This is a genomic window from Streptomyces sp. NPDC048171, from assembly GCF_043202655.1.
GTDB lineage: Bacteria > Actinomycetota > Actinomycetes > Streptomycetales > Streptomycetaceae > Streptomyces.
In genome coordinates, this window is record NZ_JBIDAU010000012.1 from 1 (window position 1) to 55,918 (window position 55,918).

The 55,918-nt window shown below is 72.0% G+C and carries 50 protein-coding genes and 1 pseudogene (1 of these 51 cut by a window edge); 25 read left to right on the forward strand and 26 right to left on the reverse strand.

Annotated elements, in window-relative coordinates; all coding sequences use genetic code 11:
- The 3 genes and pseudogenes from ACGF3J_RS30370 to ACGF3J_RS30380 form a co-directional block, all read right to left on the reverse strand.
- Positions 1-224 (reverse strand): annotated as a pseudogene (locus ACGF3J_RS30370) (hypothetical protein); the annotation flags it as partial.
- A gap of 58 nt (positions 225-282) precedes the next feature.
- Positions 283-2,505: an alpha-N-acetylglucosaminidase gene (locus ACGF3J_RS30375; RefSeq protein ID WP_161326091.1), complete on the reverse strand. Its 2,223-nt coding sequence runs from the start codon at positions 2,503-2,505 to the stop codon at positions 283-285.
- Between the two features lie 79 nt (positions 2,506-2,584).
- Complete coding sequence (locus ACGF3J_RS30380) at positions 2,585-2,929, reverse strand: STAS domain-containing protein (RefSeq protein ID WP_161326092.1); 345 nt, start codon at positions 2,927-2,929, stop codon at positions 2,585-2,587.
- 265 nt (positions 2,930-3,194) lie between these two features.
- On the opposite strand from ACGF3J_RS30380, the gene ACGF3J_RS30385 reads away from it, so the two are divergent.
- Positions 3,195-3,341 carry a hypothetical protein gene (locus tag ACGF3J_RS30385; RefSeq protein WP_202557408.1) on the forward strand — a complete coding sequence of 49 codons (147 nt, stop codon included), beginning with the start codon at positions 3,195-3,197 and terminating at the stop codon, positions 3,339-3,341.
- Here ACGF3J_RS30385 and ACGF3J_RS30390 read toward each other — a convergent pair.
- The 4 genes from ACGF3J_RS30390 to ACGF3J_RS30405 all read right to left on the reverse strand — a co-directional run bounded on the left by ACGF3J_RS30390 (position 3,306) and on the right by ACGF3J_RS30405 (position 6,566).
- Positions 3,306-3,722 (reverse strand): DoxX family protein, encoded by a 417-nt coding sequence (locus tag ACGF3J_RS30390; RefSeq protein WP_161326093.1) that lies wholly within the window; start codon positions 3,720-3,722, stop codon positions 3,306-3,308. The genes ACGF3J_RS30385 and ACGF3J_RS30390 overlap by 36 nt on opposite strands.
- Positions 3,723-3,862: 140 nt before the next feature.
- Positions 3,863-4,720 (reverse strand): family 16 glycosylhydrolase, encoded by an 858-nt coding sequence (locus ACGF3J_RS30395; protein WP_161325931.1) that lies wholly within the window; start codon positions 4,718-4,720, stop codon positions 3,863-3,865.
- Positions 4,721-4,824: 104 nt separating this feature from the next.
- On the reverse strand, positions 4,825-6,018 hold the full coding sequence (locus tag ACGF3J_RS30400) for a glycoside hydrolase family 64 protein (RefSeq protein WP_161325930.1): 1,194 nt from the start codon (positions 6,016-6,018) through the stop codon (positions 4,825-4,827).
- 140 nt (positions 6,019-6,158) lie between these two features.
- Positions 6,159-6,566 carry a hypothetical protein gene (locus ACGF3J_RS30405; RefSeq protein WP_161325929.1) on the reverse strand — a complete coding sequence of 136 codons (408 nt, stop codon included), beginning with the start codon at positions 6,564-6,566 and terminating at the stop codon, positions 6,159-6,161.
- A gap of 262 nt (positions 6,567-6,828) precedes the next feature.
- Between ACGF3J_RS30405 and ACGF3J_RS30410 the strand changes: the two genes are divergently transcribed.
- The 3 genes from ACGF3J_RS30410 (at position 6,829) to ACGF3J_RS30420 (ending at position 8,839) form a co-directional block, all read left to right on the forward strand.
- Positions 6,829-7,704, forward strand: coding sequence for a helix-turn-helix transcriptional regulator (locus ACGF3J_RS30410; protein WP_125491164.1), 876 nt, complete (start codon positions 6,829-6,831; stop codon positions 7,702-7,704).
- Positions 7,705-7,953, forward strand: coding sequence for a DUF397 domain-containing protein (locus tag ACGF3J_RS30415; protein ID WP_161325928.1), 249 nt, complete (start codon positions 7,705-7,707; stop codon positions 7,951-7,953).
- Between the two features lie 70 nt (positions 7,954-8,023).
- Positions 8,024-8,839: an SAM-dependent methyltransferase gene (locus ACGF3J_RS30420; RefSeq protein ID WP_161325927.1), complete on the forward strand. Its 816-nt coding sequence runs from the start codon at positions 8,024-8,026 to the stop codon at positions 8,837-8,839.
- A 39-nt stretch (positions 8,840-8,878) separates the two neighbouring features.
- Here ACGF3J_RS30420 and ACGF3J_RS30425 read toward each other — a convergent pair whose 3' ends face one another.
- From ACGF3J_RS30425 to ACGF3J_RS30440, 4 genes are all read right to left on the reverse strand, one after another.
- Positions 8,879-10,489, reverse strand: a complete 1,611-nt coding sequence (locus tag ACGF3J_RS30425) for a VWA domain-containing protein (protein WP_393855226.1) — start codon at positions 10,487-10,489, stop codon at positions 8,879-8,881.
- 21 nt (positions 10,490-10,510) lie between these two features.
- Complete coding sequence (locus tag ACGF3J_RS30430; protein ID WP_393855227.1) at positions 10,511-11,749, reverse strand: AAA family ATPase; 1,239 nt, start codon at positions 11,747-11,749, stop codon at positions 10,511-10,513.
- Between the two features lie 95 nt (positions 11,750-11,844).
- A complete protein-coding gene (locus tag ACGF3J_RS30435; RefSeq protein WP_161329203.1) occupies positions 11,845-12,447 on the reverse strand; it encodes a TetR/AcrR family transcriptional regulator in 603 nt (200 codons plus the stop codon).
- Positions 12,448-12,524: 77 nt separating this feature from the next.
- On the reverse strand, positions 12,525-12,905 hold the full coding sequence (locus ACGF3J_RS30440) for a MerR family transcriptional regulator (RefSeq protein WP_161329204.1): 381 nt from the start codon (positions 12,903-12,905) through the stop codon (positions 12,525-12,527).
- Positions 12,906-13,027: 122 nt separating this feature from the next.
- Between ACGF3J_RS30440 and ACGF3J_RS30445 the strand changes: the two genes are divergently transcribed.
- The 5 genes from ACGF3J_RS30445 to ACGF3J_RS30465 all read left to right on the forward strand — a co-directional run bounded on the left by ACGF3J_RS30445 (position 13,028) and on the right by ACGF3J_RS30465 (position 19,156).
- On the forward strand, positions 13,028-14,101 hold the full coding sequence (locus ACGF3J_RS30445; protein WP_161329205.1) for an alkene reductase: 1,074 nt from the start codon (positions 13,028-13,030) through the stop codon (positions 14,099-14,101).
- A gap of 116 nt (positions 14,102-14,217) precedes the next feature.
- The gene (locus ACGF3J_RS30450; RefSeq protein ID WP_161329206.1) at positions 14,218-14,919 is read left to right on the forward strand and encodes a hypothetical protein; all 702 of its coding nucleotides are present in this window, start codon (positions 14,218-14,220) and stop codon (positions 14,917-14,919) included.
- 217 nt (positions 14,920-15,136) lie between these two features.
- Positions 15,137-15,805: a sigma-70 family RNA polymerase sigma factor gene (locus ACGF3J_RS30455; RefSeq protein WP_161330614.1), complete on the forward strand. Its 669-nt coding sequence runs from the start codon at positions 15,137-15,139 to the stop codon at positions 15,803-15,805.
- Positions 15,806-15,874: 69 nt separating this feature from the next.
- Positions 15,875-17,200 (forward strand): phosphatase PAP2 family protein, encoded by a 1,326-nt coding sequence (locus ACGF3J_RS30460; RefSeq protein ID WP_161330613.1) that lies wholly within the window; start codon positions 15,875-15,877, stop codon positions 17,198-17,200.
- 171 nt (positions 17,201-17,371) lie between these two features.
- On the forward strand, positions 17,372-19,156 hold the full coding sequence (locus ACGF3J_RS30465; RefSeq protein WP_161330612.1) for an FAD-binding dehydrogenase: 1,785 nt from the start codon (positions 17,372-17,374) through the stop codon (positions 19,154-19,156).
- Between the two features lie 13 nt (positions 19,157-19,169).
- Here ACGF3J_RS30465 and ACGF3J_RS30470 read toward each other — a convergent pair whose 3' ends face one another.
- From ACGF3J_RS30470 to ACGF3J_RS30480, 3 genes are all read right to left on the reverse strand, one after another.
- Positions 19,170-19,844: a hypothetical protein gene (locus tag ACGF3J_RS30470; RefSeq protein WP_161330611.1), complete on the reverse strand. Its 675-nt coding sequence runs from the start codon at positions 19,842-19,844 to the stop codon at positions 19,170-19,172.
- A gap of 122 nt (positions 19,845-19,966) precedes the next feature.
- Positions 19,967-21,487: a catalase gene (locus tag ACGF3J_RS30475; protein WP_161330610.1), complete on the reverse strand. Its 1,521-nt coding sequence runs from the start codon at positions 21,485-21,487 to the stop codon at positions 19,967-19,969.
- A 390-nt stretch (positions 21,488-21,877) separates the two neighbouring features.
- On the reverse strand, positions 21,878-22,816 hold the full coding sequence (locus ACGF3J_RS30480) for a LysR family transcriptional regulator (RefSeq protein ID WP_161330609.1): 939 nt from the start codon (positions 22,814-22,816) through the stop codon (positions 21,878-21,880).
- Between the two features lie 113 nt (positions 22,817-22,929).
- Between ACGF3J_RS30480 and ACGF3J_RS30485 the strand changes: the two genes are divergently transcribed.
- Both ACGF3J_RS30485 and ACGF3J_RS30490 read left to right on the forward strand, forming a co-directional pair.
- Positions 22,930-23,823: an NAD(P)H-binding protein gene (locus tag ACGF3J_RS30485; RefSeq protein ID WP_161330608.1), complete on the forward strand. Its 894-nt coding sequence runs from the start codon at positions 22,930-22,932 to the stop codon at positions 23,821-23,823.
- A gap of 34 nt (positions 23,824-23,857) precedes the next feature.
- Entirely contained in the window at positions 23,858-24,226 is a 369-nt protein-coding gene (locus tag ACGF3J_RS30490; RefSeq protein WP_161330607.1) for a darcynin family protein, read from the forward strand.
- A gap of 12 nt (positions 24,227-24,238) precedes the next feature.
- On the opposite strand, the gene ACGF3J_RS30495 is transcribed toward ACGF3J_RS30490, so the two are convergent.
- Positions 24,239-24,883 (reverse strand): class II aldolase/adducin family protein, encoded by a 645-nt coding sequence (locus ACGF3J_RS30495; protein WP_161330606.1) that lies wholly within the window; start codon positions 24,881-24,883, stop codon positions 24,239-24,241.
- Positions 24,880-26,169 carry a 3-oxo-tetronate kinase gene (gene otnK, locus ACGF3J_RS30500; RefSeq protein ID WP_393855228.1) on the reverse strand — a complete coding sequence of 430 codons (1,290 nt, stop codon included), beginning with the start codon at positions 26,167-26,169 and terminating at the stop codon, positions 24,880-24,882. Before otnK ends, ACGF3J_RS30495 begins: the two co-directional genes overlap by 4 nt.
- A 216-nt stretch (positions 26,170-26,385) precedes the next feature.
- Between otnK and ACGF3J_RS30505 the strand changes: the two genes are divergently transcribed.
- The 5 genes from ACGF3J_RS30505 to mgrA all read left to right on the forward strand — a co-directional run bounded on the left by ACGF3J_RS30505 (position 26,386) and on the right by mgrA (position 32,748).
- The gene (locus tag ACGF3J_RS30505; protein WP_393855229.1) at positions 26,386-27,795 is read left to right on the forward strand and encodes a homoserine dehydrogenase; all 1,410 of its coding nucleotides are present in this window, start codon (positions 26,386-26,388) and stop codon (positions 27,793-27,795) included.
- A complete protein-coding gene (locus ACGF3J_RS30510; RefSeq protein ID WP_161332836.1) occupies positions 27,792-29,150 on the forward strand; it encodes a gluconate:H+ symporter in 1,359 nt (452 codons plus the stop codon). The genes ACGF3J_RS30505 and ACGF3J_RS30510 overlap by 4 nt, the downstream gene beginning before the upstream one ends.
- Before the next feature lie 80 nt (positions 29,151-29,230).
- Positions 29,231-30,025 (forward strand): DeoR/GlpR family DNA-binding transcription regulator, encoded by a 795-nt coding sequence (locus tag ACGF3J_RS30515; protein WP_161332835.1) that lies wholly within the window; start codon positions 29,231-29,233, stop codon positions 30,023-30,025.
- A gap of 199 nt (positions 30,026-30,224) precedes the next feature.
- Positions 30,225-31,652: a rifampin monooxygenase gene (gene rox / locus ACGF3J_RS30520; protein WP_161332834.1), complete on the forward strand. Its 1,428-nt coding sequence runs from the start codon at positions 30,225-30,227 to the stop codon at positions 31,650-31,652.
- Between the two features lie 49 nt (positions 31,653-31,701).
- Positions 31,702-32,748: an L-glyceraldehyde 3-phosphate reductase gene (mgrA, locus tag ACGF3J_RS30525; protein ID WP_161332833.1), complete on the forward strand. Its 1,047-nt coding sequence runs from the start codon at positions 31,702-31,704 to the stop codon at positions 32,746-32,748.
- Between the two features lie 24 nt (positions 32,749-32,772).
- Here mgrA and ACGF3J_RS30530 read toward each other — a convergent pair whose 3' ends face one another.
- Both ACGF3J_RS30530 and ACGF3J_RS30535 read right to left on the reverse strand, forming a co-directional pair.
- Positions 32,773-33,954 (reverse strand): anhydro-N-acetylmuramic acid kinase, encoded by a 1,182-nt coding sequence (locus ACGF3J_RS30530; RefSeq protein ID WP_161332832.1) that lies wholly within the window; start codon positions 33,952-33,954, stop codon positions 32,773-32,775.
- A gap of 43 nt (positions 33,955-33,997) precedes the next feature.
- On the reverse strand, positions 33,998-35,566 hold the full coding sequence (locus tag ACGF3J_RS30535) for a sodium:solute symporter (RefSeq protein ID WP_161332831.1): 1,569 nt from the start codon (positions 35,564-35,566) through the stop codon (positions 33,998-34,000).
- Between the two features lie 172 nt (positions 35,567-35,738).
- Between ACGF3J_RS30535 and ACGF3J_RS30540 the strand changes: the two genes are divergently transcribed.
- Positions 35,739-36,674 carry a MurR/RpiR family transcriptional regulator gene (locus tag ACGF3J_RS30540; protein WP_161332830.1) on the forward strand — a complete coding sequence of 312 codons (936 nt, stop codon included), beginning with the start codon at positions 35,739-35,741 and terminating at the stop codon, positions 36,672-36,674.
- Between the two features lie 12 nt (positions 36,675-36,686).
- Here ACGF3J_RS30540 and ACGF3J_RS30545 read toward each other — a convergent pair whose 3' ends face one another.
- From ACGF3J_RS30545 to ACGF3J_RS30570, 6 genes are all read right to left on the reverse strand, one after another.
- Complete coding sequence (locus tag ACGF3J_RS30545) at positions 36,687-38,531, reverse strand: Na+/H+ antiporter NhaA (protein WP_161332838.1); 1,845 nt, start codon at positions 38,529-38,531, stop codon at positions 36,687-36,689.
- Between the two features lie 22 nt (positions 38,532-38,553).
- Positions 38,554-39,759, reverse strand: a complete 1,206-nt coding sequence (locus ACGF3J_RS30550; protein WP_161332829.1) for an alanine--tRNA ligase-related protein — start codon at positions 39,757-39,759, stop codon at positions 38,554-38,556.
- A 317-nt stretch (positions 39,760-40,076) separates the two neighbouring features.
- Positions 40,077-40,691, reverse strand: coding sequence for a dihydrofolate reductase family protein (locus tag ACGF3J_RS30555; protein ID WP_393855230.1), 615 nt, complete (start codon positions 40,689-40,691; stop codon positions 40,077-40,079).
- A 30-nt stretch (positions 40,692-40,721) separates the two neighbouring features.
- Entirely contained in the window at positions 40,722-42,725 is a 2,004-nt protein-coding gene (locus ACGF3J_RS30560) for a hypothetical protein (RefSeq protein WP_393855231.1), read from the reverse strand.
- A gap of 147 nt (positions 42,726-42,872) precedes the next feature.
- A complete protein-coding gene (locus ACGF3J_RS30565; RefSeq protein WP_161329767.1) occupies positions 42,873-46,007 on the reverse strand; it encodes a discoidin domain-containing protein in 3,135 nt (1,044 codons plus the stop codon).
- A gap of 154 nt (positions 46,008-46,161) precedes the next feature.
- Entirely contained in the window at positions 46,162-46,566 is a 405-nt protein-coding gene (locus tag ACGF3J_RS30570; RefSeq protein WP_393855232.1) for a hypothetical protein, read from the reverse strand.
- A 52-nt stretch (positions 46,567-46,618) separates the two neighbouring features.
- Between ACGF3J_RS30570 and ACGF3J_RS30575 the strand changes: the two genes are divergently transcribed.
- The 4 genes from ACGF3J_RS30575 (at position 46,619) to ACGF3J_RS30590 (ending at position 50,987) form a co-directional block, all read left to right on the forward strand.
- Positions 46,619-47,071 carry a MarR family winged helix-turn-helix transcriptional regulator gene (locus ACGF3J_RS30575; protein ID WP_346346215.1) on the forward strand — a complete coding sequence of 151 codons (453 nt, stop codon included), beginning with the start codon at positions 46,619-46,621 and terminating at the stop codon, positions 47,069-47,071.
- 542 nt (positions 47,072-47,613) lie between these two features.
- On the forward strand, positions 47,614-47,868 hold the full coding sequence (locus ACGF3J_RS30580; RefSeq protein ID WP_161330749.1) for a hypothetical protein: 255 nt from the start codon (positions 47,614-47,616) through the stop codon (positions 47,866-47,868).
- Between the two features lie 1,020 nt (positions 47,869-48,888).
- Complete coding sequence (locus tag ACGF3J_RS30585; RefSeq protein WP_202558610.1) at positions 48,889-50,436, forward strand: MFS transporter; 1,548 nt, start codon at positions 48,889-48,891, stop codon at positions 50,434-50,436.
- A gap of 53 nt (positions 50,437-50,489) precedes the next feature.
- Positions 50,490-50,987: an FBP domain-containing protein gene (locus ACGF3J_RS30590; RefSeq protein ID WP_161330747.1), complete on the forward strand. Its 498-nt coding sequence runs from the start codon at positions 50,490-50,492 to the stop codon at positions 50,985-50,987.
- Between the two features lie 276 nt (positions 50,988-51,263).
- On the opposite strand, the gene ACGF3J_RS30595 is transcribed toward ACGF3J_RS30590, so the two are convergent.
- A complete protein-coding gene (locus ACGF3J_RS30595; RefSeq protein WP_202558609.1) occupies positions 51,264-52,457 on the reverse strand; it encodes a HAMP domain-containing sensor histidine kinase in 1,194 nt (397 codons plus the stop codon).
- On the reverse strand, positions 52,454-53,110 hold the full coding sequence (locus tag ACGF3J_RS30600) for a response regulator transcription factor (protein WP_161330746.1): 657 nt from the start codon (positions 53,108-53,110) through the stop codon (positions 52,454-52,456). The genes ACGF3J_RS30595 and ACGF3J_RS30600 overlap by 4 nt, the downstream gene beginning before the upstream one ends.
- Before the next feature lie 130 nt (positions 53,111-53,240).
- Here ACGF3J_RS30600 and ACGF3J_RS30605 point away from each other — a divergent pair, with 130 nt between their 5' ends.
- The 4 genes in view from ACGF3J_RS30605 to ACGF3J_RS30620 are tightly spaced (at most 14 nt apart) and all read left to right on the forward strand, a layout consistent with a single transcriptional unit that may run on beyond the window.
- Positions 53,241-53,753: a hypothetical protein gene (locus ACGF3J_RS30605; RefSeq protein ID WP_161330745.1), complete on the forward strand. Its 513-nt coding sequence runs from the start codon at positions 53,241-53,243 to the stop codon at positions 53,751-53,753.
- 14 nt (positions 53,754-53,767) lie between these two features.
- Complete coding sequence (locus tag ACGF3J_RS30610; RefSeq protein ID WP_161330744.1) at positions 53,768-54,979, forward strand: efflux RND transporter periplasmic adaptor subunit; 1,212 nt, start codon at positions 53,768-53,770, stop codon at positions 54,977-54,979.
- Entirely contained in the window at positions 54,976-55,680 is a 705-nt protein-coding gene (locus ACGF3J_RS30615) for an ABC transporter ATP-binding protein (protein WP_161330743.1), read from the forward strand. Before ACGF3J_RS30610 ends, ACGF3J_RS30615 begins: the two co-directional genes overlap by 4 nt.
- Positions 55,681-55,691: 11 nt before the next feature.
- Positions 55,692-55,918, forward strand: partial view of an ABC transporter permease gene (locus ACGF3J_RS30620; protein ID WP_161330742.1) — the 5' end (the start) only. Its footprint extends 946 nt past the window's final position; 227 of the gene's 1,173 nt are visible here — the first part of the coding sequence; its start codon is at positions 55,692-55,694; its stop codon lies off the right edge, out of view.

A 55,918-nucleotide genomic window follows, 5' to 3' on the forward strand; every position in this document is an offset into this window, starting at 1 on the left:
GCGCGTTGGGTGACGGCGAGGTCGATGGCGGCGGCGGTGTTCTCGGGTGCCATGCCGGAGGAGCCGCGGTGGGCGATGACGTCGGGGTCGCCGGGGTCGCCGGGCGCGGCGTGTGCGGTGGTCGTCGTCAGGGCCAGAGCCAGACCGCTCAGCACGGCCACGACGGCACCCGCACGTCTGGCCGAGCGTCTGCCGTCCGGTTCCGAGAGCACGGTGAAGCGCATGCGCGGTCCTTCCCTCGTAGCTCGGTGCGGGACTGTTCGTGACGAACGTGACGTACCGTCAGCGGCCCGCGGGGGCGGGCAGGGCGGCGAGGACCGCGGTGGCCGCGGCCACGGGGTCGCCCGAGGGATGGACGGGGTAGCGGTCGCGCTCCTGGTTCCAGGCGTTCTCCAGCGCGAACCAGTCGACGGCGGACGGAGGGCGGCCGGTGACCAGCGCCGCGTCGAGGGAGTCGAGGTACGTCGTCCATCGCATCGCGTAGAAGTCGCGGACGAGCCCCGACCACTCCCGGTTGGCGTAGTCCCGCAGCCCGCCGGTGTCGCTGCCGGAGCGGTGCCCCCAGGTGGTGAGGATCGAACGGGCGTCGAACTCGGCGGCGGCCCGCTCGGCCGGCGTGCGGCCCCAGGACTTGGCGTCCTCCAGCCACGGCCCGAGGAGGAACCGGGTGTCGGTCGCCAGCAGCCGGTCGAGGAGCGCCAGGTCGCCCTTCCACTCCGCGGCCAGCGCACGGAAGCGGGACAGGTCCTTGGCGTCGTAGGCCGTCTTGATCTCCGGGAGCAGCGACCGGCTGCGGTTGGCCAGCGCCTGACGGGCGACGTCCACCAGGTCGAAGCGGTAGGCGTCGGTCGCCCGCAGCGACGGTGAGACCTGCAGCAACTCGGCCAGCGCCTCCCGCACGGTGGCCGGGTCGTAGCGCATCGCGCCGGGGCTCCAGCTGGCCGCCGTGGTCGCGTTCAGCCGGGGACGGGCGGTGAACAGGCTGTCCTGCGCCTCGCTCCAGGTACCGGAGGGCGTGCTGTACGGGCCCGTGCGCAGCAGCTCCCAGGCGCGGGCCGCGTGCGGGTTGGGGCCGCCGTAGCGGCGGGACGCGTAGTCGGCGAACCAGGCCCGCTGGTCCACCGGGTCCGTCCGCCAGGCCAGTTCGGTGAACAGCTCGTAGGCGACCGGGTTGCCGCCGGTGCCCTCGGGCAGGTAGGCGATGCCCGCAAGGGTGCTGCCGGGCTTGGTGCGCCACTGGTCGAAACGCTCGGCCCAGACCGCCGTGTTGGCGCCGATGGTGGTGTGGCCGCCGAAGTTGGGGATGGTGCCGAAGGCGTAGGGCGCGCCGTGCCAGGTGGTCTCCCGGTCGAGCCCGTTGTAGCGGTCGGACAGCCCGTCGACGATGAGCAGCCTGCTCTTGTCGACGGCGTCGATGATCTCCGGCGAAGGGTTCTTCTGCCAGCCGATCAGGGTCCAGACGGCACCGGGACGGGCGGTCTGCAGAGCGTCCATCACCGCCCGGGCGGCGTCCCCGACCGGCACGTTCCCCGGTCGGCCGCCCTCGTGCAGCAGGTCCATCTTGAACATCGACGAGTCGCCGAACAGCTCACGCTGGTGGCGGTAGAAGGAGGCGGCGACCCGGCCGAAGACCTCGCTGCGCGGATCGAGCCAGTCGGGCCGCTGGAAGCCGACCCAGTCGCCCTGCGGGACGACCGGCCCGGTGGGGTTGCGTTCCGTGAATCCCGGGGGCACCGTGCCGAAGTAGCCGGGCAGCACCGGGGTCATGCCGAGCCGTCGCAGCCGGTCCGCGATCCGGCGCCCGAGGCCGGCGCGGTCCTGGAGAAGCCGCTCGGAGACCGGACCGGCGAAGCCGGACATGTTCTGCATCAGCCACCACGGCTGGTGCGCCGGACCGGGGATCCAGGACCTCAGCTCCTTGCCGGAGTACCCGAACTCCTGGAACGTCTGGTGGTAGACGGCGTCGGCGCCCATCTGCACGAAGACCTCGTTCACCCCGTGCAGGGCGAGCAGGTCGATCTGCCGTTCGTACGAGGCCCAGTCGCGGTAGGCGCCGGAGTAGCCGTCGTCGGTGTCGTTGAGCGCGAAGCGGTGCGGCACCGACGCCTGCCGGTGGACGGTCCCGGTGGGCGCCGGGAGCGTGTGCGGCAGCTTCGCCGTACTCCGCCCCGGCCACCCGAGGTCCACCTTCGCCGTGTGCTTGAGGTACCAGTTGACGCCGCTGAGGATCACCGCCGGGCTGGTGCCCCGGACGCGCACCTGGCCCGCTTGGCCGGAGACGCTGAAGTAGTCGCCCGACGCGGGGCGGGCTGCCGGGACCAGGCTGAACTGCGAGACATGGCGGGGGAGCAGGCGGGCGAGTGCCGCCCTGGCGGGCTGTGTGGCGAAGGCGGGCCCGCCCGGTGGGGAGGAGGCCGCGGAAGAGGTGCCGGGGGTGAGAGCCGTGGTGAGAAGGAGGAGGGCGGTGGCTGCGTGGGCGGCAGCCCAGGGTCTGAGGCCTCTCACAGGTCACCTCTGTGGGGGTTGTCGAGGGGATGCTGGTGAATATGGGGCCGGCGGAGCCCACCGTCAAGAAGACATCCGGTCAGGACGTACGTCTCGCCTGGTACACCGAGTCGTAGATGGGGAAGACGTGGCGCAGCCCGGTCAGCGCGAAGAGCTGCTTGGTGTGGGCGTCGGTGATGACCAGTTTCAGCTCGCCGCGGACGGCCTGGACCCGTTTGAGGGCGCCGACCAGGACGCCCAGGCCCATGGAGTCGATGAACGACACCCCGCGCAGGTCGATGACGAACCGGCGGAGTCCGTCCGCGAGCCGCTCGATCATGTGCTGTTTGATCGTGGGCACGGTGTACACGTCCACCTCGCCGCGGATCTCCACGACGGTCCAGACGTCGACATCGCTGTAGTTGATCTCGATCGGAGGTTCCATACGGACCCAACGGCGATGTCATGGGCAGAGGTTGCGCCGCACATTCGTTCTGCATATGCATGAACGGTTGGCCAAAGGATCACCTGAGGTGCAGGTGAGGGTCACGGTGCGGCGTGCGGGAAGGGGTTCGGGTCACCCCCGGAACGCCTGTTCGAAATTGTGCACGGTTGCCGGGGCCCCCGCCCCCGCCGTGCGCGTTCCGCCATTCGGGGTCATCCTGGTAGCCGGGCCACGAAGCCCACAGACCGACCTACCGGGAGGTCCTGTGATTCTGCTCGCGCTTCTCCTACCGGTCGTGATGATGGCCTTCCTCTTCGCCGCCGACGCGCTCGAGGATCTGATCTTCCCGCCCCCGGCCACCCCGGAGGACGACGCCTCAGGCGCCGCCGGGGCCACGACCACCTCGCCCTGACAGGGCCAGGGCACCCGGCCCGAAGAAGACCAGCAGCAGGAAGCCCCAGCAGAACAGCGCCGGGGACAGTCCGCCGTTCTGGAGCGGGAAGAGGCCGTCCTGCTGGTGCTCGGTGAAGTAGGCGAACGCCATGATCCCCGAGCCGATGAACGCCGCACCGCGCGTGGCCGCGCCGACCAGGACGAGGGCGCCGGCCACCAGCTCGATCACCCCGGCGTACCAGAACGGCCAGTCGCCCACGGGGCTGGCCGGCCGGTCCAGCAGCCCGAAGACCGTCGCGGCGCCCTCACTGGTGAACAGCAGGCCCAGGACGATGCGGAACAGGCCGAGGACCAGGGGCTGCTGCCTGGTCAGCCGGTCGTTCAGGCGTGCGGTGCTCATCGGTGGGCGCTCCCTCGGGTCGTGCGGCGTGCGGCCGCGCACGACGCGGCCGTAGGGAGTACGGGACTACTCCCGTACTCCCTACGTGCGGGCGCGGCGATCGACTCAACGCCGGCCCGGAAAGGCGGAACCCCCGGCCGTCAGCCGTCGCTCGTGGTCACCTTCACCTCGTCGACGACCAACTGCTGCGGGAAGGTGGTCGAGCCGTCGGGGTCGCCCGGCCAGTAGCCGCCGACCGCGAGGTTCAGGATGAGGAAGAACGGCTTGTCGAAGACCCACTGGTTGCCGTTGAGATCGGCCGGTGTGCGCGTCTGGTACACGTTGCCGTCGACCGACCAGGTGATCTTCTCCGGGGCCCAGTCCACCGCGAAGGTGTGGAAGGCGTCCGCGAAGGCCTCGCCGTTCGGCAGGGTGTAGCCCGCGCCGATGCCGCCCGAGCCGGAGTAGCCGGGGCCGTGGATGGTGCCGTGGACGGTCGAGGGCTCGAAGCCGACGTTCTCCATGATGTCGATCTCGCCCGAGTTGGGCCAGCCGACCTCGCCGATGTCCTGGCCCAGCATCCAGAACGCGGGCCAGATGCCCTGCCCGCGCGGGATCTTCATCCGGGCCTCGACGTGCCCGTAGGTGGCGGTGAACTTGCCCGAGGTGTTGAGCCGCGCGGAGGTGTACTCGCACGACCCGTACCAGCACTGGTAGTTGCCCGGGTTCTCGCGGCGGGCCTCGATCACCAGGTTGCCCTGTCCGTCGAGCTTCGCGTTGTCGGTTCCGGGCGTGTAGTACTGCCGCTCGTGGTTGTTGACGTTGTCGCCGGTCTCCAGCTGCCACTTGGCGGAGTCGACACCGGACCCGGCGGGTCCGTCGAAGGTGTCGGAGAACGTCACGGCCGCGGCGGTCTCCGCCGGGCGGTCCGCGTGCGCGGGCGTGACCGCGGCGGCGGCCACCAGACCGACCGACAGGGTGGTGAGCAGGCAACTGCGGATCAGACGTGGGGAGTTCATGTCTCTCCCTTTCGTGGGCCCGCTCCCACGACGCGGGAGCGGGCACTCGGGTGGGGGGATGGTGGTGCGGTGTGGACTGTCCGGGCGCGGGTGGGACCGGCCGGTCAGCCGAAGGACTCCAGGGTGATCGCCGCGTCCTTGGGGTCGCCGTCGTGCACCAGCGACTCGTGGGCCCCGACGTCGTCGAACGCGAAGGCGTACGCCTTCCCGTCCTGCATCTGCGCGTGGATCAGGCGGGCGTAGTGGTTGGTGACGCCGTCCTGGTAGAAGCCCGAGGCGTCGGCGTCCGGCTGCTCCGAGTTGGTGAGCAGCGTCGACCGGTTGTAGGCGGCGCACAGGGTCCGCGAGATGGGGCCGCGCACCATGTCGTTGGGTGCGTCGAGCTTGTTGTAGCAGCCGAAGACGGAGTCGGAGTCCGGCTTCTCGAAGGAGGTCACCACGGCACCGGAGCCGTCGGTGAAGTCCATCCGGTCCCCGTTGACCTTGCCGGAGAACTTGGTGTCCGGCTGGTCCTTGAACGGTGTGACCGTCAGCGTGTCGGTGGCGTACTTGCTCCAGACACGGTCGATGTAGTCGTCCATCACCCCGGCGGGCAGGTCGCCGGAGCCTGTGCCGTGACCGGGGGCGAGCACGCGCAGCGGCGTTCCGTCGGCGCGGTTCTGGACCAGCCCCTCCCAGCCGCCGCCCTGCTGGGCGAGTCCGTCGGCCACGGCCTTGTAGCCGCCGGGCTTCAGCGAACCGGTGTGCTTGGTCGAGCCGTCACCCGCGGTGAGACCGACGGAGTAGGGGGCCGAGAACATGTCCACCTGGGTGGAGTTGATCCACAGACCGGAGTCGTTGAGCGTGTACTCCGTCCAGTTGAACAGGGTGTCGTGGTTGGGGTCGTCGGCGTTCTGCACGGCGGGCTGGACGAGCCCGCCGTCGGCGAGCCGGAAGTCCAGCTTCTGGCCGTAGGAGAAGTAGACGCGGCCCGAGAACTTCGGAAGCCGAACGGTCTTTGACCCGCCGTTTGCGGGGCCGGCGAAGGACGCGTCGGGGGCCGGGACCGGCGGGGCGCCACCGGCCGGCCAGGCGTGGAAGGTTCCGTTCTCGTCGGCGTAGCCCTGCTTGCCGGAGGCCAGTTCGGTGCCGATCACGTACACGTGGACCTGTTCGCCGCTGCCCGAGTCGTTCTTCAGGGTGAGCGGGATCGTGTCCGGCACGGCCGAGGCCGGTTCGGCCGGCCCTGTGACGACGGCGACGGCGCCGAGGGACGCCGCGACGGCCAGGGACGCCGTCAGCTTGCGTGGGGAAAGCACACGGTCCTCCTTGGTGTGGGGGGACTTGCAACGTTGTAGTGCTCCCCTGTACATGTCAATAAGATGAACGAAATGAATCGGAGGAAGGCGCTCCAGCTTCGGAAGATGAACCGGAATCCGTCCCGGCGGCCCGCGTCCCTTCAGGGGGTCAGGGACCAGCGCGGCGTCACCCCGGCGAGCCGGCAGACGAGGAAGTACAGCGGTATGGGCGCGGTGTACGGCGAGTCGCCGTCGGGTCCGTGGACCATGCGGGGACCGGAGGCCGGGGTCTGTGCCCGCGCGCGGGTCCAGGAAGGGTCGCCGCTCACGTAGAGGGCGCCGTGCGGCCACGCGACCCCGATGTCGGAGCCCGACGGCACGATCCACCACCAGCGCCCCCGGTCGGCGAAGACGCAGCCCGCCCGGGGCAGGCGGGCCAGGATGCGCTCGCCGTGGTCCGGCGAGGTGCCCACCGCGTCGTGCCCGAGACCGGTACGCAGTCCGGCGGGCAGGGGGAGCGGGGCGAGGGCCGTGGACGGACGTGGATCACGGGTGTGCTGCAGGTCCATGGGGGGTGTCCTTTGGCCGGGAGGGGAGCGCGGTCTGCCGACGCGCACAACCGGCGGATCACCAGGAGAACGTTGTCATGCGAGACCGACCCGGACGTGAAGAAATGGGGCGGTGGAACCACTCTGTCATCCGTCAGCAACCGTACGCAACCGGCAAGTTGAAATTTGCAGCTGAGTGGATGCATGCTCCTCGGACGGGGACGCCCGCCGTGGCAGACTGCGCACCCGGGGCCGGGCGCGCAGCCGCGAAGAAGGAGATGGTGTGACCTCGGAGACCGATTGGGGCGGTGCCCCCTCCGTGCTGCGCATGATCCTCGGCAGACAGCTGGAGGAGTTGCGCACCCGGGCCGGTCTGTCCTTCGAACAGGCCGCCGAGTCGATCGGGGTGAGCCACTCCACGATCCGGCGCATGGAGGCGGCGAAGGTGGCCCGCCTGCGGCTGCCGGACGTGGAGAAGCTGCTCCAGTACTACGGCGTCCGCGACCAGCAGGAGATCGACACCTTCCTGAAGTCGGCCCGCGAGGCCAACAAGCGGGGCTGGTGGCACACCTACCGCGACGTGATGCCGGACTGGTTCGCCGCCTACCTCAGCCTGGAGCAGGCGGCCCTGCACATCCGCGCCTACGAGCCCGAGTTCGTGCACGGACTGCTCCAGACCCCGGCCTACGCGCGGGCCCTGCTGAGCGCCGGCAATCCGCACGCCTCCTCCGTCGCCACCGAGCGCCGGGTAGCTCTGCGCATGCGGCGCCAGGAGATCCTCACCCGCCCCGAGCCGCCCCGGCTGTGGGTCGTCATGGACGAAACGGTCCTGCGCTGGCCCGTCGGCGGCGCCGAGGTGATGCGGGAGCAGGTGGACCACCTGATCGAGGTGGGCCGGCTGCCCAACGTCACGCTCCAGATCATGCCGTTCGCCCAGGGCCCCCACCCCGCGATGCGGGCCGGCGCGTTCCACGTCTTCCGCTTCCGGGCTCCCGAACTCCCCGACATCGTCTACCTCAGCGGTCTCGTGGGCGCCGTCTACCTGGACAAGGGCGACGACGTGGTGGTCTACCGCGAGGCGCTCGACCGCCTGGGCGCCCAGGCGGTACCGGCCCGGAGCACCGAGGAACTCCTCGGCGCGCTACGCAAGGAGCTCTGAATGGACCAGCACCCACAGCACTCCGCCGGCCCCGGGACGCCGTCCCCGGAAACGGGCCCCCACGAGTGGGTCAAGCCGTGGAGCGACGACGCGGGCGGCGCCTGCGTCGAGGTGCGCAGGCTGGGCGACGGGCGGATCGCGTTGCGCCAGTCCGCGGACCCGGACGGCCCCGCGCTGGTCTTCACGCCCCACGAGATGACGCGTTTCCTGGACGGTGTGAAGGCGGGACAGGCCGACTTCCTCTACTGAACGCGCCGGTTGCCGTAGGTTCCACCGAGAGATCACTGGTACCGCACGACTTGACGGAGAGGGGCGGACGTTGTCCGACAGTGGATGGCCGGCCGACCGGATCGACACCGAGCACGCGCACTCGGCCCGGATCTACGACTACATCCTGGGAGGCAAGGACTACTACCCGGCCGACCGGGAGGCGGGCGACGCGATGGCCGCGGAGTGGCCCGCGCTGCCCGTGCACATGCGCGCCAACCGGGACTGGATGAACCGCGCGGTGCGCTGGCTGGCGGAGGAGGCGGGCATACGCCAGTTCCTCGACATCGGCACCGGCATCCCGACCTCACCCAACCTGCACGAGATCGCGCAGTCGGTGGCGCCCGAGTCGCGCGTCGTCTACGTGGACAACGACCCGATCGTCCTCACCCTGTCCCAGGGGCTGCTGTCCAGCACGCCCGAGGGCCGGACGACGTACATCGAGGCGGACTTCCAGCATCCGGAGGACGTCCTCGATTCCGCCGAGTTCCGCAAGACGCTGGACCTGGGCAGGCCGGTGGCGCTCACCGTGATCGCGATCGTGCACTTCGTCCTCGACGAGGACGACGCGGTCGGTATCGTCCGCCGCCTCCTGGAGCCCCTGCCGTCGGGCAGCTACCTGGCGATGACCATCGGCACCGCCGAGTTCGCCCCGGACGAGGTCGGCCGGGTCGCGCGGGAGTACGCGGCCCGCGACATGCCGATGCGGCTGCGCACCCTCGACGAGGCGCACGAGTTCTTCGACGGCCTGGACCTGGTCGAGCCCGGCATCGTCCAGGTGCACAAGTGGCACCCGGACGGCGCGGGGGAGCAGGGCATCCGCGACGAGGACATCGCGATGTACGGCGCGGTGGCCCGCAAGCCGTAACGGGGCGCGGAAGCGGGCGGGACCGGAGGCCCTGGGGCGTCAGATCACGCGGAAGAGGTCGGCGGCGGCGTGCACGTCGGTGAAGTCCTCGACCGAGCGGAGGTTGTCGCACAGGGCCTCCAGGACCGACCCGGCCTCGGCGACCCGCGGGGTGCCGATGGCGACACCGAAGACCCGGAAGCCCAGCAGGCGCTTGGTCTCGTTCCAGTCGCGCATCCACTCCTCGGTGACGCCGCAGTCGTCGTCGGTGAGCATCACGATGTCCCCGCGCCTGCGGGCGGCGTCGTCGAACTCCTCCCGCAGCAGCTCGCCCGCCGCCGACAGGGGCCGCTGGTAGCTGGTGCCGCCGCCGAGGAAGGTCTCCGCGAAGTCGAGGGTCCGGCCGAGGTCGGCGGGCTCGTCGGCGGGGAAGCGGAAGACCTGGAGTCTGTCGGCGGCGGAGAAGAGGATGCCGACGAAGTCGCGTCCCGCCCGGCGGGCCTGGTCCAGCAGCGCCAGGGCGCACGCCTTCGCCCACGCCTCCCGGGTGATCCCGCCGGGCCCGGCCTCGTACATGGAGTGCGAGGTGTCCACGCAGGCGATGACCGCGCCCCGGCCGGTGGCCTGTTCGCCCTGGCTGTCGTAGAGCATCAGCTCCCCGGCGGCGTAGCGTGCGGCGAACACCGCACGCAGTTCCGTCAGGCCGAGATGAGCCAGTTCCGAGGGGATGACACGGGAGAGGTCGTCGCCGAGCGTGACACCGATCAGCTCGCCGGTCGCGTTCTCCACCTTGCGGGCGCGCTCGCCTTCGGCCATCTGCCGGAAGCGGCCGATCAGCTCGGCCCACCGCGCGAGCCGGCTGGTGCGCAGCCGCTCGGCGAGCCGGGCGCGCCGTTCGAAGGGCATCCGCTCCAGCTCGCCGGAACCGACGCCCCAGGCCCGCATCAGCGCGGCCTCCTCCCGGGCGGCCGCCACGGCCTTCGCCACCCCGCCGCGCGCGGCGGCGGGCATCCCCGGAAGCGGCACGGCGAGCGCCTCACCGGCCATTTGGGCGGTCTGCCGGGCGTGGGCCCGAGCGCTCTCCATCGCTCGTTCTACGGCGTCGGCGGCCGGACCGGGCACGGTGCCGTCCTCGCCGGCCTCGTCGGCGGCACGCCGGAGCGCCTCGGCGACGGCGGTGGCCGCGTCCTCGGCGTCCCCGCGGGCCCGGCCCGCCCGCTCCGCGCGGTCCTGCGCGTCCCCGGAGTCGTCCAGCATCCGCCGCAGCGCACCGGCCTGGGCGAGTACGGCCATGGCGGCGGCGTATGCGTCGCCGGCCGTCTCGCGGTGCAGTTCGGCGAAGTGCGGCGACTCCAGCAGGGCCTCTACGACACGGTGGTTGACCAGCCGGGTGGGGTCCATCTCGCCGGGTTCGCGCAGGCGGGGGCCGACTCGGTAGGCGGCCAGGAACGCGTCGGTCAGCAGGTCGGTGGCGTGCGCGTGGCGCTCGCCCAGTTCCGCGGCCAGGTCGCGCAGGGCGGGCGACTGCTCGTAGGTGTCGCGCCAGGCCATCCGGTCGAAACGGTCGGCCACCACGGCTGTGGTGTGGCGTGCGGGAGGGGTGGCCGACCCGGTCAGCCATGGCGCGGCCCGGGCCGCCAGACCCTCGAGTCGGGCCGGGATCTCGTCCACGGTCCTGATCGCCCCTCGTCCTCAGAGCCGGGACCGCACCGTACTCGCGTCCACGCCGAGGGCCTCGGTGAGCACCCGGGCGCGGACGGCGCGCTGGCGGCCGGTGACCCGGTCGATGGCGGCGGTGGAACGGCCGGCCACTACCGCCTCCTCCCGCAGTTTCTCCAGCCGGGTACCGGCTGTGGCGAGCTGGTTGTGGGCCTTCTTGATGACCCACTCGCTCAGCGCCTCGCGGGACTGCCCGGCCATGGCGTCGAGCTGGGTCTCCAGTTCGTCGATGGTGTCGGCGAGGTCCAGGGCCTCGCGGGCGTCGGGGTTCACCAGGTGCAGCACCTCGCGTTCGACCGTCGGGCGTTCGGCGGGGGAGTGCCACAGCACATGGGTCAGCACCGACAGGTCGCTCTCGCCGACCGAGCTGCGGCCGTCGAGGTAGGCGGAGGCCTGGAGCAGGCCCACCGCCTGCCGCCAGCGCCGGTCGGAGGCGACCAGTTCCTTGCGGCGCAGGGCCGCGCGCAGCGTGCACACCGCGTCCACGATCGCGTCGGGGACGTCGACGGCCGGGACGGCCCCGGTCACGGCGTCCTGCAGCGCGGCCAGCTCCACCGTGGTCCGCGGCGGCGGGGCCGGTCTGCCGACGGCGGAGCGGACCAGCGCGGCGAAGTTCGAGGGGTCCTCCAGGTACGAGACCTCGATCCGTACCAGAAGCCGGTCGTAGATGGCGGCCGAGTCCTCTCCGGCGGGCAGTTCGTTGCTCGCCGTGATGGCCCCGATGAGCGGGCAGCGGACGGGCTCTCCGCCGCTCTCGGGGTGGTAGATCCGTTCGTTGAGGTAGCCCAGCGTCTCGTTCAGCGCCGCCGTGGAGCACTTGAAGATCTCGTCGATGAACGCGACGTGCGCGGTCGTGGCGCGACCCTCGTAGACCTGGCGGTACTCGCCCCGGGACAGCGCGGCGACGTCGATCGGGCCGAACATCCGTGTCGGCGCCGTGAACTTCGACAGCAGGATCTCCCAGTACGACGCCCCCTCGATCCTGCCCGTGAGTTCCCGGGCCAGCTCGGACTTCGCCGTCCCGGGCGGGCCCAGTATCAGGGAGTGCCGGCCCGCCAGCAGTGTCACCAGCAGCGTCCGCACCACGTCGGCCCGTTCGTAGAAGCGGTCCGACAACTCCTCGCCGATCGCGCGGAGTCGCCGGGCCGTGTCCAGGGCGTCTTCCTGCGCGCCGGGCGCGGCCGGATGGTCCCGCGCGTCCTGTGGGCCCATCGCCGACTCCTTGCCTGTCACGTCCGGGGGCTGGCAGGCCGGAGCCTATCCCGCGCCCGCGACGAGTGATCCGGACGCCTGTGATGCGGACGGCTTCAGGCCGACGGGCGCTGTGGGCGTGCTCCTTCACCGCCGGTCGGCCAGGTGCGCAGCAGGGAGTCCAGCGCGTTGAGGATCTCCGTCCAGCTCTCCTGCGAGTCGGGTGCGCTGTGGCTGAAACCCCCGGCGGTCTCCAGGCCGACGTATCCGCTGAAGACGCTGCCCAACAGGCGTACGGCGTGCGTCTGCTGAGGTTCGGCCAGGTCGTACCCGCGCAGGACGGCCCGCGACATCTGGGCGTGCCGCGCGCCGGCGCTCGACGCCGCCGCCTCGGGATCGAGGCGGAACCGCGCGGCGGCGAAACGGCCCGGGTGCCGGAGCGCGTAGTCGCGGTAGGCGTTGGCGAAAGCGGTCAGCGCGTCCTTGCCCGCCCGTCCGGCCACCGCCTCGGAGACCAGGTCGGCCAGCTCCTCGAGAGCGAACAGCGCGATGCCGGTCTTGAGTTCGTGGGCGTTCTTCACGTGCGAGTAGAGACTCGCCGTGCGTACCCCGAACCGCCGGGCCAGCTCCGTGGGCGTGGTGTGTTCGAACCCGATCTCGTCGGCCAGCTCCGCCCCCGCCCTGAACAGGGTCTCCGTCGTCAGTCCTGCCCGCGCCACACTCGTCCTCCACGTCACCTGCCGAGCAACCGTAGAAGATTATGAGTGTGCCTAACGCGATTAGGCAACCTGTGGGGTCAGTGGTGCGTCGCCGTCGCCCAGTGGGTCTCCCGGTACTCGCGCGCCCCGGCCATCAGCGCGTTGAGCGCGTCCCGGGTGCTGATGAGTTCCGCGATGTGCTCGGACAGCCGGTCGCGCTCCTGTGCCATGCGCTCCAGGGCCGCGTCGGAGTTGTCCTCGCTGGGCGAGTCGACGCACGGCAGCAGTTCGGCGATGGTGCGGCTGGACAGACCCGCCGCGTAGAGCCGCTGGAGGAACCTGACCCGCTCGACCTCGTGGTCCGTGTAGTGGCGCTGGCCGCTCGGGCTGCGGGTGCTGGTCAGCAGTCCCTGGTCCTCGTAGTAGCGGACGGACCGCACGCTGACCCCGGCCCGTGACGCCAGCTCCCCGATGCGCATGCCGTACTCCCGACTGCTCGCTGTGATCCGCGACACAGACCCTTGCCTCTGACGTCAGTGTCAGGTTCTAGCGTAGCCGCCGTGCCCGACATCCGGGCCCCGCGCGACCAAGGAGTTCCGACGTGACGTCCCTCTTCGACAGCTACCCGCTCGGTGAACTGACCCTGCCCAACCGGATGGTGATGGCCCCGATGACGCGCGTCCGCGCCGCGGCGGGCGGGCTGGCCACGCCGTCGATGGCGACGTACTACGCCCAGCGCGCCTCGGCCGGACTGATCGTCTCCGAAGGCGTCCAGCCGAGCCTCGTCGGACAGTCCAATCCGGGTACGCCCGGGCTGTACACCGACGAACAGGTCGCCGCCTGGCGCCCGGTGACCGGCGCCCTGCACGCCAACGGCGGACGGATCTTCGCCCAGATCATGCACGGGGGGCGCGTCTCGCACCCGGACACCACGGGCATGCGGCCCGTCGGCCCCTCGGCCGTCCCCGCCGTCGGGCAGGTGTTCACCCCGGCCGGCCCCCAGGAGGCGCCGACTCCGCGCGCCCTGGAGACCGCCGAGGTGCCCGAACACGCCCTCTCCTACGCCGCTGCCGCCCGCCGCGCCGTCGACGCCGGGTTCGACGGGGTCGAACTGCACGGCGCCAACGGCTACCTCATCTCGCAGTTCCTCTCCTCCAACGCGAACCTCCGCACCGACCGCTACGGAGGCCCGGTGGCCAACCGGATCCGCTTCGCCGTCGAGGCGGTGTCCGCGACCGCCGAGGCCGTGGGCGCCCACCGGACCGGCATCCGCCTCTCCCCGGCCGGGACCTTCTGGGGCGTCGAGGAGACCGACGTCCCCGAGTTGTACGCCGAGCTGCTGACCGAACTGGCGCGCCTCGATCTCGCCTACGTCCACGTCGAGGCCACCGCCGAGGAGGAGGTGCTGGTCGGTCTGCGCCGCGCCTGGCCGGGCACGCTCATCATGAACCCGGTGCTGCCGATGGGGCCGAAGCAGGCCGGGCGGGACGAGGCCGACCACTGGCTCGGGCTCGGCGCGGACCTCATCAGCTTCGGCCGCGGGTTCATCGCCAACCCCGACCTGGTCGAGCGGCTGCGCACCGGGCTCCCGGTCGCCCCGGTGGACGAGGACACCTACTACCAGGGCGGCGACGCCGGTTATCTGACCTACCCGGCCTACCAGCACACGGCCTGACAAGCGGTCGCACGCCGGTGTGTGACGTGAATCACGCACCGGCGCGCGGTTCCCGGGCGGGGAAGTTTCGTATCCCTCTCATGACAGCGGGGCTGTGAATGCGAGGATGAGCCGCCATGACTGCTGGGTGGTGCTGCCGCACAACGCGGGCCGCGGTGTTCGCGGCCGTCTGCGTGCTGCTCGCCACCCTCGGGCACGTCCTGATGTCGGGCACCTCCGTGCCCTGGTGGGCCCTCGTCACCGCGGTCACCGTGACCGGCGGTGCGGGATGGTGCCTGGCCGGCCGGGAGCGAGGGGTCCTCCTCGTGTCGTCCGTCGTCGTGGTCGCCCAGACGGCACTGCACGAGTGGTTCTCCTGCGCCCAGCGGCTCACGGCGCCGCCCGCGTCCCCGATGCCCATGGGCGGCGGAGCCCCCGCCCCCGATCACACGGCCGGCATGGCCCACCTGGGCCACGCCATGCATCCCGCCGCGCACGGCGGCTCCGCCGCGGGACCGGCGGGCGCCATGGACTCGACGACCGGCTTCGGCCCGGTCATGGAGGCGATGTCCTCGTCGGGCATGCTCGCCGCCCACCTGCTGGCCGCGCTGCTGAGCGGCCTGTGGCTGGCGTACGGCGAGCGCGCGGTCTTCCGCATCCTGCGGGCCGTCGCCGGATGGCTGGCCGCCCCGCTGCGCCTGGTCCTCACGCTCCCGGTGCCACCGCACCGGCCGCGTCCCGTCCCGCGCCGCGGCCACGCGGCCCACCGGCCGCCGCGACTGCTCCTCGTTCACGCGATCACTTCTCGGGGTCCGCCCGCGGGGACCGCTGTCGTCTGAGACAGCCGGTCCCCCGACCGCGCCGGGCGTTGTACGCCGGGCCGGACCGGGCGCCGGACGTACACCGCCCCGCGGGTGCGTCCGCCACTCCCACCCCACCACCGGGCCCCCGCCGCGCACTCCGCGCCGCCGGGTCCGGAATCCGGACGTACGCGCACGCGGTGCCGCATGCCGCGCGTCGTGTGCCGGCACTCCGGACTCACGAGAAGGACAGCCTGTGATCAGTCCTGCCCCCTCCGCCGTCCCCGACCGGTCGGCGCGCGCCGCGAGAGCACGTCAGGAGCGGACGTCCGCCGACGAGTCGGCGGCGCTCTGGGCGACGGCCGTCCGCGGCGGCGACCCGCGGGCCGTGGAGAACCTCGTCCGAGCCCACCAGCGGGACGTCCGCCGCTTCGTCACCCACCTCGGCGCCGACCCCCAGTCTGCCGACGACCTCGCCCAGGACACCTTTCTGCGGGCGCTCGGCAGCCTGCACCGTTTCGAGGGCCGCTCGTCCCCCCGCACCTGGCTGCTGGCCATCGCCCGCCGCGCGGTGATCGACAGCTACCGGCACGCGTCCGCCCGGCCCCGGCTGCTGGCCACCGAGGACTGGGAGACCGCCGCCGAGTGTGCCCAGGAACACGGGCTGCCGGGATTCGACGACGGCATCGCCCTGGCCGAACTCCTCGACGCGCTGCCGCCCGACCGGCGCGAGGCCTTCGTCCTCACCCAACTCGTCGGTGTCTCCTACGCGGAGGCCGCCGAACTCATCGGCTGCCCGGTCGGCACGGTCCGCTCCCGCGTGGCCCGCGCCCGCGAGGCGCTGATCCGGTCCCTCGGCGAGGCCGAACGCGGCGGGCCGCCGGACGCACAACGGGCGATCAGGTCCCGCACAGCCTGCCGTTAGCATGTTCGAACTCGTGACGATCGCCATGAGTGACCCGTTTGTCCGACCACTAGCAATCAGGCCAAATAATTGAAAACCATACCGACACGAATATCCGCGCGAACGACGCTCTGGGCCGCGGCGGGTGTGGCGACCCTCGGGTTCCTCATCGCGCTGGAGTTCGCCGCGCGCCACTACGGCGAGCCGGGGCCGATCACCCAGCAGGCACGCGAGGTGGTCTTCGCCCCGGATTCCGGGCCGCTGCTCTACGCGGGGCTCGCGCTGACGATGGTGGTGCTCACCTGGCGGCAGCGGTTCGTCGCGGCCGGTGTGGCGATCGGCGTCGACCTCGTGCTGTGGCCGGTGCGCTGGGCGGTCGGCGCGGACATGAACTTCGGCAACGGCGCCCTGTGGGTGGTCCTGGGCTGCGCGGTCGTCGCCGTCACGCGCCGTACCGGCCGGGAACGGGCGCTGCTGCTGAAGGGTGTCGGGCTGGGGCTGCTGCTGGTGGCCGGGCACAAGACGGGGGACACCTGGCTGCTCATCACGTCGGAGACCCGCCCGGCGGTGCTCGACCCCTATCTGGCGACCGCCGACCACGCGCTGGGCGATCCCTCCTGGCTGGTCGGCCGGGTGGTGGAGGCCACCTCGCCGGTCGGGGGCGGCATCCTGCACGTCGTCTACGGTCAGCTACCGCTGGCGGCGGCCCTGGTCGGCCTGTACCAACTGCGCCACGTGGCGGTCGAGCGCCGCTTCCCGAACCACCATCTCGTCCGCACCTTCCTCGTCATCGGCCTTCTCGGGCCCGCCGTCTACATGATCTTCCCGGTCGTCGGGCCCGTGTACGCCTACGGGGCCGAGGGCGGGCAGTGGGCGGTGGCCAACCTGTGGCCGGACACCCTGCCCTCGATCGGCGCCCCGCACGCGGTGCCGTTCGACGAGATCACCCCGCGCAACTGCATGCCCAGTCTGCACACGGCGTGGGCGACGACGCTCTTCGTCCACTCGCGCAGGGGATCGCGTCCGATGCGGTACGCCGGGACCTTCTGGCTGGTCACCACCCTGACCGCGACGCTGGGCTTCGGCTACCACTACGGGGTGGACCTCATCGCCGGCGTGGTGTTCGCGCTCACCGTCGAGGCGGCGATGCGCGCGTTCGCCCGCGGCTGGGACCGCTCGGCCGTCCGGCTGGTCGCCCACGGGACGACGGTGTTCGCGGTGCTGCTGGTCTCGTACCGCCTGCTCCCGGAGGAGATGGCCGCGTACCCGTGGGTGGCCGGACCGCTGCTCCTCCTCGCGATGGCGTCGGTGGTGTTCGGGTACCTGCGGACCACCCGGGCGTGGGAGCCGAAGCCCGAGCCCGCGCGGCAGCCGGAGCCGCCGAGGCCGACCGAGCCGCAGCCCGAACTCGTCTGAGCCGGTGAGCCCCCGCAGGGGTCAACGGATGTACGGGGCAAGGCGGTTCACGAAGACGACGCAGCGCTCTGGTCGTCGGACACCCGCTGGGCTACCGTCGGTAACACCCTGTTGGCGCAGGAGTGACTCCCGTGTCCCTCCGCCCCTCCGTACACCGTCGGAAGGCAGCCCATGCAGAACACGCCGGCACCTGCCGGGATCACTCGCCGCAACGCCCTGACCGTGACCGGGGGAGTGCTCGCGGCGGCGACGCTGGCCCAGGCGATGCCCGCCTTCGCGGCCGAGGACCAGGCGGCGGACGCGATCGTGGTCGGACACGGTCTCGCGGGTCTGGTGGCCACGGCCGAACTCGCCGCGGCGGGCCGCAGGGTGCTGCTCCTCGACCAGGAACCCGAGGCGAGCCTGGGCGGCCAGGCGTTCTGGTCCTTCGGCGGTCTCTTCTTCGTGGACTCCGCCGAGCAGCGCCTGATGGGCGTCAAGGACTCGCGCGAACTGGCCTGGCAGGACTGGCTCGGCACGGCCGGCTTCGACCGGGGCGTCGGCGACCCCTCCGGCCAGGACCACTGGGCGTACAAGTGGGCCGAGGCGTACGTGGACTTCGCCGCCGGCGAGAAGCGGTCCTGGCTCGCCGGGCTGGGCGTGCAGTGGTTCCCGATCGTCGGCTGGGCCGAGCGGGGCGGCGGTCTCGCGGACGGGCACGGCAACTCGGTGCCGCGCTTCCACGTCACCTGGGGGACCGGCCCCGCGGTCGTCGAGCCCTTCGAGAAGAAGGTGCGGGCGGCGCGCGCCGACGGCAAGGTCGCCTTCAAGTTCCGGCACCGGGTCGACGGCCTTGTGACGACCGGCGGCGCCGTCACCGGCGTACGCGGCGCCATCCTCGAACCGAGCACCGCTCAGCGCGGCAAACCCAGCTCCCGCACCGTGGTCGGCGAGTTCGAGTTGCGCGCCCCGGTCGTCGTGGTGACCTCCGGCGGCATCGGCGCGAACCACGATCTCGTCCGGCGGAACTGGCCGGCCCGGCTCGGCACCCCGCCCAAGTCCATGATCACCGGTGTGCCCGCGCACGTGGACGGCCGCATGCTCGCGATCACCGAGGAGGCGGGCGGCCGGATCGTGAACCCGGACCGCATGTGGCACTACACCGAGGGCCTCAGAAACTACGACCCGATCTGGCCCGGCCACGGCATCCGCATCCTGCCCGGGCCGTCGTCCATGTGGTTCGACGCCACCGGCAGGCGCTTCGGCACGCCCGACATCCCCGGCTACGACACCCTGCACACCCTGAAGTCCATCACCGGCACCGGCTACGACTACTCCTGGTTCGTCACCACACAGAAGATCATCGCCAAGGAGTTCGCGCTCTCCGGCTCCGAGCAGAACCCTGACCTCACGGAGAAGAACGTCTGGAAGCTCCTCTCCCGCATCTGGCAGACGCCGGAGCCCATCGAGAAGTTCAAGAAGAACGGCGTGGACTTCGTCGTCGCTACGACCCTGCCCGAACTGGTCCGCGGCATGAACAAGCTGACCGGCGACAACCTGATCGCGCTGGACGGTCTCCAACGCCAGATCGAGGCCCGCGACCGCGAGATCGACAACCCGTACACCAAGGACGTCCAGGTCATGGGCATCCGCAACGCACTGGCCTACCCCGGGGACACGCTCAGCCGGACCGCCTCGGTCCACCGGATCCTGGACTCCGGCGCGGGCCCGCTGATCGCGGTCCGCCTCAACATCCTCACCCGCAAGACCCTCGGCGGCCTCCAGACCGACCTCTCCGGCCGCGTCCTGAACGCCGCGGGCGATCCGGTGCCGGGTCTGTACGCCGCCGGAGAGGTGGCGGGCTTCGGGGGTGGCGGCGTGCACGGCTACCGGTCGCTGGAGGGCACCTTCCTCGGCGGCTGCCTGTTCTCCGGTCGCGAGGCCGGACGCGCCGCGGCCGCCGCGACGGCGACCTGAGGGACGCCCCCCGCTACGTGAGGCGCATCAGCCCGAGGTCCTCGGCCCACGCGTCCAGCACCGCCGCGTGGCCGGCCGCGCGCGCCGCGGTCTCCACCCGGCCGAACAGTTCCCGCTGCACGTCCGCGTCACCGGTCAAGCGTTCCAGTTCCCACTCCAGGTACTTGTTGTAGGGACGCGGACGACGTTCGAGGGCGAACAGCAGTTCCAGCAGGAAGCCGATGCTGTCACCCGCGTCGAGGCGCGCCGCGCGCGGGTGTCCGTCGCGGGCGTTCTTGACCGAGCGGTAGAGGGAGTTCGCGTAGGCGTCCAGCCACTCGGCCGCCACCCGCGACGCCTCCCCGGTGTCGAGCCGCCCCTTCGCGGCCACCATCTCGGCGACACCTCCGTCGAGCCGGTCGAGCACGACCCGGGCCCGGGCGAGCGCGTATCGCTCGAAGCCGCCGAGCCGGCGGAACTCCGCGACCGTCACCACGACGAGATCCAGCCCGGCCGAGCGGAACCCGTCGAGACCGGCGAGCCCGGTGCCGGCCGAGTCGGCCGGCACGACGTACAGATCGTGGTCGGAGTGGCGGGTGGCCATGCCGTCGTGGGCGTGGGACCCCTTGAGGACGAGTCCGACCACATCGGGATCGTCCGTGGCGCGGGCGACGAACGCCGCGTAGGTCATGGGGTGTTGTGCGGACACGGTCCGATCGCCCGGCACCGTAGCGGCCGATCACCGCGTCCGGCAACGCGTTTGTCCGCCGAACGGCGAGCGGGGTGCGCGCCGACCGGCGCGCACCCCGCGTGTCCGACCGCCTCCCGGCGTCAGGCCTTTTCCTGCATGGACCGTCGGGCCGGGTTGCCCTGCTCGGCGGCCTTGGGGTCCTTCTCGTCCGCCTTGGCCCGGACGCCCTTGGCGATGCGGTCGCCGATGGTCTTGTCGATGTTCGACCAGTACTCGAAGGCCCGCTGGAGGACGGGTTCGCTCACCCCGTTGAGGAGGTGACCGACCACGTTGTCGACCAGCCGGTCCCGGGCGGCGTCGTCCATGACCTCGCGGACCAGCGTGCCCGGCTGACCCCAGTCGTCGTCCTCGGCGTGGTCGACGTAGGCGGCGCGGGTGATGGCCCCGTCCGCCTCCCAGCTGGGCGGCGTGCCGAACCGCTCGGTGTCGGCGGCGGGACCGCCCTTGGAGTTCGGCGCGTAGACCGGGTCGCTCGTCTTCCGATAGGCCATCGCCCCGTCCTTGGAGTACGTGTGGACGTCGACGACCGGGGCGTTCACGGGGAGTTGCTGGTAGTTCGCGCCGATCCGGTGGCGGTGGGCGTCGGCGTAGGAGAAGAGCCGGGCCAGCAGCATGCGGTCCGGGCTCGGGCCGATGCCGGGAACCAGGTTGTTGGGCTGGAAGGCGGCCTGCTCGATCTCGGCGTGGTTGTCGGTCGGGTTGCGGTCCAGTGTCATGCGGCCGACCGGGATGAGGGGGTAGTCGCCGTGCGGCCACACCTTCGTCAGGTCGAACGGGTTGAACCGGTAGCCCGCGGCCTCCTCGTACGGCATGACCTGCACGTACAGGGTCCAGCTCGGGAACTCGCCGTCACGGATGTGCTCGAACAGGTCCCGCGTGTGGTAGTCCGTGTCGGCCGCCGCCATCTGGTCGGCCTCGTGCTGCGTGAAGAACTCGATGCCCTGGTCCGTCTTGAAGGTGTACTTCACCCAGAACCGCTCGCCGGCCGCGTTGATCCACATGTACGTGTGGGAGGTGTAGCCGTTCATGTGACGCCAGGTCCGGGGGATGCCGCGGTCCCCCATGAGCCAGGTGACCTGGTGGGCGGACTCCGGTGACAGGGTCCAGAAGTCCCACTGCATGTCGTGGTCGCGCAGGTTGTTGTCCGCCCGGCGCTTCTGCGACCGGATGAAGTGCTGGAACTTCATCGGGTCCTTGACGAAGAACACCGGCGTGTTGTTGCCGACCATGTCGTAGTTGCCCTGGCTGGTGTAGAACTTCACCGCGAAGCCGCGCGGGTCGCGCCAGGTGTCGGGGCTGCCGCGCTCACCCGCCACCGTGGAGAAGCGGATGACCAGGTCGGTCGTCGTCCCCGGCTGGAAGACGGCCGCCTTGGTGTAGGCGCTCACGTCGTGCGTCACCTCGAAGTGGCCGAAGGCACCGCTGCCCTTGGCGTGCGGCTGGCGTTCGGGGATCCGCTCCCGGTTGAACTGCGCCATCTGCTCGATGAGGTAGGCGTCCTGGAGGAGTACCGGTCCTCCCGGGCCGACGGTGAGCGAGTGTTCGTCGCTTTCCACCGGCGCGCCGGAGTCCGTGGTGGTGGCGGGCGTGATGTCCGTCATGAGACTGCCTTTCGTCGTGGAGTGGGTGACGCCCAGGCGCCGCGTGGCACGATCGCGGGGGAGGGGTGCCCTGGAGCGGCCACGCCAATCCGGTCCGGGTACGTCCGGACGGGGGCCTCGCGTGTCTCGCGGCGCCTCTCGCGCCGCTCGCGGATCGACTCCGGGCCAGGGCAGGGGGCACCGCCGCTCCCGTGCCGCGTCCCGGCGCCGGGACGCGCCGCGTGCTCACTCATCCGCCCAGGCCTTCCGGAGTGCCGTCGTCCGTATCAGTCTCCGCCGCCGCCGAGGGCGCGCAAGCGGAGACTGCAGGGCGGACGCGTGCCCACGTACGGCGTCCTCAATCACGTGTTTGTGACCTTTTCGCCCGGGGGCGGGGCCGTGACAGCGCCGTTAGGACACCCGGAGGACCCGTCGGACGGCCGCGCGCAGCCAGTGGTGGGCTCCGTCGGCGGTGTGCCGAGGGTGCCAGGCCATGCCGATGGTCACGGGCGGCAGGGCCAGCGGGATGTCGAGCAGCCGCAGGCCCAGGACCGCGGCCTGCTCCGTGAAGGGCGAGGGTGCGGCGCCGGGCTCGGCGGCGGGGACCAGGGCGACGGCGTCACTGCGGGCGGCCAGGGTCATCGCGGCCAGATGGCCGGGCAGGACGACGGAGACCCGGCGGCTCAGTCCGTGCTCGGCGAGGGCGGTGTCGACGGGTCCGGTGAAGCGTCCGCGCCGGCTGACCACGACATGCTCGGCCGCGGCGAACCGCTGAGGCGTCAAAGGACCGTCGGTGAGCGGGTGACCGGGCCGGACGGCCGCCGTCATACGGAGGGTGACCAGCTCCTCGACGTGGGTCTCCGGGTCCGCGTGGTCGATGGCCCCGACCTCCAGGTCGATCCTGCCGTCGCGGAGGGCCGGCCCGGCCTCCAGTTCCTCGGCGCGGAACCGCAGCGAGACCCCCGGCGCCTCCCGGCCGGCCAGTTCCAGCAGTCCGGCGGCGAGCGCCGCACCGACCAGGTCGGCGGCCTGAAGTGTGAGGGTGCCGCGCAGGGCGGCCGGGTCCACGCCGGTGGCCGGGGTCAGGAGCGCGCCCACCCGGCGTACCACCGTGGCGGCCTCGTCCCGCAGGGCCAGCGCCCTGGGCGTGGGCACCATGGCCTGGCCGGCCCGCACCAGGAGGGGGTCCTGAAGCACGCGGCGCAGCCGGGCGAGGGTGCGGCTCATGGCGGCGGGCGAGGTGTGCATGCGGGCGGCGGCGCGGGTGACGCTCTGCTCGGCCAGCAGCGCGTCTAGGGCGACGACGAGGTTGGCGTCGATGGCCGGCGTGACCGGATCTGTGCTGTTCACCAGGGTTGTTCCGTTCCGGGCAATGATCCCTTGCTGAAGTTCCCATTGTGGCAACGCCCGGCGGCTTCGCAGGATGAGGGCGTACCGAACCGGCGCGAACCCACGAGGTATTCATGATCGTCATCACTGCTCCCACCGGGAACATCGGCCGCCACCTGGTCTCCCTGCTCCTGGAGTCTGCCCCCGCCCGCGGCGAGGAACTGCGCGTGATCGTGCGCGACCCCGCGCGGCTGCCGGACGCGGTACGCGAGCGGGTCGAGGTGGTCACCGGCTCGCACGGCGACCCCGCGGTCGTCGACCGGGCCTTCGCGGGCGCCGACGCCGTCTTCTGGCTCGTCCCGCCGGACGGCTCCCGCACCCCCGAGGACGCCTACCGCGGCTTCACCCGCCCCGCCGCCAACGCGCTCGCCGTCCACGGCGTCGGCCACGTCGTCGGCGTCTCGGCCCTGGGCCGGGGCACCCCGGTCGCCGGCCGCGCCGGACTCGTCACCGCGTCCCTCGCCATGGACGACCTGATCGCCGGGACCGGAGTGGCCTACCGGGCGCTGGCCAACCCCTCCTTCTTCGAGAACGTCCTGGAGGAGGCCGGCTCGATCCGGGAGAACGGCGTCTTCAGCGACCTCGTCGACGCCGACCGCAAGGCACCCATGGTGGCCGTCGCCGACATCGCCTACGCGGCCGCCGGCCTGCTCCTCGACCGGTCCTGGACCGGCACCGGCAGCGTCCCGGTCCTCGGTCCGCAGGACCTGTCGCCCAACGACCTGGCCCGCATCATGACCGAGCGGCTGGGCCTGCCCGTCCGCTACGAACGCCAGGCCCCCGACGAGGTGCGCACCACCCTGGTCGGGTACGGCCTCGATCCGGCCTTCGTCCAGGCCATCGTCGACATGAAGCGCGCCAAGGACGACGGCCTCGACGCCGGCGTGACCCGGACCCCGGACACCGCCTCCCCGACCAGCTTCGAAGAGTGGTGCGCGCAGACCCTCGAACCCGCCGTCCTCTCCTGACACTCCCGAACACACCCCGAGCCCGGAGACACCCATGACCACCCCCGAGACGACCGAACCCCCGGTCACCGCGTTCATGCTCGTCAAGACCACACCCGAATGGCTCGCCATGACCGTCGAGGAACGGATCGACGCCTTCACCACCCAGGTCGTCCCCGCCGTCAGGGCGAGGACCACCGGCGTACGGTCACGCTTCTACGACACGGAGTTCTACTCCGCGCGCGTCACCGACGTCTGGGTCTGGGAGGCGGACGACCACCACGCCTACCAGCTGCTCGTCGACGCCCTGCGCGAAACACCCTTCTGGGACCGGTACTTCGAGGTCGTCGACCTCCTCGTCGGCACCGAGAACGGCTACGCCCGCACGTACGGCGTCGACGCGGTCACCACCATCAGCACCTGACCGGTGGTCCGCTCAGCGGGCGGGCTCCCAGTAGGTGCCGTACCTCGTGGCCAGCGTGGTCGCCTCCTCCGGCGTCAGGAGGCGCACCGGCTGGTCGCCGAGGAGCAGGTGGAGCGCGGAGGCCTCCTCCACCTCGATCGCGCCCTCGGTGGCCGCGCGCAGGCTCGTCCCCGCGACCACCGGGCCGTGGTTCTGCAGCAGCGCGGCCCGGCAGGGGAAGGCGATCCGCTCCAGACCGGCGGCCTGCGCCGGATCGCCGGGCGGCGCGTAGGGCAGGAGCGGTATCTGCCCCACCCGCATGACGAAGTACGGCGTCAGCGGCGGCAGCGCGCTCCGCTCGGACCAGGGGCTGCGGCAGGAGGCCGCGGCGGCGTGCCGGGAGTGCAGGTGGACGACGGCCCGCGTGGCGTGCTCCCGCCGGTAGAAGGCCAGGTGGAGGGGGTACTCCTTGGAAGGCGCCGGCCCGTCGAGGTGGCGGCCGTCGAGGTCGAGCACCGACAGCCCGTGGGGGTCCAGTGCCGCGAGGTCGGCCCCGGTCGGCGTCGTCAGGACACGGTCGCCGTCGCGGACGCTGACGTTGCCCGAGGAGCCGGGGCTCAGCCCGAGACCGGCGAGGTGGGCGGCCGCCGCGACGAGTTCGTGTGCGAGGGCGTTCATGCCAGCCGCTCCCATGCCTGCGTGAAGATGTCGGTGCCGCCGAAGTTGCCCGACTTGAGGGCGAGGTCGATCGTGTGGTCGGCCCCCGCGGGCCGTACCTCGGTGCGCGCCCAGGTCACACCCGGCGCGATGGGAGCGCCGATCGCGAGCGTGCGGGCCCGCAGCGCCGTGACGACGGCGCCGGACGTCTCGCCGCCGGCCACGAGCAGCCGACGGGCCCCCGCCTCGACGAGAGCCGTCGCGCAGGCGGCCAGTGCCCGCTCCACGAGGGACGAGGCCGGCTCGGTGCCGGGCGGGGAGTCGGTCTCCACGTCCTCGGGCGCGGCGACGGCGTAGATCAGGGGCGGCAGGCCGGGGCTTTCGGCCCAGCGGCCGCGCACGAACGCCGTGAGTCCCGCGAGCTCCGCGTCGAAGTCGGCGCGGAGCCGGGCGAGGTCCAGCCGCCGGTGCGGCAGGCGACGCAGGGCGTGAGCGACCTGCGCGCGTGTGGCCGCCGAGGCGCTGCCCGCGAGGACGACCCCCGGATCCCCCGGACGGGACGCGGGGGCGGCGCGGGCCTCGTCCGGATGCGGACCGTCCAGCCCCAGGGCGAGCCCCGCCGCGCCGGTCACCAGGCCGAAGTCCGAGGTGGCCGCGGCGATGGTCCGCAGGTCCGCGTCGTCGACCGCGTCCACGACGGTGAGCGCGCCGGCGAGGGCGGTGTCGTCGAGGGCCGCGCGCAGGGCGGCGGCCCCCTCCCGGACCGTGTCGAGTCCGAGGCGGGCGACGGGGTGCCGCGTCTGGGGGCGGAGCAGCCGGTCGACGCGTGAGTCCAGCATCGGGGTGAGCGGATGGTGGCGCATGGGGCTCTCGTCGAGCGGTTCGCCGTGGACGAAGAGGCGGCTCCCGTGCACCGTGCGCCCGGTGGCCGGGAAGGAGGGGACCACCACGGTGCGCCGCTCGCCGGTCTCCGCCAGCAGGGCGTCGGTCACCGGGCCGATGTTGCCGCGCGGGGTGGAGTCGAAGGTCGAGCAGTACTTGAAGTAGATGCGCCGGCAGCCGATCGCCCGCAGGGCGCGCAGGGCTCGCAGCGAGGTGTCCACCGCCTCCGCCACGGGGGCCGTTCTCGACTTGAGGGCCACGACGACGGCGTCCGTCCCTTGCCACGGGTCCGTCGCGTCCGGCCCGGGGGAGGCGACCGCCTCGGGGCCGACGGCGACCACGGTCCGGAAACCGCGGGCGACCAGCATGGTCGCGAGGTCGGTCGCGCCGGTGAAATCGTCTGCGATGGCTCCGAGGGTCGGCATCTGATGCTCCTGCTGGTGTCCGGGTTCGTGGTGCGGCCGACGGCCACCCGTGATGATCTGTGAAATTATGTTACCAAACTTTACGCAGATGGGATCTGGTGATACACGTTGTTCATTCGCTGCTTCTAGAACGCGCGCCCCACAGCACCCCGTCGCCCCGCCGACCGCGCGAGAAGCCCCCGTCACAGCCTTGCGCGCTCAATCCAGGAGGGCCTCATGAACCTGCACCACTTGTTCGCCGACAGCGGCGGCCGGACGGTGCGGTACGCACTCACCGGAGCCGGCGGCGGGTTCGCGCGGACCCTGCTGGCCCAGACACGCCGGATGCCGGGCCTCGTCCCCGCCGTCCTGTGCGACCGCGACCTGCCCGCACTGCGCGCCGTACTGGAGGAGCTGGCGTACTCCGGCACCGTGGCCGAGTGCGACGACGCGGCCGACGTCGCGGCGACCGTCGCCGGTGGGGGCGTCGCCCTCGTCGCCGACGCCGCCCTGCTCACCGCGGCCCCCTGGGACATCCTGGTGGAGGCCACCGGCAGCCCCGCGGACGGCCTGGCCATGGCCGAGCGCGCCCTGCGCGACGGCCGGCACGTCGCGATGGTCAGCAAGGAGGTCGACTCCGTCGCCGGGCTGCACCTCGCCGGCCTCGCCGCCGAGCGCGGCCTCGTCTACACCACCGCCGACGGCGACCAGCCCGCCAACCTCATCGGCCTGGTCACGTGGGCCGAACTGCTGGGCCTCGACATCGTGGCGATCGGCAAGTCCACCGAGTACGACCTCGTCCTCGACCCCGGCGCCGGCACCGTGACCCAGTTGGACACCACCGTGCCGGCACCCGCCCTGGCCGGCCTGCTGGACCTCGGCGACGACGTACGCGCCACGCTCGACGCCCGCGCCGCCGCAGTCGCGGCCCTGCCCACCGGCGCCACCGCGGACTACTGCGAGATGGCCGTGGTGGCCAACAACACCGGATTCGGTCCCGACACGGAGCGCCTGCACTACCCCGTCGCCCGCATCGCCGAACTCGCCGACGTCTACCGCCCCCGCGAGGACGGCGGCGTGCTGCACCGCGCCGGTGCCGTCGACGTCTTCAGCGCGCTGCGCCTGCCCGGCGAGGCGTCCTTCGCCGGCGGCGTCTTCGTCGTCGTGCGCACCGGCGATCCGGTGACCTGGCAGACCCTGCGGGAGAAGGGCCACGTCCTCAGCAAGGACGGCCGCTACGCCGCGATCTACCTGCCGTACCACCTCATGGGCGTGGAGACCCCCGTGAGTCTGCTGTCCGCGGTACTGCACCACCGCCCCTCCGGCTCCACCGACCCCCGCTCGTACGCCGTGCTCGCCGGCCGCGCCCGCACCGATCTGGCCGCCGGGACCGTCCTCACCATGGGCGGACACCACCACGACGTCACCGGCGTCCAGGCGGTCCTCCTGCGCGGCGACGAGGCGGACGACGACATCGCCCCGCTCTACCTCGCCGCCCACACCACGCTCGCCCGGCCCGTGGCCGCCGGGGAACCGGTCCGCGTGGCCGACCTCGCCGACCCCGACGCCGCTCTGCTGCGCGCCTGGCGCTCCGGACGTGCCTCGCGCGGCTGCCCCGACGGCACGGAAGGAACGCCCGCCGCATGAGCCCCGACCTCCAGCACCTCCTCCTCGGGGTCGTCGCCGTCGTCGTCCTGGTCCTGCTGATCACCAAGGCGAAGCTGCACCCGTTCCTCGCGCTCGCCCTCTCCGCCCTCGGCCTGGGCGTCGCGGCGGGCATCGCCCCGGTGCGGGCCGTCGACGCCTTCCAGGAAGGCTTCGGCGACACCCTCGCCGGCAGCGGCCCGACGATCGGTCTCGGCACCCTGCTCGGCGGGATCCTGCTGGGCTCCGGCGGCGCCGACCGCATCGCCACCGTGTTCATCGGGTCCCGGCCCGTGAAGTGGATCCCGGCCGCCATCACCGCCGCCGCACTGCTGATCGGCATGCCGCACCTGTTCGACGTCAGCTTCGTCATGCTGGTGCCGCTGGTGTACACCGTCGCCAAGCGCAGCAACACCCACTTGCTGTGGGTGGGCCTGCCGATGGCCGCGGGCCTGTACGTGTCGCACGGCCTGCTCCCGCCGCACCCCTCGCCGACCCTGGCCGTCTCCGCGTACGGGGCGAACACCGGCCTCACCATCCTGTGGGGCCTGATCATCGGCATCCCGATGGCCGTGCTCACCGGGCCGGTGCTGACCCGCGTCGTCAGCCGCTGGTTCGGTCCCGCGCCCGACCTCGACCGCGGTCCGGTCCAGTCCGCCACCACCGAGCCCGAGCACCGGCGCAAGCCGGCCTCCTTCACGCTCGCGCTCATCACCGTGCTGCTGCCCCCGGGCCTCATGCTCGTCGGCACCCTCGGCACGGCCAACACGGCCGAGGGCACCCTGCCGTACCAGTTCTTCGACGCCTGCAACTCCGCCGTGCTGTCGCTGCTGGCGGCCGTGGTCTTCGCCTTCTTCGCGCTGGGCGTCCGGTCCGGCTTCGGCTTCGGCCAGTTGCAGAAGATGGCGTCCAAGGGCCTCGCACCGGTCGGCGCCATCATCCTGATCCTGGGCGCGGGCGGCGGCTTCAAGGCGATGCTGACGGAGACCGGGATCGACCAGCTCATCTCCGACTACGCCGTCGACTGGGCGATACCCCCGCTGCTGCTGGGCTGGCTGGTCGCCGCGCTGCTGCGGGTGTGCCTCGGCTCGGCCACCGTCGCGACCGCCGCGGCCACGGCCATCGTCGCGCCGCTGCTGAGCGCCTCGCCCGGCACCTCGCCCGAGCTGATGGTGCTGGCCACGGCCTCGGGAGCGGTGATGCTCTCGCACGTCAACGACTCCGGGTTCTGGCTCTTCAAGGAGTACTTCCAGCTGTCGGTGGCGCAGACCTTCCGCACCTGGACGCTGATGCTGTCCCTCCAGTCACTGCTCAGCCTCGGCGGGGTGATGCTGCTCAGCACGGTGGTGCACGGCTGACGGCGCCTGCCGGTGGCGGGCCCGGCCGTCACCGGCATGATCATCGGCTAACGTCAGCACGGTCGAAGGGAGACCAGACCATGACCTCGGACGGCGAGCACCCTCCGCTCATCCCGGACCAGCGCCGCGAACAACTGCTCAAGCACCTGCGGCGGGACGGCGTGCTCAGCGTGCAGCAGATCACGCGGCTGCTCGGGGTCTCCCACATGACGGTCCGCCGCGACATCGCCGAACTCGAGCGGAGCGGGCTGGTGTTCTCGGTGCCCGGCGGTGTCCGCATCGCCAGCACCATCAGCAGCGAACCCGGCTTCCTCGACAAGTCCCAGGTCGAACAGCCCCAGAAGCGGGCGATGGCGGCCGAGGCGGCCCGCCTGGTCCAGGACGGCATGACCGTCTACCTGGACGCGGGCACCACGCTTCTCGCCATGGCCCCCGCGCTGAGCGCGCTGTCGGACCTCACCGTGGTCACCAACGACTTCACGACCATCGGACAACTCATGGACGCCGAGAACGTGGAGTTGGTCCACGTCGGCGGCCGCGTCGACGTCTCCAACCGCTCCAGCGTCGGCCGCCTCGCCGCCGACACCCTGCGGCAGCTCGCGCTGGACGTCGCCTTCATCAGCACCAGCTCCTGGGACCTGCTGCGGGGCACGACGACGCCCTCGGAGGCCAAGGTGGACGTGAAGCAGGCGGCGATGGCCTCCGCCGCGCACTCCGTCCTCGTGGCGGGCTCGTCCAAGTACGGCACCTTCGGCCGCTACCGGGTGGCACCGCTGACGGACTTCGACACCATCGTCACGGACACCGACCTGACCGGTGCGGCGGCCGAGGGCATCCGGGCCGGCGGCTCCTCCCTGGTGCTCGCGCAACCCTGATCCGAGGCACTCCGGTCCGGGGCATCCTGATCCGGGGCAGCGAAAAGGCAGGCGCGTCGATCCCGCCTGCCTCTCTCAACCTATAGCGCATGGGGGGCCTTGCGGCAAGACCCTCTCCGTGGCGCAGAATCGTCGCCCTCGGCCGCTGCCCGCCTGAGGCAACCGGCCCGATCCGACGCATTCGCACCCTGGGGGACTCATGATCGACGTACTCGTCGTCGGCGCCGGACCGACCGGCACCATGCTGGCCGGCGAACTGCGCCTGCACGGCGTACAGGTACGCGTCCTGGAACGGGACACCGAGCCGACCCCGGTGGTCCGCTCGCTGGGACTGCACGTGCGCAGCATCGAGGTGATGGACCAGCGCGGCCTGCTGGAGGGGTTCCTCGAACACGGCAAGCGGTATCCGGCCGGCGGTTTCTTCGCCGGCATCGGCACGTCCGCGCCCGTCGAGCTGGACACCACGCACCCCTACGTCCTCGGCATCCCGCAGCCCGTCACCGACCGCCTGCTGACCGAGCGCGCGGTCGCACTCGGCGCGGACGTCGAACGAGGCCGCGAGCTGGCCGGGCTGAGCCAGGACGACCAGGGCGTGACCGCCGAGCTGGCCGACGGTACCCGGCTGCGCGCCCGCTACCTCGTGGGCTGCGACGGCGGCCGCAGCACCGTCCGCAAACTGCTCGGCGTCGGCTTTCCCGGAGAACCCTCCCGCACGCAGACGCTGATCGGCGAGATGCGCGTCGGCTCGGAGCCCGAGGAGGTGGCCGCCGTCGTGGCCGAGGTCCGTGAGACCCAGAAGCGGTTCGGCGCCGGACCGCTGGGAGACGGCTACTACCGCGTCGGCGTGCCCGCCGCGGACGTGGCCCAGGACCGCTCGGTCCCACCGACCCTGGACGAGTTCAAACGGCAGCTCAAGGCATGCGCGGGCACCGACTTCGGCGTGCACTCGCCGCGCTGGCTGTCCCGTTTCGGCGACGCCACCCGGCTGGCCGAGCGCTACCGCACCGGCCGGGTGCTGCTGGCCGGCGACGCCGCGCACATCCACCCGCCCGTCGGCGGGCAGGGCCTCAACCTCGGCATCCAGGACGCCTTCAACCTCGGCTGGAAACTCGCCGCGGAGGTGAACGGCTGGGCGCCCGACGGGCTGCTGGACAGCTACCACACGGAGCGGCACCCGGTCGCCGCCGACGTGCTGGACAACACCCGCGCCCAGATGGAACTGCTCTCCACCGAACCCGGGCCCCGGGCGGTACGCCGCCTGCTGGCGGAGCTGACGCGGTTCGAGGGCGTCGGCCGCCACCTGGCCGAGAAGATCACCGCGCTGAACGTCCGCTACGACCTCGGTGCCGGACACGAACTCGTCGGCCGGAGAATGCGCGACGTCGATGTGCGGCAGGGGCGCCTGTACGAGCTGACGCGCACCGGCCGCGGACTGCTCCTGGACCGCACCGGCCGGCTGTCCGTCACCGGCTGGGCGGACCGCGTCGATCACGTCGTCGACACCGGTGCGAAACTGGAGGTGCCCGCGATGCTGCTGCGGCCGGACGGCCATGTGGCATGGGTCGGTGACGACCGGCAGGACCTGTTCGACCGGTTGCCCCGGTGGTTCGGGGCCGCCACCGGCTGACCCGACCGTCACGGGCCGCCCGTCCCCCACCCACCACCGGAGAAACGCCATGAACCACGTCGCCGCTCCCGACCGCTACGACGGCACCATGCGCTACCGGCGCACCGGCCGCTCCGGGCTCGACCTGCCCGTCCTGTCGTTGGGCTACTGGCACAACTTCGGCGACGACAAGCCGTTCGAGTCGCAGCGGGAGATCGCCCTGCGCGCCTTCGACCTCGGCATCACCCACCACGACCTGGCCAACAACTACGGCCCGCCCTACGGATCCGCCGAGATCAACTTCGGCCGGATCATGCGCCAGGACCTGGCGCCGTACCGGGACGAGATGGTGATCTCCACCAAGGCCGGGTACGACATGTGGCCCGGTCCCTACGGCCAGGGCGGCGGCTCCCGCAAGTACGTGCTCGCCTCCCTCGACCAGTCCCTGAAGCGCATGGGCCTGGAGTACGTCGACATCTTCTACTCCCACCGCCTGGACGCCTCCACGCCGCTGGAGGAGACGATGACGGCCCTGGACACGGCGGTGCGGCAGGGCAAGGCCCTCTACGTCGGGATCTCCTCCTACGACGCCGAACGCTCCCGTGAGGCCGCGGCGATCCTCCGCGACCTCGGCACCCCGCTGCTGATCCACCAGCCCTCGTACAACATGCTCAACCGGTGGATCGAGACCGAGGGCCTGCTGGACGCCGCGGGCGACGAGGGCTTCGGCGTGATCGGGTTCACCGCGCTCGCCCAGGGCCTGCTCACCGGCCGCTACCTCGACGGAGTCCCGGAGGGCTCCCGTGCCACCCAGGGCAAGTCCTTCGCGACCGACTGGCTGAACGAGGACACCCTCCAGCGGCTGCGCGCGCTGAACGACATCGCCGCCCGGCGGGACCAGACCCTGGCCCAGATGGCGCTGGCCTGGGCGCTGCGCGACCCGCGCGTCACCTCGCTGGTGATCGGAGCCTCCCGCCCCGCCCAGCTGGAGCAGAACGTGGCCGCCCTGGACAACCTCACCTTCACCGCCGACGAACTCGCCGAGATCGACAAGTACGCGGTGGCCGACGGCAGCGTCGACCTGTGGCGGCAGGCCCGCACCGGCGAGATGGGCTGAGGTCGGCCCCGCCCGCTTCGGCGGTCACGGCACCGGCTCGTCCGTGACGCGCAGCGAACGGGGCGGTCGGGCCGCCGGCTCGGGCAGGCGCAGGGGCTCCCGGCCCGGGGTGATGCTGCCGAGGAGCGTCGCCCGGCGCGCACCGGTTCCCGACGGGATCGCGCCGGGCAGGCCGTGCACCGTGAGGAAGCCCAGGAGCGCGAAGGCGAGGGCCTCCTTCGCGTCGGACGGCAGTCCGAGCGCGTCGCTGGGGCCGAGCGCCACGCCGGGCAGTTCCCCGGCGAGCATGCCCATCAGCACCGGGTTGTGCGCCCCGCCGCCGGAGACGACGAGCCGGGTGACCCCGTGCGCCCGGCAGGCGTCGGCCACGGTGACCGCGGTGAGCCGGGCCAGGGTCGCCAGTACGTCGTCCGGCTCCGGCACCGGCGCCAAGGCCAGCGCCTCCAGCAGGTGGGGCAGGTGGAAGCGCTCCTTGCCGGTGCTCTTCGGGGCCGGCCTGGCGTAGTACGGGTCGTCCAGCAGCACCCGCAGCAGCGTCGTGTCGACCCGTCCCGCGCCGGCCCGCCGCCCGTCCTCGTCGTACTCGAGGGCGCCCCCGGTGAAGTGCCGTACGGCGGCGTCCATCAGGGCGTTGGCGGGTCCGGTGTCGAAGGCCAGCGGCGCGACGCCGGGGGCGACGACGGTGAGGTTGGCGATGCCGCCCAGGTTGAGCGCGGCCGGGGTGCCGGGCAGCGCGGCCAGGGCGAGGGCGTCGGTCATGGCCACCAACGGGGCGCCCTGACCGCCGGCCGCGACGTCCCTGCCGCGCAGGTCGGAGACGACGGGCAGACCGGTGGCCTCGGCGATCCACGCGGGCTGGCCCAGTTGCAGGGTGCCGCGGACGGCGCCGTCCTCGACCCAGTGGTAGACGGTCTGCCCGTGCGAGACCACCAGGTCCGCACTCCCGTCGCACAGTTCGCCGAGGGCGCGGACGGCCACGTCGGCGAAGGCGCGACCGACGCCGGTGTCGAGCACGGCGGCGGTGCGGGCGGTCGTGGCCGACGGTGGCAGGAATCCCGCGATCAGCTCGCGCAGTTCGTCGGGGTAGGGGGCCGAGAGATGCCCGAGGGGCCGCATCACCAGGACGTCGTCCTGGAGGACGAGATCCGCAGCGGCCGCCTCGACGGCGTCGTAGGAGGTGCCTGACATCAGGCCGATCACACGCAAGACGTCTCCTGTGCGAAGGGGTCCGGGCCGGAGGGCGGCCCGCTCACTTCCGGCCGGCCGCGGTGAGCCGGTCGGGGCCGGTACCCGGCTCGGTGCCCTCGAGGGCGCCTTCGCCGGCCGCCGGTGCCCGGTGGAACAGGCTCAGCACGCCGCCGACGACCAGGGTGATCACCACCCCGATGGGCACCAGCCACTGGGCCGCGATCGCCTGCGGCACCGTCGTCCCGCCCGTCGTGACGTCGACCTTGACCACGCGCACGATGTACGTCATCACTCCGATGGTGACCAGGAAGGCCACGACGGAGTCCACCTCGTTGGCGCGCGACACCAGCCGCCCGAGCAGGAACGCGCCGAGCAGGGCACCGTAGGTGTAGCCGGCGATGGTCAGCCCGGTCAGGTAGACGTTGCCGGTGCTCGTGCTGAACGCGCACGCGAAGACGGCCATCAGCGTCGCCCACACCAGCGTCATCCAGCGGGCGAGCCGCAGCAGGGACTCCTCGGACGGGGTGCTGCGGAAGAAGCTGTGGATGATGTCGGCGACCGTGGAGTTCGACATGGAGTTGAGCGCCGAGGACAGCGAACCCATCGCGGCGCCCAGGATGCCGGCCACCAGCAGCCCGGAGACGACGACGGGCAGCCCGTTGAGAATGAACTCGGGGTAGAGGTTGTCCGAGCTGGACAGGCCCAGCTCGGAGAACGACCTGCCCTGGTTGTACGACCACAGCAGCGCGCCGACGAGCGAGAACGCGGCGAACTGGATGACGACGAAGACACCCGAGGCGATCATGGCCTTCTGGCCCTCGCGCAGCGTCCGGGTGGCCAGCACCCGCTGCACGATCAGCTGGTCCGAGCCGTGGCTGGCCATGGCGAAGATGGCGCCGCCGATGATGGCGGTGGGCAGGGCGAACGGGCTGGTGAGGACGTGCGCCAGGCTGAAGTCGGTGTCGAAGAGAGTGAACCGCCCGGCGTCCCAGGCGCGGGCGTAGCCGTCACCGCCGACGTGGGCGGACAGCACCGCGACGGCGAGGATCGCGCCGCCGAGGTAGAGGCCCATCTGGATGGCGTCGGTCCAGATGACCGCCTTGATGCCGCCCAGGTAGGTGTACACCACGGTGATCAGCGTGAGCACGATGATGATCACGCGGTAGCTCGCGTGCACGCCGAACTCGTCGAGCAGCAGTTTGATGGGGATGGCGGACGCGAACAGCCGGACACCCTCGGCCAGCAGCCGGGTGAAGACGAACGTCACCGAGGCGAGCCCCTGCAGCTTCAGCCCGAACCGGTCGCCCAGGTACTGGTAGGCGCTGACGAACCCGCCGCGCTTGTAGAGGGGGATCAGCACGGTGGCGACGACGACGCGTCCGATGACGTAACCCAGGGCGAGTTCGACGTTGCCGAAGCCCTGGCCGCTGTAGGCACCGCCGGGAACGCTGATCACGGTCAGGACGCTGGTCTCGGTGGCGACGACGGAGAAGGACACCGTCCACCACGGCATGTGGCCTTCACCGACGAAGTAGTCCTTCGCCGACTTCTGCTTGCCGGCCTTCCGCAGGCCGATCCAGGCGATCCCGATCAGATAGACCACGATCACCACGAGGTCGAGCTGGCGCACGCGTGCTCCTAGACACTGGCCGGTGGGGTCGCCGGCGTGGGGAGAGGGCCGTCCGAGTATGGGAATGCCGCACTCCGGATGTCAATAAGTAACGGCTGTTCGGACCGTACGTAAATTTTTGACCAACCCGGGTGGCCCCACTAACCTGTGTCCACCACACTCAGGAGGGGCCATGGTCCGCCAGTCCTCGTCCGGCGCGCCGGAGCAGTCCGCACAGGACGCCCCGCTCGCCGACATCCTTACGCGAGTCCGTGCCGCCCGGCCCTCCCTGGCCCCCTCCGAACGCCGGGTGGCCGACGCCGTCCTGGCCGCCCCGGGGCAGGTCGCCGAACTGTCCATCAACGCGCTGGGGGAGCGGGCGGACACCTCGGCCGCCACCGTGATGAGGTTCTGCCGCACGATCGGCACCGGCAACTACCCCCAGCTGCGCCTGGCGCTGGCGGCCGCCGCCGCACGCGAACACGCCCTGGGCGGTGAGCGTCCGGAGCGCGGCGGCACCGACATCAGCCCGACGGACACGCTGGACCGCATAGTCGGCAAGATCATCTACAACGAGGTCCGGGCCCTGGAGGACTCCGGCGCCGGACTCGACATCGAGGCGCTGGGCCGGGCGGTCGACGCGGTCGCGGGGGCCCGCAGGGTCGACATCTTCGGCGTCGGGGCCAGCGCGTTCGTCGGCCAGGACCTGCATCAGAAGCTGCACCGCATAGGCCGTATGGCCTTCATCTGGAGCGACCGGCACGCCGCACTCACCGCGGCGGCGCTCCTGGGGCCCGGCGACGTGGCGCTGGCCGTCTCCCACTCCGGCGAGACCGAGGACACCACCGAACCCCTCCAGGCCGCCGCCGAACGCGGAGCCACCACCATCGCCCTGACCAACGACCCCGGCTCCACGCTCGCCACCGGCGCCGACCTCGTACTGACCACCTGCGCCCGGGAGACCCCGTTCCGCTCCGGCGCGACCGTCAGCCGCATCGCCCAGCTCGCCGTCGTCGACTGCCTCTTCGTCGGCGTGGCGCAGCGCTCCTACGACGCCTCGACGGCCGCACTGGAGAAGACCTACGGCGCCGTCCAGCGCCGCCGCCGCCCGCCCCGCCGCAACACCTGACCGGACGTCACCTCAGCCGCCGGCCAGGGCCCGCCGCCTGGCTTGTTCGACTGCCCGCTTCAGGGCGTCGATGTCGAAGGCACCGCGGTGGCGCCTGCCGTTGACGAAGAAGGTCGGCGTGCCCGACACGCCGCTCAGGTCCGCCGAGTCCACGTCCTCGGCCACCCGCCGGGCGCCCCGGCGGCGCGCCAGGTCCTCGCGGAACACCTCCATGTCCAGGCCCAGCTCGCGCGCGTGCCGCAGCAGATCCCGCTCGCCCAGCTCGTCCTGGCGGTCCATCAGCAGGTCGTGCATGTCCCAGAACCTGCCCTGCCGTGCGGCCGCCTCCGACGCCTCTGCCGCCGCCTGGGCGTTCGGATGCACATCGGTCAGCGGCAGATGGCGCCACACGTAGCGGACGTCGGTCTCGGCGCCCAGCAGGTCGCGCACCACGCCTTCGGCCTGGCCGCAGTACGGGCACTCGAAGTCGCCGTACTCCAACAGGGTCACGGCGGCGTCCGCGGGACCGCGCACATGGTCGTGGCGCTCGTCGACCGCCACCCCGAGATCAGTCAGTGGCTCGGACGTGCCGAGCAGGGCCCGCGTCCGCCGCGCCGCGGGCAGGAGGCCGATCAGCCCGGAGACCGCCCAGCTGACCGCGAAGGAGCCGATCAGCGTGGCGATGATGCCGATGCGCGCCTGGTTCAGCTCCTCCCCCTCGAAGGCGATTGCGGCGATCAGCAGCGACACGGTGAAGGCGGCTCCCGCGATCGATCCGGCGGCGGTGACCGAGCCCCAGCCCACGTTGGGCCGCAGCCGCCGCCCCGACAGCAGCTGCGCGCCCGCCATGGAACCCACCACACCGACGATCTTCCCCGCCACGCAGCCGCACAGGATGCCCAGCGTGACGGGCGAGGTGAACGCGTCGGCCAGCCGAGCGCCGCTCAGTTCGATCCCCGCGTTGGCCAGGGCGAACAACGGCACGATGCCGAAGCTCACCCAGGGCAGGAACCGCTGTTCCAGCCGCTCGTTCGGCGAGATCGCCGAGGCCAGGCCCCGCGCCGCCGAACGCTGCAGCTCGGGCGTCGGCTGCTCCCGGAACAGCCGGAAGAGACGGGTCGCCCGCTCCAGATCACCACGGGGCGCCGGGTAGGCGATGGCGAGGGCCCCGACCGCCAGACCCGTCACGACCGGATCGACCCCGGCCTCGTGCAGCGCCACCCACACCACCACGGCCAGGAGGGCGCAGAACAGACCGCGACGGGCGTCCGCCAGCCGCAGCACGACGACGACGGCAAGCAGCGCGCCCAGGGCGACGAGGAGCGCCGGGAGGTGGATCTCGTCGCTGTAGAAGACGGCGATGACGAGCAGCGCCACCAGGTCGTCGACGACCGAGATGGACAGCATGAGCGCCCGCAGCGAGGCCGGCAGCCGACGGCCCAGGACGGCCAGGATGCCCAGCGCGAACGCGGTGTCGGTCGACATGGCCGTGCCCCAGCCGTGCACCGAGTCGTGCCCCGCGTTGATCACGACGTAGATCACGGCCGGAACCACCATGCTGCCGAGGCCGGCCACCGCGCTGAGCAGCACCCACCGCCGGTCCCGCAGTTCCCCCATGTCGAACTCGCGTCGCGCCTCCAGCCCGACGACGAAGAAGAACAGGCTCATCAGCCCCGCGTTGATCCACTCGTGGACCGTCAGCGACAGGTGACGGGTGTCGAAGCCGACCGTGAAGTGGGCCTGCCACACGGCCTCGTAGGAGTGGAAGTCGATGTTGGCCCAGAGCAGCGCCGCGACGACGGCCACCAGGAGCAGGACCGCGCTGCCGGTCTCCGTCTGCACGAAGGTGCGCCAGCGGGTACCGCCCCTGGTGGACATCTCCTGCGCCGTCTTGTGGGACTCAGTCTCGCTCACGCGGGCGATTATGGCCGCCCGGGACCCGTTCCTCGCGCAGGCTCGTCACCAGGTCGCGCGGCAGTCCGTGGGTGTCGTGGAGGTAGTGGAAGTCGTCCTCTCCCAGTGGGCCGCGGAAACGGGGCCGGGAGAGCACGCTCCGCCCGCGCTCCAGGAGCCCGCGGAACCGGCGCTCCTCCTCCAGCAGCAGTCGCCGTACGGTCGCGGGGTCCCCCTCCTGCCGGAAGCGGTCCAGGGTGTGGGAGACCAGCTCCAGGGGGAGGTCGCCGAGGCCGCGCGACGGGTCGTCCCGCCACAGCACGGTGAGGCCGCGTCGCACCAGGCGGCGCAGCACGTACCCCCGCCCGGTGTTGGCCGGGCGCACCCCGTCACCGATGATGACGACGGCCGAGCGCAGATGGTCGACGACCAGCCGCAGCGAGGGTTCGTCCAGCGGCCACAGGGGCGGAACCAGTCCCCGCCACAGGTCGAAGACGTCGCACTCGAACACCGACGACCTGCCCTGGAGCAGCGAGGAGAGGCGCTCCAGGCCGAGGCCGGTGTCGATGTTGCGCTGCGGGAGCGGCACCAGGCTGCCGTCGTCCAAGCGGCGGTGACGCATCATCACGTGATTCCACACCTCGACCCAGCGGTCGTCGCGGGTGGGTGTCGACCGGGGCGGGGTGTCACCGGTCCACAGGAAGATCTCCGAATCGGGTCCGCACGGGCCGACCGGACCGTTGGACCACCAGTTGTCCTCCAGCGTCAGCTCCACCGGCACACCCCGCTCCTGCCACAGCCGGAGCGAGTCGGTGTCCGGTCCCACCTGGTCCCCGCCGCCGTACACCGTGGCGTGCAGCAGCCCCGGATCGATCCCCAGGCCCTCGGTGAGCAGCCGGTGGGCCCAGTCGAGGCTCTGCCGGCTCTCGTAGTCGCCCAGGGACCAGGTGCCGAGCATCTCGAAGACGGTGAGATGGGTGCTGTCGCCGACCTCCTCCAGGTCCGTGGTGCGCAGACAGCGCTGGACGTTGACCAGCCGCCGGCCCAGCGGGTGCGGACGGCCCTCCAGATACGGGGTGAGCGGATGCATGCCGGAGGTGGTGAACAGCACGGCGTCGCCCGGCGGGGGCAGCAGGGTCGAGCCGGTGATCCGGCGGTGACCGTGCTCCTCGTAGTACTCGGTGAACGTGCGGACGATCTGCTCGGTGTCCATGGGGGTGACTCCTTCGCTGCGTGGCGGGAGGCACCGGAGAACGGGTCCGTGCGAGCGGGGCGGCGAGGCGAGGGGCCGGAACGCCACGAGACCACCGACGGGCCGTTTCCGGTCGCCGGTGGGAAAGGGGGAAGGTCAGGCGGCGGCGGCCGGCGAGCTGGTCGCTCGCGCGGACGCGAAGGTGCTTCGGCCGATGACGTTCATGCGGATGAAGGTAGCGCCCACCGCCGCTCGGTGCACGCGAATATCCGGTGGATGGCCGAGATCCGCGGGACGGCCGAGATTCGCCGGACGGCCGAAGGCGGTGTCGGCCGGCGTCAGAGCACGTCGTAGGTCAGGTGGGTCGCGGTCGACGTCGGGATCACGCTGCGCTGTACCAGCGAGCGGGGAGCCCGGCCGGGGAACAGCGGCGTCCCGGTGCCCAGCACGACGGGCGCCAGGTGGAGCGTCAGCGAGTCGACCAGTCCCGCGTCGAGCGCCGAACCGATCAGGGCGCCGCCGCCCATGAGGACGACGTCGAGGTCCCGGCCGGCGGCCACCGAGGCCGTCTCGGCGCGCTCGCGCGCGGTGGCCACCGCGTCGGCCAGGCCGCTGGTGACGAAGGTCCAGTCGAGGCCGGTGAGGCGCACCGACTCCGGCCGTGAGCCGGTCACGACGACGAACGCCGGTTTGCCGACCTCGCCCGCGCCGTAGCCGGTCGTGTCGTCCCAGCCGCCCGGTCCGTCGACCACGTCGAAGAGGCGGCGGCCCAGGACGACCGCACCCGACCGGGCGGTGGCCTCGCGCAGGACCCGGCGGTCGTCGGGGTCGTCGGAGAACGCCCAGGTGTGCAGGGCCTCGCCGCCGGCCCCCAGCCCGCTGTCCGGGCCGGGGCCGGGTCCGGTGACGAAGCCGTCGAGGGAGACCGAGATGTCCGCGATGATGTGCGTCATGTCAGGGTGGACCCGCGCCGCCGGCAGAACTCATCGGTCATCGTCGCCGGTCAGGGCGGCCAGGTCCTCGCCGGTCCGCAGCAGGCCCGTTACCTCGGCCTCCGCCTCCCGGGGCGCCCGGACCGCCAGCGTCCGGTCGTCGCTCCCGGCCGTGACCTCACCCGTCACGCGCAGGCCCGTGACGGCGCGGCTGCCGGCGGCGAGGACGTACCAGTCGCCGTCGGGGGAACGCCACCGCGTCTCGGCCACCACGTGCTGGCCGAACCGGCTGCACGCCGCCGTTCCCCGGGCCCGTACCACCCGCTGGGCGGCGTCGCGGGTGCGCAGGTCCACGGAGACCTCGTCGGTGCCGCGCCAGGTGACGGCGCGGGCGCAGGACCACACGGCGCGTCCGGCGTCCTGGGGGAGCCGCTGATCGGCGAAGTCCCAGAGGTTGACGGCGCGGACCGGCTCGCCCTCGTCGGAGAGGCCGTCCAGGCCGCACGCCAGCCGGGACCAGGCCGCCAGGGCGGCGCTCCCGGTGGCCTCCCTGGGCTGGCGGGCCGGGGGAGTGCCGGCACCCGGCAGCGGCGTGTAGGTGAGGTGCACGGGGGAGAGACCGCCCCGGTCGGCCAGGAGGAACGAGTGGTCCTCGACGATGCGGGACGACGACCGCAGTTGCAGCACCGTCCGCCGCTCGCAGGACCCGCCTGCCGGTGCCGCCGGCACCGGTACGGGCCCGGTGACACCGTCCGCCGAGACGTCGAGGTCGCGTGCGGCGTCGTCGGGGCGCAGCAGGTCACGGGTACCGGCCTCGGCGATCCACGGGGCCAGCAGGTACCGGGCCGCTCCGTCGTGTTCCGTCACGGCGACCGCGGCGGCGGTGGTGACGTCCGCGTCGTCGACCCGCGCCACGGACAGGGCGGCGGGCTCACCGCCGGACGCGTCCGGCTCGGTGTACCGGGCCAGCCGTCGGCCGTCGTGGAGGAGGACCACCGTGCGGCCGTCCACCTCGCCCGCGTAGAGCAGTTGCGGGGAGCCGGGCGGAGGGTCTGTGGGCGTGCCCGGAGCGAAGGAGACGTCCGTGGTCCCGCGTGGTGGGCTCGACCAGGTGTCCAGGGCCCGGGTGAGCAGCGCGGTGTCGTCGGTCCGGTCGCCGCGGGCCGGCCAGGCGGTGAAGTCCACCCGTGAGGTGTCCGCCCACAGCGCGGGGTCCGTGCGGCGCAGGTCCTGTGCGGCGGGCGCGTAGGCCGACCGCGCGACGCCGGATCCCGTCGCGTCGGACTCCTCGGTGTCCTGGCCGGTGGCGACGAGCGCCGTCGAGGTGACGAGTGCGGCGAGCACCACCGCGCCTGCCAGCCGCGTCCGCCGCCTGCGGCGCAGCAGGTCCGTCGGCTGCGCCCGCACGGTGCACGCGTCGAACTCGCTGGGCCCCGCGGCCGACAGCGCACTCGCCGCCGCGGCACCGTTTCCGAGGTCGAGCCGGTCCGCGGCGCCCAGGGCCCCGGCCGGATCCTCGACACCGGCGGCCCGCAGCAGCTCCAGGACCTCCGGCTCGGACAGCCCGTCCACGTGCCGCAGCACGAACGCGCCCCGGGTGGCCGGTTCCGCACCGGACAGCACCCGGCCCAGGGCCATGTCGTCGGCGTTGCCCGACCGGGGGAACAGCCGCAGCCCCAGCACGATGGGCAGCCGGCGCGGCGGCCACACCGCCGCCGCCCGGCCCGCCCAGCCGCCCGCGCGCCGCCCGTCCTTGAGCGCGGCGCGCAGGACGGCGACGCGCAGGTCGTTGCCGATGAGGGCCGCGACCGGCTCGGCACCGTCGCGCGGAGCCGGCACGCCGGGCCTCGGCCGCGCTCCGCCGCCGGTCCGGGGCAGTGCCCGCTGGGCGAGGGCGTGGGCCCTGAGGACCCTGCGATGTCTGCCCAGCGAGGCCGGCAGTACCAGGTACGCCAGGCGTACGAGGCCGCCGTACTGCTCGACCAGCACGGACTCGGCTCTCTGGACACGCCCTTGGGCCGGGCGACTTCTCTCACGGAACCGACTGACGGGCATAAGCGGTGCCCTCCACGACCGAGGATCTGCTGTTACCGATCTCTCAAACGAGTGAATCGCGTGATCGTCACACGACGGTCGTGGCCCGGTTCCACTCGAAGGGGTCGGCACGGCTTCCCCGGGCGGCGTTCCGCCACCCGGTCCTCCTCACTTCACTGAGAGCCGCACCAGCCCTTCGTGCGCGCGGGGCGTGCCGTCCACCGTCACAGCGACGTAGCGGGCGGGGCCCCGGTAGGCGACCGTGCGCACCCGCCCGTGACCGGCCAGCGTCCCCACCCGCCGGTACCGCACGCCGTCGGCGCTGAACTCCACGCGGGCCGCCGGGGCCGAGCCGGTGGTCCACTCCGCCTCCACCCGGCGCACCTCGGTGCTCGCGCCGAGGTCGACCACCATGCGGCCGCCCCGGCCCGGCCGCCACGCCGTGTCGGGGGCACCGTCCACGGCGGCGCCGGGGCTGGACATCCCCGGCGGCAGCGGATTGGTCGGGAAGGTGTTCCGCCCGAGGGCGTGGTCGTCGTGCGGGAAGGGCCGCGCGCCGCGCAACGTGACACGGACCTCGTGCCCGGTGCGCACGGTCGCGACGGTGCTGCGCCCCTGGGCCTCGACCCGCACCCGGCAGCGGGGGCCCGACAGGTGCAGGGTCGCCCCGTCACTCACCCTGACCCGCAGTCCCGCCGGCAGGCTGCCGCCGGAGAGCGGGACGAGCGTGAACCGGGGCGGGAGCAGCAGCGCGGAGGCCGCGTCCAGGTGCGCCGTGTAGCCGAGGCCCTGCCGGGTCACCGTCTGCTCGCCCTCGTACACGTGCCGGTGGCGTCCCTCCTGCGGCACCTCGACCCCGGTGTCGACCGCGTCCGCCGAGAGGTTGAAGAGGCTCAGGTGATCGTCCACGAGGGCCGCGCGGACCCGGGCGTCCTCGGCGACGGGGGCCGGCCGGTCCGCCAGCGCGCGCAACTCGGCGGGGGACGCACCGCAGTGCCCCTCGATCACAAGAGCGTCCCGCGCCCCTTCGGCCGGCACGATCGAGTCGCCGTACACCGCCACCGTGTGCCCGCCGCCGCCGCGGACGACCAGACCGGCGCGGCCGTCGATGTCGAGCCAGCCGCCCTCGCTGCGCAGTGCCGGGGCCGGGCCGGTGGCCAGGTCCGTCCACCGCTCGCCGTCGGACGAGCCCTGTATCAGGTAGGAGCGTCCGGCGGCCGCCTCCCAGCGCAGGGTGACCCGGTCGACCGCACGGGCGGCGCCGAGGTCCACCGCCCACCAGCTGTCCGCGCGCTTCCGGTCCTCGCGGGAGACCGCCCAGCGGGTGCCGGCGTCGCCGTCCGCCGCCAGGTCGGCGGTCATCCCGGCCGACTGCGAGGATGCAGTCGCGGCCCCGCCGCGCGCGAGGTCGTCGGTGCCGTCACCGGCGCGGACCTCGACGGCGTACAGCGAGTACCCGTAGGTCGGGTCGGGCCGCACGCCCAGCATCCTGACGTGGCGCACCGTCGCGGCCGGGAAGGCCAGTTCGTCGACGCGTCCCTTCGCCGCCGACGAGGCGTCCTGCGCGCGGACCGTGGCCGAACCCTCCGCGAACCGGTAGGTGCGGCTGCCGTCCAGGCCGGCCACACCCGGCATCGTGAGGTTGTGCACCTCCAGCCGCGAGCCGCCCGCTCCCGCCCCGTCACTGGCGTAGACGACACCGCCCGAAGGGAGTGTCGCGTACCCCGCGAAGCCCTCGCCCAGCCGCAGCACCGTGGCGCTGCCGTCGAACCCGTCGCGCAGGGCGGTGTGCACCCGCACCTGCCTGCCGGTGACCTTCGCGGCCGTCGAGGGCAGGAACATCGGGGTGGCGCCGCTGAGCCGGAAAAGCCAGTCGTCGTGCCCGGGCTGCCAGCCGAACTTGACGAACCCGGGCTTCGTCACCACGCCCGCCCAGGCGGCGGGGGACTGGTGGGAGACCAGACCCGGTCCGGTCCCGAAGTCGGTGACGCCCGCCGCGTGCGCGAACAGTTCCTCGCGCGACATCGGGCGCACACCGCGGCCGGCGGTCGGCCACACGTGCAGCAGGTAGCTGATCGCGAGCTCCGCGCGTGCCTCCGGCTCGTACTTGGGCTCGCCCGAGAACTTCGCCAGCCGGTACTCCGGCGGATACTTCTGGTACGCCTCCAGCCGCTCGGCCAGGTCCGCCTCCGCGCGGGCCGCCGCCCGGTCCCCGGCCACCCGGGAGAGGAAGGCCAGCGGGATCACGTCCCTGCCGTACAGGTGTTCCCGGTCGTTCACCATGGGCATCAGCGGCTCGCCCGCGTCCGACATGACACCCAGCAGCGTGCGCCACAGCGGTTCCGCGTTGGGCTGCCTGGTCAGGACCTCGGGCAGCGGCTCGCCCGCCGCGAGGAAGTGCGCGGCGTTGCGGCCCGAGGTGCGCCACATCTCCGCCTGGTAGTGCGGCCCGAACGAGCCGTGGTTCTCCACGATGAAGGTGTCGTACGTGTTGTGCGCGGTGTTGCGCGAGACCGGGACGCCGTCCACGCGCGCCGGGTTGGCCAGGTCGGCGGCGGGCAGCCCGCCCTCGTTGCGCGACCAGGTTCCGTAGTCCGTGGCCCAGTCGGCCCGGCGCCGGTCGTCCGGTGCCCAGGCCAGCGCCGGGGCGAGGGTCTGCGCGTACAGGCCCATCTCCTCCAGCTTCGTGTCACCGACGTGGCCGCCCTGGAGGCCGTTGGGCGTCCAGTCCCCGGAGGCCGGGTCGTCGCCGGTGCCCAGGGAGTGGGTGTACGCCGCCTGTTCGCGGGTGATGGTGTCGACGGCGGCGCGGGTGCCCGCGTCCAGCTCGTCCCAGAGCAGGCGCGCGGCGAGGATGAAGTACGACTGGAACGTGGTGTCGAAGAACAGGGTGCGGCCCCACTCGGTGCCGCCGGTGAGCCGGTTGGAGGCGGCGAAGTGGCGCAGGGTCGCCAGGGTCCGGTGCCTGAGGGTCTCCCGGTCGACGCCGGCCTCGCGCTCGTCGAAGGTCCCGTGCGTGAGCAGCACGGCGTGTCCGAGGACGACGGCGAAGCCGAAGTACTCGTCCGTGTAGGTCCCCTTGGCCTCGTCCCACTGCGTCTCGGACCAGCGGGTGTGCCTCAGCAGGACGCGGTGGTACGTGGCGGCGACCTCGTCGGGCGGATCGACGGACCGGGCCGCGGCCGGGCCGGAGGCGGCGGCCGGTGACGCGCTCAGCACCGGCTGGAGCGCGGCCGCGGCGCCGCTCGCGCCGAGCAGTTGGAGCAGGAGCCTGCGGCCGACAGGGAGGGAAACGGGGCCCATCATGGTCCTTCTTCACCAGGCGACAACGTTGTCAACGAAGGTCATCCTTGAACGGCCCTCAGAGGTGTGTCAATGGTCGTGCGTTCATCCGTCCCGGCGGAGGCGGGGTCCGGGAGCGTCCGGACGGGGCGGCGGCGACGCGGAGGGGTCGAGGTCAGGTTGTCCGCGGGGTGAGCAGCTCGGCCCGGGCCCGCGCCCAGACGCCTCCCGGGTCGAAGGTGTCGGAGCTCCAGGTGGCCGAGGTCAGCTCGCCCCTGCCGCGGTATGCCCGCATGATCTCCACGTGCGGCGGCCAGCCGACGAACCCGCGCAGCGCGGCGTGATCGCGCCAGACGGCGACAGCCCCGCATCTGCGGCCGGTTCGCTCCGCCCACAGCCACATGCCGTGCGCCCCGTCCAACTCCTGCCAGCCAGAGGCGAGGCGCCGGGCTGCCCGGTAGATCCCGGGCAGGTCCGTGATCCTGCGGGGCGCGAAGTCGGTGATGCTCACCAGGACGGGGCCGGGCCGGCCGCTCGCCGGCCCGGCAGTCCAGGAGGATCGCAGAATTTTAGTAGGCATGTGCTTACAATCTGCTTGCGCCTACTGATTGTCAACGGGTAGGTTCGGCGCCGTGAACGCTGCCGCCGGAGAAGCGCCCCGACCCGACCTCGCCGCGATGGTCGTCCCCCTCGGCCGCGCGCTGATGGCCGCCGAGCAACCCGTCCTCGACGCTCACGGGCTGAGCATGTGGGGGTATGTCGCGCTGTCGGCCCTGGGGGACACACCCCTGCGCACCCAGGCCGCGCTGGCGGCGGCCATCAACGCCGACAAGACCCGCATCATCGCCGTGCTGGACGACCTGGAGTCGCGCGAGCTGCTCACCCGCCGACCTGACCCGAAGGACCGCCGGGCCAGGCTGCTCTCCCTCACGCCCGAAGGCCGCCGACTGCGGGACTCCGTGCGGGACGAGATCCAGCAGCGCGAGGAGTCCTGGCTCGGACAGCTGGCGGACGCCGACCGGGAGAGCTTCCTGCGGAGCCTGCGCACGCTCTCCGACCTGAGCCGTCGGAGCCCGGAGCGGTAGCCGCGCCCGCGCCGAGCGACGGACGGCCCCCGCGAACAGGCTCCGTCCGTCGTGCTCCTGGAACCGTCCGGCGTGCCAGAAATCCCTGGGTACGGCCGTGGCGTCGTGTCAGAATCCGGCGCATGTCTGTTCGGTACCCTTCCCCCCTGCGCCCCGGTTACCGCGTTGGCGTCACTTCCCCTTCGAGCGGAGTCCCGAAAGAGTCCTTGCTCACGGCGTTCAGCCGAGCGGCGACCAGCTGGGGCCCAGCCCCATCCGTTCAGGTGACGGCAAATCACCCACCAACCAGTACCGCATCTTGTGGCCCGTGGACTTTCTCGAGTGTGGTCGAGGTCTGCTGCCACGGCCTCAGCGTAGACACTCCGCTGTGACTCATGTCACTCCATCGAGGATGGCCACTGGAGTCACTAAATGTCAAAGTAGCGCTAAGTGTCATTTTGCGGGGTGACGTGTCGATCAAGGCACGCTGCAGGCCGCAGAGGCACCACCACCGGATCCCGGTGCTTTACCCAGGGACAGTGCAGCCAACAGAAGGAGAACTCATGAAGCCGTGGCGTTCCCGCATCACCGCCGGCCTCGCCGTCGGCGCCGCAGCGATAGCAATCCCGCTGACCGCCACCAGCGCTGTCGCCGTCCCCCCACCCGGCAGCGGTTGGCACGTGGCTGGCGGCATGACGTATGAGTCGAAGAGGCAGTGCGAGGCTGAGGAACTGCCGAACGCCCACCACAACGGGTATGACGAGGTGTGGTGCGACGGTCCGGGTGGTCGCGCCGAGTACACCGTCTGGGTGCGCTGACCGTTCGCGAGGGCAGAACGGGCGGCCACCCGGGCGCGCTGCGCAGGGCGGCCGCTCTCCGCCGTCTTACCAACCGCCTGGTCCGTCTGCTGCCGATCTTCCGCAGGCTCTGGGTGGGGCCCGTTCGCCCGCTGGCGAGCACGGTCGCCACCGCGTCGGGCGCGGGGTCCCCGACCTCCTGCTTCCGGTAGAGCTGCCCAACGGCGAGAAGGCGCCGTTCAGCCGGTCGACGAGCTCCTCTCGTACGGGGGTACTTTGGGGAGCTCGGGTCTGAAAGCTGGGGGTGCACCGGCCGTCCGAGCGTTTCCAGTACTTCATGAGGGGCAGCGACCTGTTCAACAAGGGCAGGGCGACGCCTTCGTGATGGTTCATACGCGCGGGTTCGGCCGTGCCACCAGCTGTCCCGACTTCGGCGAATCCGGAGAGCAGGCCGATGTGAAGGCCGCGATCAACTGGAGCGCGAAGGAGTCGTGGTCTCACAGGCACAGTCGGTGGGATAGCCTGTTTGAGACTTTGCGCGGCAGGTTCTCTGCCGCCCCGCTCGGCGCGCTCGGCGTCGACACGCACCGCGTGCCCTACCCGGAAGGAGGCGAGAGACATGGACCGTGCTGAATGCGTTGCGGCCATAGTTGCCTCCGGCCGTGTGCCCTCCCTCCTCTGTGGTGCGCGGTAACTCTTCCCCCTTCTTGTTTCTTGCGGCATCTTCCTGAGATGCCGCGTCACGAGATGTGCTGGCCTGCGCGGTTCTTCGCCGTGCGGGCTGCGGGGGCGCGTGCCCGAAGACGGGCCCTTCTCTTGCTGGTCACCGTGATCTCGGCACTCTCCGCCTCACGACCGGCAAGAGCGCCGGCGTGAGTGACACGCGGCTGGTGAGGCAGGCCCCGGGTGCTGTCCGCGGTTCCCGCTGCTCCCTCGCCATGCTGTGTCCCTGTGCTGCGTACACCGGCCCGTCGTCACCACTGCGACCGTCCCTGGCCGGCTGTCTCGACAGCATCTCGACACGAAACATGCGTGATCGCCATGAGCAAGAAACGTCCCGGAGGGGAATCCCTCCCCTCTACCCCTTCCACGGCCACCGACCGTTCCCCGGACCGCGAGTTGCCCGCAGCGACTCCGGCACCGGCACCGGATCCGAAACGCTGGTGGGCGCTGGCCGTCATCGCCCTCGCCCAGCTGATGGTGATCCTTGACGGCACCATCGTGAACATCGCGCTGCCCTCCGCCCAGCGCGCTCTCGGTATGTCGGACGCCGACCGGCAGTGGGTGATCACCGCCTACACGCTGGCCTTCGGCGGGCTGCTGCTGCTCGGCGGCCGGATCGCCGACCTGGTGGGCCGCAAGCGCACCTTCGTCATCGGCCTGGCCGGGTTCGCCGCGGCCTCCGCCCTTGGCGGCGCGGCGGCCGGGCCCGGGACGCTCTTCGCGGCGCGGGCCCTGCAAGGTGCGTTTGCGGCGATCCTGGCGCCCTCGGCCTTGTCGCTGCTGACGACGACGTTCACCGACACCAGGGAGCGGGCCAGGGCGTTCGGGGTCTACGGTGCGCTGGCCGGCGGCGGAAGCGCGATCGGGCTGATCCTGGGCGGTCTGCTGACCGAGTACCTGAACTGGCGCTGGTCCCTGTACGTCAACGTGCCCATCGCGCTGGCCGCCCTGCTCGGCGCACCGGCCTTCCTGCGCGACCGGTCCGGCCGTCGCGGCGGGCACCTGGACGTGCCGGGCGCGCTGCTGGGCAGCGGCGGGCTCGTCGCTCTCGTGTACGGCTTCAGCGAGGCTGAACCTCGAGGCTGGACCAGCCCGTCGGTGCTCACGCTGCTCGCGGCCGGCGTGATCCTGCTCGCCGCCTTCGTGTGGTGGCAGAGCCGCGCGGCGAGCCCACTGCTGCCGCTGCGCATCGTCAAGGACCGTGTCCGGGCCGGATCGCTCGCGACGATGGGCTTGGCCACCATCGGCATGTTCGGCGTCTTCCTGTTCCTGACGTACTACCTGCAGGTCGTCCTCGGCTACCCGCCGGTGCGGACGGGCCTGGCCTTCATGCCGATGTCGGTCGGGATCGTCATCGGCGCGACCCAGATCGCGGCCCGCCTGCTGCCACGCACGGCGCCTCGCATCTTGATGTCGTCCGGCATGGTGCTGGCCGCCGTCGGCATGGTGCTGCTCAGCAGCCTGACCGTGCGTGCGCAGTACGTCCCGCACGTGCTGCCCGCCCTGTTGCTGCTCGGTCTGGGCATGGGCCTGACCTTCATGCCGGTCTACGCGACGGCCACCGCCGGCGTGCCCGCGCAGGACGCCGGTGTGGCCTCGGCCGCCGTCAGCACCGTTCAGCAGGTGGGCGCTTCGCTGGGCACCGTGCTGCTCAACACCATCGCCACCGGTGCCACCAGCCGTTACGTCCACTCACACCTGCACGATCCGGGCCACGGCGGCACGACCCTCGACGCAGGCATGGTGCACGGCTTCTCCGTCGCCTACTGGTGCTCGGCGGGTGTCCTGCTGCTCGCCGCCCTGGTGGCGGGCCTCACCGTACGGCCCAAGACGCCGAAGCACGCCGGAACGGACGCACCGGCCTAGCGAACCGAGGTCGTGTCCCGAAAACGCCCACCTCACCCCTCGAAGGATCCTCCATGAAACCCCTGACCGAGCACGACATCCGTACCTCGTTCGTCAACTGCTCGAAGGGCGAGGCCAAACGCCTCCCCCTGCCCAAGAACCTTGCGGACCTCGACCACTGGGACGACCTGGACTTCCTGGGCTGGTTCGATCTGTCCGCGCCCGATCGCAAGTACCTCGTCGTCCAACGCGCCGACCAACTCGTCGGCCTGTCCCTACGCTCCGCTTCCGGCAACCGCGGCTTCCTGCGCCGCAGCCTGTGCTCGCTGTGCCTGACCACGCATCCCGGCAGCGGCGTCGCCCTCATGACCGCCCCCAAGGCAGGCCCGGCCGGCCGCGCGGGCAACTCGGTGGGCCTCTACATCTGCGCTGACCTGGACTGCTCGTTGTACGTCCGGGGCAGGAAGAAGGCCTCACCGGGCGGACGCATGGAGGAGTCCCTCACTGTCGACCAGCAGATCGAGCGCCTGCGCGGCAACCTCGACACGTTCGTGGAGCGGGTCTTCCACTGAGGCCGGCAGGGGCTCGACGGCCATCGTCGCCGAGCCCCTGTCCCGGACTCCTGATCGTCGCGGACAAGGGCTCGCCCCCAAGGAGTTCGAGAGTGACCTGGTCATGCCTGGGGCCGAACTGCCGCAGCCCTCGTTCAAGCGGGAGAAGAAGCGCAAGGACGAAGGCTGCTCAAGTCGGTGCGGCAATCAAGTCCCTGAACGACACCCTCAAGGGGCAGTCGGAGCGCATCGGGGTGCGCCCGAGGCACCAGAGAGAGCCCTTCGGGCAGGCGGCTCTCACCGGGGGAGGGTGGTGGTGACCATGAGCCCGCCACGCTCCCGGGGTACCGCGGTCACATCGCCGTCGTGGGAGCGCGCGATGGCTCGTACGATCGCCAGGCCGAGGCCCGAGCCACGCTCGGAGTCGGTGCGGTCCGCTCCCAGGCGGCGGAAGGGCTGGAACAGCGCCTCGATGTCCTGGCGGGCCACCACGGGGCCGGTGTTCTCGACCGTGAGGGTTGCCGCACCGTGCGGGATGGTGCGGGTCGTGAGGCGGATCCAGCCGTTCGGTTCGTTGTAGCGGATGGCGTTCTCGAGCAGGTTGTGGATGATGCGCTCCAGCATCACGGCGTTGCCCGAAGTGGTGGCGGGACTGGCGTCGAGCCGGAGGCTGATACCTGCTTCGGCTGCCTGTGACTGGTGCAACTCGGCGCTGTGACGCGCGAGGTCGGCGAGGTCGACCGGTGTCCGGTTGGCGACCTCTGTCTCGCCCTTGGCCAGCGCGAGGAGGCCGTTGATCAGTCTTTCGTTGCGTTCGTTGACGGCGAGAAGTGAGGTGCCGAGGCGCTTGGTGTCTTCGGTTGCGGTCTTGCGGCGCAGGGCCACCTCGATGAGGGTCCGGTTGATGGCGAGGGGCGTGCGCAGTTCGTGAGAGGCGTCCGCGATGAAGCGCTGCTGGTCCTGGAAGGACTTCTCCAGGCGTCCCATCATCGAGTCGAAGGTGTCGGCGAGCCGGGTGACCTCGTCGCGGGGGCCGGTGAAGGCCAGCCGCTCACTGAGGTCGCCGCGGGAGGTGATGCGGCGCGCGGTCTGGGAGATGCGGTTGAGGGGACGCAGCACGCGGCCTGCCATCAGGTAGCCGAACAGCGTGGCGACGACGGTGAGCAGGCCCAGGGCGAGGGCGCCTTGGCGGAGCAGGGACTGCAGGGTGGCGGCCCGGTAGCGGTTCTGGAGTTCGCGTAGCTCGGGACTGCCGGCCAGTCCGGCGGCGGGCTCCGACGGGAGACTGATGGACGCTTCGGGTACCGGGGCGATCCCGCCCTCCTTGTTGATCTGCAGGGCCACGCCGTCGAACCGGTCGGTCAGTCCCGCGTCGAGCAGCAGATAGGTCACGCCGAGCAGGATCACGCCGCAGGCCATGAACAGGGCGCCGTACAGGAGCGTGAGCCGGACGCGGATGGGCAGACGCGGCAGCCGCGAGGTGAGCCTCATGGGATCTGGTACCCCGAGCCCGGGACGGTCTGGATGACCGGCGGCGGCCCGAGTTTCTTGCGCAGCTTCATCACGGTCACGCGGACGACGTTGGTGAACGGATCTATGTGCTCGTCCCAGGCCCGCTCCAGGAGTTCCTCGGCCGAGACGACCGCCCCGTCCGCCCGCAGTAGTTCCAGCAGAACGGCGAATTCCTTGCGCGCGAGGGATACGTAGTGGCCGTCGCGGTAGACCTCGCGGCGGGCCGTCTCCACCCGCAGGCCCGCCCGTTCGTAGGTGGGCGGGCCCGCGGGCTGGGAGCGGCGGGCCAGGGCGTGAACGCGGGCGACGAGCTCCTCGAAGGCGAAGGGCTTGGTGAGGTAGTCGTCCGCTCCGATGGCGAGGCCCTCGATGCGGGAGGGCACATCGGAGGCGGCGGTGACCATGAGGATGCGGGTGCGGCCGCCGGATTCCACGACGGCCCGGCACACCTCGTCGCCGTGTACGACGGGCAGATCGCGGTCCAGGAGGAGCACGTCGTAGTCGTTCACGGAGAGGCGTTCCAGAGCGGAATCCCCGTCGTGCACGACGTCGACGGCGAACGCCTCCTCACGCAGCCCCTCGGCGACGGCGTCGGCCAGCATCCGCTCGTCCTCGGCGATCAGCACTCTCATGATGCCCACAGTGCCAGAGGCCGGGATAACCAGGACGTAACCGCTTGCGGTTACTGAGGGGATACCGGGCCCCGCCTCTACTGGTCCTCGGCGCCGGGAGAGACCCGGCACAGAAGGGACTGCCGAGCGCATGCGTACCACTTCGCGGACCAACTGGGGGCTGCTGGCAGCCATCCCGCTGCTGAGCCTGAGCCTGGCCGCCTGCGGGGGCGGCCCCGGCGGGAACGACGACGTCGCGTCGGCCGGCGGCGACAAGAAGGGGAGCGGGCAGCAGCTCACGCCCGCGGAGAAGACCAAGAAGTACAACGCCTGCCTGGCCGAGCGGGGCGTGGCGCCGGGGAGCGGGAAGGCCGGCGAAGACGCGCCCAAGCAGACCGCGTCGCCCGAGGAGGTGCAGGACGCGCTCGCGGCGTGCAAGGAGTTCGCGCCGACCGCGCAGGACATGGAGAAGGCACCGAAACCTGACGCACAGCAGCTCGAGCAGGCACGCAAGTACGTCAAGTGCCTGCGGGCCAACGGCTATAACGCCCCAGATCCCGACCCGGAGACAGGCGGCCTGCCGCTCGACCAGGGCGCGGACATGGACAAGCTGCAGGTGGCCGCCGAAAAGTGCCAGGCTGTCAACCCCGCAGCCCAGCGGTGACGGGCGAGACCGACATGACGCGCGAATCCACCGACGACGAGACGACCCGGATGCACGAGATTCCCCCTCGAACAGACCCGGCAACGGACCCGTCAGGGGCCTCGGCGGGCGGGTCACCAGACGGCCCGCAGTACGCCCCACCGCGTCGCCGCCGTGCCCGCACCACCGCCGCGCTGATCGTCCTCGCGGTCGTCCTCGGCGGGGCCGGCGTAGCAGCGTACGGCTTCGGCGGCGGCGACGGCGAGAAGTCCGAAACGGGCAGCGGTCTGCCGCCGGCGACCGCACTGGTGACCCACTCCGACCTCGCCCAGCAGGACACCGTCACCGGCAGCCTCGGCTACGGCGACAAGCAGCCCCTGACCAGCGGCGCGTCGGGCACCGTGACCTGGCTGCCGAAGCCCGGTGCCACCATCAGGCAGAGCCAGAACGCGCTCAAGGCCGACGGCCGGCCGATCCCCCTCATCTACGGCGACACACCTCTCTACCGCGAACTGCGCGCCGGCACGAAAGGCCCCGACGTCGCCGAGGTGGAACGGGCTCTGGCCGCCCTCGGCTACACCGGCTTCACCGCCGACGAGGAGTACTCCGACCTGACCGCGGCGGCCGTCAAGCGCTGGCAGAAGCACCTCGGAGTGCCACAGACGGGCACGGTCAAGCCCGCGGACCTGGTCGTAGCTGAGGGTGAGATACGCGTCACCGGCCAGGAGGTGCAGAAGGGCCAGAGACTCCAGCCCGGCTCACCCGTGCTGACGTACACCGGCACCAGCCAGCTTGTCGCCATCGACCTCGACGCGAAGAAACAGAAACTTGTCCGCCGTGGCGACAAGGTCACCGTCGTCCTGCCCGACGCAGCACACGTGGCCGGAACGATCACCTCCGTCGGCAAGGTAGCCAGCACTGAAGGCGGGGACGGCGCGCCGGGAGAGGACGACGGCAAGACCGTCATCAAGGTCACCGTCCAGATCGACAAGAAGGACAGAGGAAAGCTCGGCAGCTACGACGGCGCGCCCGTCGATGTGGAGATCACCTCCCAGGAGAAGAAGAACGTGCTGACCGTGCCCATCTCCGCGCTCCTCGCGCTGTCGGAGGGCGGCTACGGCGTCCAGGTCGTCAAGGGCTCCGTCAGCAGCACGGTCGCGGTGGAGACCGGCATGTTCGCGAACGGCCGGGTCGAGATCACCGGCGCCGGCCTGAAGGCGGGCGACAAGGTCGGGGTGCCGCGATGAACCACAACGTCGTACGCCTCGACCACATCACCCGCTCGTACGCCGGCGGCGTCATGGCCCTCGACGGCGTCTCGCTCGACATCCGCCGCGGCGAGCTGGTCGCCATCGTCGGGCCCTCCGGGTCGGGCAAGTCGACCCTGCTCAACATGATCGGCAGCCTGGACCGGCCCAGCAGCGGCACTGTCACCGTCGACGGCCACGACATCGCCGGCCTGGACGACCGGGAGCTGTCCGCGCTGCGCGCCCTCAGCATCGGCTTCATCTTCCAGCACTTCCACCTCACCGCGGGCGTACAGGCCCTCGACAACGTCGCCGAGGGCCTGCTGTACGCGGGCATCCCGCTCGCGGAGCGCCGCCGCGCGGCCCGCACCGCCCTGGAGCGGGTCGGCCTGGGCCACCGGGTGTACCACCGGCCGCACGAGCTGTCCGGCGGGGAGAAGCAGCGCGTCGCGATCGCCCGCGCCCTGGTCGGCGGGCCGAGCCTGCTTCTCGCGGACGAGCCGACCGGTGCTCTGGACTCCCACTCCGGCACCACCGTGATGAACCTGCTGCGCGCCCTGAACGCCGACGGCACCACCGTCGTGATCATCACCCATGACCGGGAGATCGCGGACTCGCTGCCCCGCCAGGTCCACGTTCGTGACGGGCGCATCGTGCACGACTCCGCCCAGGGCGACGTTCAGGCGGTGTCCGCGTGCTGAAGGTCTCCCGCATGAGCACCCGCGACGTCGTACGCGTCGGCGCCGCCGGGCTGCGCGCCCGCCCGCTGCGGGTCTTCCTCTCCGCGCTCGGCATCGCCATCGGTATCGCGGCGATGATCGGCGTGGTGGGCATCTCCACCTCCAGCCACGCCGAACTGCAGCGCACTCTCGACCGCCTGGGAACCAACCTCCTCACCGCGTCCCCCGGCCGGACCTTCACCGGTGGCGAGGCCGAACT

What these genes read in the sequence shown, in the direction of transcription:
- ACGF3J_RS30380 (WP_161326092.1), bottom strand. Translation starts at nt 2,929, where the DNA reads ATGGAACCTCCGATCGAGATCAACTACAGCGATGTCGACGTCTGGACC.
- ACGF3J_RS30390 (WP_161326093.1), bottom strand. Translation starts at nt 3,722, where the DNA reads ATGAGCACCGCACGCCTGAACGACCGGCTGACCAGGCAGCAGCCCCTG.
- ACGF3J_RS30395 (WP_161325931.1), bottom strand. Translation starts at nt 4,720, where the DNA reads ATGAACTCCCCACGTCTGATCCGCAGTTGCCTGCTCACCACCCTGTCG.
- ACGF3J_RS30405 (WP_161325929.1), bottom strand. Translation starts at nt 6,566, where the DNA reads ATGGACCTGCAGCACACCCGTGATCCACGTCCGTCCACGGCCCTCGCC.
- ACGF3J_RS30415 (WP_161325928.1), top strand. Translation starts at nt 7,705, where the DNA reads ATGGACCAGCACCCACAGCACTCCGCCGGCCCCGGGACGCCGTCCCCG.
- ACGF3J_RS30430 (WP_393855227.1), bottom strand. Translation starts at nt 11,749, where the DNA reads ATGGGCCCACAGGACGCGCGGGACCATCCGGCCGCGCCCGGCGCGCAG.
- ACGF3J_RS30440 (WP_161329204.1), bottom strand. Translation starts at nt 12,905, where the DNA reads ATGCGCATCGGGGAGCTGGCGTCACGGGCCGGGGTCAGCGTGCGGTCC.
- ACGF3J_RS30450 (WP_161329206.1), top strand. Translation starts at nt 14,218, where the DNA reads ATGACTGCTGGGTGGTGCTGCCGCACAACGCGGGCCGCGGTGTTCGCG.
- ACGF3J_RS30465 (WP_161330612.1), top strand. Translation starts at nt 17,372, where the DNA reads ATGCAGAACACGCCGGCACCTGCCGGGATCACTCGCCGCAACGCCCTG.
- ACGF3J_RS30475 (WP_161330610.1), bottom strand. Translation starts at nt 21,487, where the DNA reads ATGACGGACATCACGCCCGCCACCACCACGGACTCCGGCGCGCCGGTG.
- ACGF3J_RS30485 (WP_161330608.1), top strand. Translation starts at nt 22,930, where the DNA reads ATGATCGTCATCACTGCTCCCACCGGGAACATCGGCCGCCACCTGGTC.
- ACGF3J_RS30490 (WP_161330607.1), top strand. Translation starts at nt 23,858, where the DNA reads ATGACCACCCCCGAGACGACCGAACCCCCGGTCACCGCGTTCATGCTC.
- ACGF3J_RS30495 (WP_161330606.1), bottom strand. Translation starts at nt 24,883, where the DNA reads ATGAACGCCCTCGCACACGAACTCGTCGCGGCGGCCGCCCACCTCGCC.
- otnK (WP_393855228.1), bottom strand. Translation starts at nt 26,169, where the DNA reads ATGCCGACCCTCGGAGCCATCGCAGACGATTTCACCGGCGCGACCGAC.
- ACGF3J_RS30505 (WP_393855229.1), top strand. Translation starts at nt 26,386, where the DNA reads ATGAACCTGCACCACTTGTTCGCCGACAGCGGCGGCCGGACGGTGCGG.
- ACGF3J_RS30510 (WP_161332836.1), top strand. Translation starts at nt 27,792, where the DNA reads ATGAGCCCCGACCTCCAGCACCTCCTCCTCGGGGTCGTCGCCGTCGTC.
- ACGF3J_RS30515 (WP_161332835.1), top strand. Translation starts at nt 29,231, where the DNA reads ATGACCTCGGACGGCGAGCACCCTCCGCTCATCCCGGACCAGCGCCGC.
- rox (WP_161332834.1), top strand. Translation starts at nt 30,225, where the DNA reads ATGATCGACGTACTCGTCGTCGGCGCCGGACCGACCGGCACCATGCTG.
- mgrA (WP_161332833.1), top strand. Translation starts at nt 31,702, where the DNA reads ATGAACCACGTCGCCGCTCCCGACCGCTACGACGGCACCATGCGCTAC.
- ACGF3J_RS30540 (WP_161332830.1), top strand. Translation starts at nt 35,739, where the DNA reads ATGGTCCGCCAGTCCTCGTCCGGCGCGCCGGAGCAGTCCGCACAGGAC.
- ACGF3J_RS30545 (WP_161332838.1), bottom strand. Translation starts at nt 38,531, where the DNA reads ATGTCCACCAGGGGCGGTACCCGCTGGCGCACCTTCGTGCAGACGGAG.
- ACGF3J_RS30550 (WP_161332829.1), bottom strand. Translation starts at nt 39,759, where the DNA reads ATGGACACCGAGCAGATCGTCCGCACGTTCACCGAGTACTACGAGGAG.
- ACGF3J_RS30555 (WP_393855230.1), bottom strand. Translation starts at nt 40,691, where the DNA reads ATGACGCACATCATCGCGGACATCTCGGTCTCCCTCGACGGCTTCGTC.
- ACGF3J_RS30560 (WP_393855231.1), bottom strand. Translation starts at nt 42,725, where the DNA reads ATGCCCGTCAGTCGGTTCCGTGAGAGAAGTCGCCCGGCCCAAGGGCGT.
- ACGF3J_RS30565 (WP_161329767.1), bottom strand. Translation starts at nt 46,007, where the DNA reads ATGGGCCCCGTTTCCCTCCCTGTCGGCCGCAGGCTCCTGCTCCAACTG.
- ACGF3J_RS30570 (WP_393855232.1), bottom strand. Translation starts at nt 46,566, where the DNA reads ATGCCTACTAAAATTCTGCGATCCTCCTGGACTGCCGGGCCGGCGAGC.
- ACGF3J_RS30580 (WP_161330749.1), top strand. Translation starts at nt 47,614, where the DNA reads ATGAAGCCGTGGCGTTCCCGCATCACCGCCGGCCTCGCCGTCGGCGCC.
- ACGF3J_RS30585 (WP_202558610.1), top strand. Translation starts at nt 48,889, where the DNA reads ATGAGCAAGAAACGTCCCGGAGGGGAATCCCTCCCCTCTACCCCTTCC.
- ACGF3J_RS30590 (WP_161330747.1), top strand. Translation starts at nt 50,490, where the DNA reads ATGAAACCCCTGACCGAGCACGACATCCGTACCTCGTTCGTCAACTGC.
- ACGF3J_RS30595 (WP_202558609.1), bottom strand. Translation starts at nt 52,457, where the DNA reads ATGAGGCTCACCTCGCGGCTGCCGCGTCTGCCCATCCGCGTCCGGCTC.
- ACGF3J_RS30600 (WP_161330746.1), bottom strand. Translation starts at nt 53,110, where the DNA reads ATGAGAGTGCTGATCGCCGAGGACGAGCGGATGCTGGCCGACGCCGTC.
- ACGF3J_RS30605 (WP_161330745.1), top strand. Translation starts at nt 53,241, where the DNA reads ATGCGTACCACTTCGCGGACCAACTGGGGGCTGCTGGCAGCCATCCCG.
- ACGF3J_RS30610 (WP_161330744.1), top strand. Translation starts at nt 53,768, where the DNA reads ATGACGCGCGAATCCACCGACGACGAGACGACCCGGATGCACGAGATT.
- ACGF3J_RS30615 (WP_161330743.1), top strand. Translation starts at nt 54,976, where the DNA reads ATGAACCACAACGTCGTACGCCTCGACCACATCACCCGCTCGTACGCC.